The sequence below is a fragment of the Pseudomonas sp. 8 R 14 genome (assembly GCF_900005955.1).
In the GTDB taxonomy this organism is placed as follows: Bacteria; Pseudomonadota; Gammaproteobacteria; order Pseudomonadales; family Pseudomonadaceae; genus Aquipseudomonas; species Aquipseudomonas marginalis.
This window is the reverse complement of record NZ_CVTH01000084.1, coordinates 7,521-47,905: the sequence shown is the minus strand read 5'-3', so window position 1 is coordinate 47,905 and position 40,385 is coordinate 7,521. Positions and strand designations below refer to the sequence as shown.

Annotated in this window: 28 protein-coding genes; 18 read left to right on the top strand and 10 right to left on the bottom strand. The window is 63.3% G+C overall.

All coding sequences use genetic code 11. The features are described 5' to 3' along the window. Positions 1-154: 154 nt before the first annotated feature. Positions 155-508, bottom strand: a complete 354-nt coding sequence (uraH, locus tag BFQ01_RS24440) for a hydroxyisourate hydrolase (protein ID WP_065927242.1) — start codon at positions 506-508, stop codon at positions 155-157. A 379-nt stretch (positions 509-887) separates the two neighbouring features. Here uraH and puuE point away from each other — a divergent pair, with 379 nt between their 5' ends. The 7 genes from puuE (at position 888) to BFQ01_RS24405 (ending at position 7,842) form a co-directional block, all read left to right on the top strand. Next, the gene (gene puuE, locus BFQ01_RS24435) at positions 888-1,814 is read left to right on the top strand and encodes an allantoinase PuuE (protein ID WP_065927241.1); all 927 of its coding nucleotides are present in this window, start codon (positions 888-890) and stop codon (positions 1,812-1,814) included. Further along, positions 1,811-2,326 carry a 2-oxo-4-hydroxy-4-carboxy-5-ureidoimidazoline decarboxylase gene (gene uraD / locus BFQ01_RS24430; protein WP_065927240.1) on the top strand — a complete coding sequence of 172 codons (516 nt, stop codon included), beginning with the start codon at positions 1,811-1,813 and terminating at the stop codon, positions 2,324-2,326. Before puuE ends, uraD begins: the two co-directional genes overlap by 4 nt. A gap of 41 nt (positions 2,327-2,367) precedes the next feature. Beyond that, positions 2,368-3,363 carry an allantoicase gene (gene alc, locus BFQ01_RS24425; protein ID WP_065927239.1) on the top strand — a complete coding sequence of 332 codons (996 nt, stop codon included), beginning with the start codon at positions 2,368-2,370 and terminating at the stop codon, positions 3,361-3,363. A gap of 152 nt (positions 3,364-3,515) precedes the next feature. After that, entirely contained in the window at positions 3,516-4,019 is a 504-nt protein-coding gene (locus BFQ01_RS24420; protein ID WP_027603915.1) for an ureidoglycolate lyase, read from the top strand. Positions 4,020-4,070: 51 nt separating this feature from the next. Beyond that, positions 4,071-5,360 (top strand): urate hydroxylase PuuD, encoded by a 1,290-nt coding sequence (locus BFQ01_RS24415; RefSeq protein ID WP_065927238.1) that lies wholly within the window; start codon positions 4,071-4,073, stop codon positions 5,358-5,360. Between the two features lie 116 nt (positions 5,361-5,476). Next, on the top strand, positions 5,477-6,826 hold the full coding sequence (locus BFQ01_RS24410) for a nucleobase:cation symporter-2 family protein (protein ID WP_065927237.1): 1,350 nt from the start codon (positions 5,477-5,479) through the stop codon (positions 6,824-6,826). 230 nt (positions 6,827-7,056) lie between these two features. Next, the gene (locus tag BFQ01_RS24405; protein WP_065927236.1) at positions 7,057-7,842 is read left to right on the top strand and encodes an outer membrane protein OmpK; all 786 of its coding nucleotides are present in this window, start codon (positions 7,057-7,059) and stop codon (positions 7,840-7,842) included. Positions 7,843-7,951: 109 nt separating this feature from the next. On the opposite strand, the gene BFQ01_RS24400 is transcribed toward BFQ01_RS24405, so the two are convergent. Both BFQ01_RS24400 and BFQ01_RS24395 read right to left on the bottom strand, forming a co-directional pair. Continuing rightward, entirely contained in the window at positions 7,952-9,094 is a 1,143-nt protein-coding gene (locus BFQ01_RS24400; protein ID WP_065927235.1) for a patatin-like phospholipase family protein, read from the bottom strand. A gap of 31 nt (positions 9,095-9,125) precedes the next feature. Next, entirely contained in the window at positions 9,126-10,061 is a 936-nt protein-coding gene (locus tag BFQ01_RS24395) for a lipid A biosynthesis lauroyl acyltransferase (RefSeq protein WP_065927234.1), read from the bottom strand. Between the two features lie 119 nt (positions 10,062-10,180). On the opposite strand from BFQ01_RS24395, the gene minC reads away from it, so the two are divergent. The 7 genes from minC to BFQ01_RS24365 all read left to right on the top strand — a co-directional run bounded on the left by minC (position 10,181) and on the right by BFQ01_RS24365 (position 16,880). After that, positions 10,181-10,918, top strand: a complete 738-nt coding sequence (gene minC / locus BFQ01_RS24390) for a septum site-determining protein MinC (protein WP_027603909.1) — start codon at positions 10,181-10,183, stop codon at positions 10,916-10,918. Positions 10,919-11,118: 200 nt separating this feature from the next. Continuing rightward, the gene (gene minD, locus BFQ01_RS24385; RefSeq protein WP_065927233.1) at positions 11,119-11,931 is read left to right on the top strand and encodes a septum site-determining protein MinD; all 813 of its coding nucleotides are present in this window, start codon (positions 11,119-11,121) and stop codon (positions 11,929-11,931) included. A gap of 3 nt (positions 11,932-11,934) precedes the next feature. Next, positions 11,935-12,189: a cell division topological specificity factor MinE gene (gene minE / locus BFQ01_RS24380; protein ID WP_003175252.1), complete on the top strand. Its 255-nt coding sequence runs from the start codon at positions 11,935-11,937 to the stop codon at positions 12,187-12,189. A 96-nt stretch (positions 12,190-12,285) separates the two neighbouring features. After that, positions 12,286-12,921 (top strand): RluA family pseudouridine synthase, encoded by a 636-nt coding sequence (locus tag BFQ01_RS24375; RefSeq protein WP_027603908.1) that lies wholly within the window; start codon positions 12,286-12,288, stop codon positions 12,919-12,921. Between the two features lie 116 nt (positions 12,922-13,037). After that, complete coding sequence (locus BFQ01_RS24370; protein ID WP_027603907.1) at positions 13,038-14,327, top strand: M18 family aminopeptidase; 1,290 nt, start codon at positions 13,038-13,040, stop codon at positions 14,325-14,327. A gap of 158 nt (positions 14,328-14,485) precedes the next feature. After that, positions 14,486-14,662, top strand: a complete 177-nt coding sequence (locus BFQ01_RS32640) for a hypothetical protein (RefSeq protein WP_016970148.1) — start codon at positions 14,486-14,488, stop codon at positions 14,660-14,662. A 52-nt stretch (positions 14,663-14,714) separates the two neighbouring features. Continuing rightward, a complete protein-coding gene (locus BFQ01_RS24365) occupies positions 14,715-16,880 on the top strand; it encodes a mechanosensitive ion channel family protein (RefSeq protein WP_065927232.1) in 2,166 nt (721 codons plus the stop codon). Between the two features lie 263 nt (positions 16,881-17,143). On the opposite strand, the gene BFQ01_RS24360 is transcribed toward BFQ01_RS24365, so the two are convergent. The 5 genes from BFQ01_RS24360 to BFQ01_RS24340 all read right to left on the bottom strand — a co-directional run bounded on the left by BFQ01_RS24360 (position 17,144) and on the right by BFQ01_RS24340 (position 21,899). Beyond that, on the bottom strand, positions 17,144-17,365 hold the full coding sequence (locus tag BFQ01_RS24360) for an MbtH family protein (protein ID WP_027603905.1): 222 nt from the start codon (positions 17,363-17,365) through the stop codon (positions 17,144-17,146). A gap of 82 nt (positions 17,366-17,447) precedes the next feature. Then, complete coding sequence (locus tag BFQ01_RS24355) at positions 17,448-18,842, bottom strand: aspartate aminotransferase family protein (protein ID WP_065927231.1); 1,395 nt, start codon at positions 18,840-18,842, stop codon at positions 17,448-17,450. Positions 18,843-19,008: 166 nt separating this feature from the next. Next, the gene (locus tag BFQ01_RS24350; RefSeq protein WP_065927230.1) at positions 19,009-19,776 is read right to left on the bottom strand and encodes an N-acetylmuramoyl-L-alanine amidase; all 768 of its coding nucleotides are present in this window, start codon (positions 19,774-19,776) and stop codon (positions 19,009-19,011) included. A gap of 123 nt (positions 19,777-19,899) precedes the next feature. Continuing rightward, entirely contained in the window at positions 19,900-21,222 is a 1,323-nt protein-coding gene (locus BFQ01_RS24345) for an ATP-binding protein (RefSeq protein WP_065927229.1), read from the bottom strand. Next, positions 21,219-21,899 (bottom strand): response regulator, encoded by a 681-nt coding sequence (locus BFQ01_RS24340; protein WP_065927228.1) that lies wholly within the window; start codon positions 21,897-21,899, stop codon positions 21,219-21,221. The genes BFQ01_RS24345 and BFQ01_RS24340 overlap by 4 nt, the downstream gene beginning before the upstream one ends. 176 nt (positions 21,900-22,075) lie before the next feature. Here BFQ01_RS24340 and dsbD point away from each other — a divergent pair, with 176 nt between their 5' ends. Genes dsbD through dsbG form a run of 3 tightly spaced genes read left to right on the top strand, consistent with a single transcriptional unit; the run spans position 22,076 to position 25,391 of the window. After that, entirely contained in the window at positions 22,076-23,803 is a 1,728-nt protein-coding gene (gene dsbD, locus BFQ01_RS24335; protein WP_065927227.1) for a protein-disulfide reductase DsbD, read from the top strand. After that, positions 23,803-24,654 (top strand): TlpA disulfide reductase family protein, encoded by an 852-nt coding sequence (locus BFQ01_RS24330; protein ID WP_065927226.1) that lies wholly within the window; start codon positions 23,803-23,805, stop codon positions 24,652-24,654. The genes dsbD and BFQ01_RS24330 overlap by 1 nt, the downstream gene beginning before the upstream one ends. Further along, on the top strand, positions 24,630-25,391 hold the full coding sequence (dsbG, locus tag BFQ01_RS24325) for a thiol:disulfide interchange protein DsbG (protein ID WP_065927225.1): 762 nt from the start codon (positions 24,630-24,632) through the stop codon (positions 25,389-25,391). Before BFQ01_RS24330 ends, dsbG begins: the two co-directional genes overlap by 25 nt. Before the next feature lie 316 nt (positions 25,392-25,707). On the opposite strand, the gene BFQ01_RS24320 is transcribed toward dsbG, so the two are convergent. After that, positions 25,708-38,604 (bottom strand): non-ribosomal peptide synthetase, encoded by a 12,897-nt coding sequence (locus BFQ01_RS24320; protein ID WP_065927224.1) that lies wholly within the window; start codon positions 38,602-38,604, stop codon positions 25,708-25,710. Positions 38,605-38,655: 51 nt separating this feature from the next. Beyond that, positions 38,656-39,408 carry a thioesterase II family protein gene (locus tag BFQ01_RS24315; RefSeq protein ID WP_065927223.1) on the bottom strand — a complete coding sequence of 251 codons (753 nt, stop codon included), beginning with the start codon at positions 39,406-39,408 and terminating at the stop codon, positions 38,656-38,658. Positions 39,409-39,710: 302 nt separating this feature from the next. Between BFQ01_RS24315 and BFQ01_RS24310 the strand changes: the two genes are divergently transcribed. After that, positions 39,711-40,262 (top strand): RNA polymerase factor sigma-70, encoded by a 552-nt coding sequence (locus BFQ01_RS24310; RefSeq protein WP_027603895.1) that lies wholly within the window; start codon positions 39,711-39,713, stop codon positions 40,260-40,262. The last annotated feature ends 123 nt before the right edge of the window (positions 40,263-40,385 follow it).

Below are 40,385 nucleotides of genomic sequence, written 5' to 3'. Positions count from 1 at the left end.
TTTTTAGATGTGTTTGCTCGCACGAACATCATCAATCAAATCGGCGTTCTTGTTTCTGTGTTTCCCGGGATTCCGTGATGAACCAAAAAAAAGCCCGCAGTGTGCGCGGGCGAAACCAACGAAGAGCTTTGGGGGTGTGAAGCGAGGTGACGACTCAGCTACCGCGATAGGTGGAGTAGCTGTAGGGCGAAATCAGCAGGGGCACATGGTAGTGATCCTGTTCGGCGCTGATGCCGAAGCGCAATACCACCACATCCAGGAAGGCCGGCTCCGGCAATTGCACACCGCGGGCGCGGTAGTAATCGCCGGCGCTGAATTGCAATTGGTAGACACCGCTGCGGTAGTCATCACCTTGCAGTAACGGCGCGTCGCAGCGGCCATCGCTGTTGGTCAGCGCAGTGGCGACCAGTTCCAGCTGCGCGCCGTCGACGCGGTACAGCTCAACCTGGATGGCACTGCCGGGGCAGCCGTGGGCTGCGTCGAGTACGTGTGTCGTCAGTCGTCCCATGGGGCGGGCTCCCTTGCATGAAGTGAAATAGGCTGCACCTTTACGGGGCATCAAAAAGCCGCTGATGGGCCGATTAAGACACTTTTAATAAAAATTGTACACAATAAAAATCACAAAGTTTCGCACATGCTGCGACGTCTCGATCCTCAACGAAATTTCCCAGCAAGCCTTGCTTTTAAAAGACCTTTTGTCCGTTTACTGACCAATCGGGCAAGTTTCTTGCAGCGCTGAACGGCGGCAACTCCACGGAAAAAATGCGGAAATACAGGCTTACAAAGTGACCATTAAGTTGTATACAATCAGCCCATCGCTGTGACGCCACCCAGTCTTTCCGCTGGCCGCCACACACTTGCTACCACGAACAAGAAGGAAGACTGCAGTGAGCGCTGACTACCCACGCGACCTGATCGGTTACGGCAGTAACCCTCCTCACCCCCACTGGCCGGGCAAGGCACGCATCGCCTTGTCGTTCGTACTCAACTACGAAGAAGGCGGCGAGCGCAACATCCTGCACGGTGACAAAGAGTCCGAAGCCTTCCTTTCAGAAATGGTCTCGGCCCAGCCGCTGCAGGGCGAGCGCAACATGAGCATGGAGTCGCTGTACGAATACGGCAGCCGTGCCGGCGTGTGGCGCATCCTCAAGCTGTTCAAGGCATTCGACATTCCGCTGACCATCTTCGCCGTGGCCATGGCTGCCCAGCGCCACCCGGATGTGATCCGCGCCATGGTCGACGCCGGCCACGAGATCTGCAGCCACGGCTACCGCTGGATCGACTACCAATACATGGACGAGGCCCAGGAGCGCGAGCATATGCTCGAAGCCATCCGCATCCTCACCGAACTGACCGGCGAGCGTCCGTTGGGCTGGTACACCGGGCGCACCGGCCCCAACACGCGACGGCTGGTGATGGAGGAAGGCGGCTTCCTCTACGACTGCGACACCTACGACGACGACCTGCCCTACTGGGAACCCAACACCCCCACCGGCAAGCCGCACCTGGTGATCCCCTACACCCTGGACACCAACGATATGCGCTTCACCCAGGTGCAGGGCTTCAACAAGGGCGATGACTTTTTCGAGTACCTCAAGGACGCGTTCGACGTGCTGTATGCCGAAGGCAGCGAGGCACCGAAAATGTTGTCCATCGGCCTGCACTGCCGCCTGATCGGCCGCCCGGCGCGCCTGGCCTCGTTGAAGCGTTTTATCGAATACGCCAAGGGCCATGACCAGGTGTGGTTCACCCGCCGCGTCGACATCGCCCGCCACTGGCATGACGTACACCCGTTCCATGGAGCGGCCAAATGAGCACCTTCCAGACCTTGAAACCCTCGACCTTGAGCCGCGACGCCTTCGTCCAGGCCTTCGCCGACATCTACGAACATTCGCCATGGGTAGCCGAAAAGGCCTTCGACCTGGGCCAGGACGCCTCGATCGACCAGATCGAAACCCTGCACCAACGCATGAGCGACATCCTGTTGAGCGCCGATCACGCCAGTCAGTTGGCGTTGATCAACGCTCACCCTGACCTGGCCGGCAAAGCTGCCGTCCAGGGCCAACTCACCCAAGCCAGCACCGATGAGCAAGCTGGCGCGGGGATTCACCACTGCACGGCCGAAGAGTTCTCACGCTTCACCGAGCTGAACGATGCCTACAAGGCCAAGTTCAAGTTTCCCTTCATCATGGCGGTAAAAGGCAGCAACCGGCACCAGATTCTCGCCGCGTTCGAAACGCGCATTCACAACTCGGTGGATGCCGAGTTCAAGTGCGCGTTGGACGAGATCAACAAGATCGCGTTGTTCCGTTTACTGACCCTCTAAACCACCATCCCCAGCCATTCTATTTAAGGCAGACAAGAAGAATGAAAGCGCAACCCGTACCTTTCGAAAAGTTCGTCAACCTGGCCGACGCCCGCCTGGGCACCAAGATCATCTCCGTGACAGATGACTGGTTCGCCGACGCCAACCGCCTGTTCCAGCCGACCCCGGCCGTGTGGAAGGAGGGCGTTTTCGATGACAACGGCAAGTGGATGGACGGCTGGGAGTCACGCCGCAAGCGCTTCGAAGGCTACGACAGCGCAGTGATCCGCCTGGGCGTACCGGGTTCGATCAAGGGCGTGGACATCGACACGTCATTCTTCACCGGCAACTATCCGCCGTCGGCGTCCCTGGAAGCCTGCTTCCTGGCCTCGGGCGAGCCTGACGACGACACCCAGTGGGTAGAAGTCCTGTCGGCCGTCGAGTTGCAAGGCAACAGCCACCACTACCACGAGATCAGCAACGACCAGGCGTTCAGCCACCTGCGTTTCAACATCTACCCGGATGGCGGCGTGGCCCGTCTGCGTGTGTACGGCGTGCCGTTCCGCGATTGGTCTTCGGTGGGCGACAACGAACAGATCGACCTCGCCGCAGCCTTGAACGGCGGTCGCGCACTGGCGTGTTCCGACGAGCACTTCGGCCGCATGAGCAACATTCTCAACCCAGGCCGTGGCGTCAACATGGGCGATGGCTGGGAAACCGCCCGCCGTCGCACGCCAGGCAATGACTGGGTGATCGTCGCCCTGGGCCACCCCGGCGAAATCGAGAAAATCATCGTCGACACCCTGCACTTCAAGGGCAACTACCCGGACACCTGCTCGATCCAGGGCGCCTTCGTGAAGGGCGGCACCGACAGCCAGATCGAAACCCAATCGCTGTTCTGGCGCGAACTGCTGCCGGCGCAGAAACTGGAAATGCACGCCGAACACACCTTCGCCGAGCAGATCAAGGCACTGGGCCCGATCACCCACATCCGCCTGAACGTGTTCCCGGATGGCGGTGTGAGCCGCCTGCGGGTTTTGGGCAAAGTAGCCAAGTAAGCGGTGAACCCTGTGGTGAGCGGGCTTGCCCCGCGCTGGGGCGCGAAGCGGCCCTGTCTTTTGGGGCTGCTACGCAGCCCAGCGCGGGGCAAGCCCGCTCACTACAAAAACAAGCAGATCAAACAACACAGCATTCGGAAAAGAAGACAGCCATGCGCACACTGATGATCGAACCCCTGACCAAAGAAGCCTTCGCCCCTTTCGGAGACGTTATCGAAACCGACGGCAGCGATCACTTCATGATCAACAACGGGTCGACCATGCGCTTTCACAAGCTGGCAACGGTAGAAACCGCACAGCCTGAAGACAACGCGATCATCAGCATCTTCCGCGCCGACGCGCTGGATATGCCGCTGACCGTGTGCATGCTGGAGAGACACCCGCTGGGCAGCCAGGCCTTTATTCCGCTGCTCGGCAACCCCTTTCTGATCGTGGTCGCGCCACTTGGCGATGCACCTGTATCAGGCTTGGTCCGCGCCTTCGTCACCAACGGCAGGCAGGGCATCAATTACCATCGCGGCGTCTGGCACCACCCGGTGCTGACGATCGAAAAGCGGGATGACTTCCTGGTGGTTGATCGCAGTGGCACAGGCAATAACTGCGATGAGCATTTTTTCAAAGAGGATGAGCGGTTGATCCTCGCCCCCCACCAATAAGAGAAGGCCGGATCACCCGACAACAAGGGTGACAGGCGAGAGGTAAAGACTGTGGAAGCACATCTGTTGGAATGGCTGAACCTCAGCGTGCGCTGGGTTCATATGATCACTGGCGTCGCCTGGATCGGCGCTTCGTTCTACTTCGTCTGGCTGGAAAACAACCTCAACCGCGTCAACCCCAAGGACGGCCTGTCCGGTGACTTGTGGGCGATCCACGGTGGCGGTATCTACCACCTGGAAAAATACAAACTGGCCCCGCCGACCATGCCGGACAACCTGCACTGGTTCAAATGGGAAGCCTATTTCACCTGGATGTCAGGCGTCGCGCTGCTGTGCGTGGTGTTCTACCTCAACCCGACGCTGTACCTGCTCGCCCCCGGCAGCAGCCTCAGTGGCAGCGAAGGCGTCTTGCTGGGCATCGGCTCACTGTTCGCCGGCTGGTTCATCTACTCCTTCCTCTGCGACTCGGCCCTGGGCAAACGCCCTGCCCTGCTCGGCTTGATCCTGTTCGTGCTGTTGATTGCCGCCGCGTACGGCTTCAGCAAAGTGTTCAGCGGCCGGGGTGCGTACCTGCACGTGGGCGCGGTGATCGGCACCATCATGGTCGGTAACGTGTTCCGCATCATCATGCCGGCGCAGCGCGCGCTGGTGGCGGCGATCGCCGAGAACCGCACCCCCGATCCGGCCCTGCCGGCCAAGGGTCTGCTGCGCTCACGGCACAACAACTACTTCACCCTGCCGGTGCTGTTCATCATGATCAGCAACCACTTCCCGAGCACCTACGGCAGCCAATACAACTGGCTGATCCTGGCGGGGATCGCGGTGGCGGCGGTGTTGGTGCGGCACTACTTCAACACGCGGCATAACAGCCAGAAGTATGCGTGGACCTTGCCGGTGGGCGCACTGGCGATGATTTGCCTGGCGTATGTGACCGGGCCCAAGCCGGCCGAACCGATTGCCAAGGCACCTGCGGCCATCGAGTACCAACCGTTGCCGGAAACCGCATTGGGGGGTGGCCTGAAACCCGCCGCGCCTGCGGCGACCGAACCCGCGGCTGCACCTGCGCCTGCCCAGGCGACGGTTGATTTCGACAAGGTCCACGGGGTGATACAGGAGCGTTGCGCCGTGTGCCATTCGGCCAAACCCACCAGCCCGCTGTTCAGCACCGCACCGGCCGGGGTGATGTTCGATACCCCGGCGCAGATCCAGCAACAGGCGGCGCGCATCCAGGCGCAGGCGGTGGCGAGCCAGATCATGCCGTTGGGCAACATCACCCAGATGACCCAGCAGGAGCGGGATTTGATTGGCACATGGATCAATCAGGGGGCGCGTACCAACTAACAGATTCACATAGTTCCAAATGTGGGAGGGGCTTGCCCCCTCCCACATTTGGACCTGCAGTGTTTTGAAGATTGCGTTCCACACAACACAAAAATAAAAAAGATCCGAGGTGTTGCATGACCGAGTTAGTCGAACCGCAGATTCCTGCCGCGCCCGCCATGGTGCGGCTGCCCCTCTTGCAACTGATTCTGGTAGGCCTGCAACACGTCTTGCTGATGTACGGCGGCGCCGTCGCCGTCCCCCTGATCATTGGCCAGGCCGCCGGCCTGAGCCGTGAAGAAATCGCCTTTCTGATCAACGCCGACCTGCTGGTAGCCGGCATCGCCACCCTGGTGCAGTCATTCGGCATCGGCCCGGTGGGCATCCGTATGCCGGTGATGATGGGCGCCAGTTTCGCCGCTGTCGGCAGCATGGTCGCCATGGCCGGCATGCCCGGTATCGGCCTGCAGGGAATCTTCGGCGCCACCATCGCCGCCGGGTTCTTCGGCATGCTGATCGCACCGTTCATGTCCAGGATCGTGCGCTTTTTTCCGCCGCTGGTGACCGGCACCGTGATCACCGCCATCGGCCTGTCGCTATTCCCCGTGGCCGTGAACTGGGCCGGCGGCGGCAGCGCAGCCGCCACCTTCGGTTCACCGATTTACCTGGCAATTGCCGCCCTGGTACTGACCACCATCCTGCTGATCAACCGTTTCATGCGCGGCTTCTGGGTGAATATCTCGGTGCTGATCGGCATGGGCCTGGGTTACGCCTTGTGCGGGGCCATCGGCATGGTCGACCTCAGCGGCCTGGCCCGGGCGCCGTGGGTGCAAGTGGTGACGCCGCTGCACTTTGGCATGCCGAGGTTCGAGTTGGCGCCGATCCTGTCGATGTGCCTGGTGGTGGTGATCATCTTTGTCGAATCCACCGGAATGTTCCTGGCGCTGGGCAAGATCACCGGCCAGGACGTCACGCCGAAAATGCTGCGCCGTGGCTTGCTGTGTGATGCCGGTGCGTCGTTCTTCGCCGGTTTCTTCAACACCTTCACCCACTCCTCCTTCGCGCAGAACATCGGCCTGGTGCAGATGACCGGCGTGCGTTGCCGTTCGGTGACAATGATGGCCGGTGCCTTCCTGATTGTGCTCAGCCTGTTGCCCAAGGCCGCGTACCTGGTGGCGTCGATTCCCCCGGCGGTGCTCGGCGGGGCGGCGATCGCCATGTTCGGCATGGTGGCGGCCACCGGCATCAAGATCCTCCAGGAGGCCGATATCGCCGACCGTCGCAACCAGTTGCTGGTGGCGGTGAGCATCGGCATGGGCCTGATCCCCGTGGTGCGCCCGGAGTTCTTCGCACAGTTGCCCGTGTGGATGAGCCCGATCACCCACAGCGGCATCGCCATGGCGACCCTCAGCGCACTGTCGCTGAATATCCTGTTCAACATTCTCGGCGGGGCCGAACGCCCCGTAGTCGACCCCGCCCACACCTGACACATGCCCCATTGTCGCCCTGTGCGCGCTGTAACGGCGCACTTGAGCCCTGACGTGGGAGCCAGTATTCTCCGCGCCCGCTTGAATCGACGGTTGTTTGCCGCCTTGGCGCGGGTCTTGCTGCAGCAATAAAGCTGACCATTCAGACCACTTTTGTAACCACCAAAGGCGCCGCACCAGAGCGCTTGTGTAGAAGAAAAACCATAAAACTTTAACTCGGGAGCAACCGAATGAAACCTCTGTTCAAAGGCCTGATGCTGGCGGGATCCCTGCTGGCCGGCGGCCAGGCCGTGGCCGGTGACTTGTTGCAGTGGCAGAACAACAGCCTGACGTATCTGTGGGGCAAGAGCTTTACCGTCAACCCACAGATCCAGCAAACCGTCACGTTCGAACATGCCGATGCCTGGAAGTACGGCGACAACTTCGTCTTCGTCGACCGCATCTTTTACAACGGCAAGGAAGACGGCAACGTCGGCCCAAGCACGTACTACGGTGAGATCAGCCCGCGACTGTCGTTCGGTAAGATTTTCGACCAGGACCTGTCCTTCGGCCCGATCAAGGATGTGTTGCTGGCCTTCACGTATGAGTTCGGCGAAGGCGACAACGAGTCGTACCTGCTCGGCCCTGGCTTCGACCTGAACATCCCGGGCTTCGACTACTTCCAGCTGAACTTCTACCAGCGCCAGACCGAAGGCAATCGCCCAGGCGACGGTGTATGGCAGATCACCCCGGTATGGTCGTACACCCTGCCGGTGGGCAACTCCGACATCCTGATCGACGGCTTTATGGATTGGGTGGTGGACAACGACAAGAACGCCCGTGGCACTTACCACGCCAACCTGCACTTCAACCCGCAGGTCAAATACGACTTGGGCAAGGCACTGCATTGGGGCGACAAGCAGTTGTACGTGGGCTTTGAATACGACTACTGGAAGAACAAGTACGGGATCGAGGATTCCGGCGCGTTCAAGACGACCCAGGACACGGCGAGCTTCCTGGTCAAGTACCACTTCTGACCCCCTGTAGGAGCGAGCTTGCTCGCGAAAAACCAGAGATCACCGAGTTTATTCAGAACAAAAGCGGTGCCTATGGGTTCTTCGCGAGCAAGCTCGCTCCTACAAGGGTTCATGCCAAGCCCAGGAACCGCATGATCTCTTCACGCTTGGCCAGCGCATCCTTCCTGCCCAACTCAATCAACTCGCTGCAATACCCCGCCTCGAACAGCAAGTAACTCAGCACCCCTGCCCCGCTCGTCTTGGTCGCCCCCGGCCCACGCAGGAACAGACGCAATGCCGCCGGCAATTCCTGCCGATGCCTTGCGGCGATTTCGTCGATCGGCTGGCTTGGCGCAATCACCAGTACTTCCACCGGCGCCAGGCCACGGGCCGCACTGTCGGCTGGCTGGTGATGGCTGAACTGGTTCAGACGCTCCAGCAGTTCGATATCGCTTTCCAGGCTGTCGATGAATGTGCTGTTGAGCATATGCCCGCCGATCTGGGCCAACGTCGGCTCCTGGCCGGTATAGGTGCGTTGCGCCATCGGTTCATTGCCCCGCGGGTTACCGCTGACACCCACCACCAGCACCCGGGTCGCCCCCAGGTGCAGCGCCGGGCTGATGGGCGCCGACTGGCGCACCGCGCCGTCGCCGAAGTATTCCTGGTCGAGCTTCACCGGGGCAAACAGCAAGGGGATCGCCGAACTGGCCAGCAGGTGTTCAACCGTGAGTTGCGTCGGCACACCGATACGCCGATGGCGCAACCAGGCGTCGATGGTGCCGCCGCCCTGATAGAAGGTCACCGCCTGCCCGGATTCATAGCCGAAGGCCGTGACGGCGACCGCATGCAGGTGCTGTTGGCGGATGGCCTCGTCGATACCTGCCAAATGCAGTTTGTCCTGCAACAAGTCCCGCAGCGGCGAGCTGTTGAGCAGCGCCACCGGTAACTGCCGGCCCAGGCCCAGCAAGCTGTGGGTAAAGAAGCGACTCGCCTGGCGCACCACCCCCGGCCAATCGCTGCGCAATACCAGGTGGCTGCGAAACCCCTGCCAGAACGCGGTCAGGCGCTGGATGGCCGCCGTGAAGTCCATCGCACCGCTGGCCAGGCTCACCGCATTGATCGCACCGGCCGACGTGCCGACGATCACCGGAAACGGATTGGGCGCCCCCGGCGGCAACAGCTCGGCAATCGCCGCCAATACCCCCACCTGATACGCCGCTCGCGCCCCGCCGCCGGAAAGAATCAAGCCTGTAACCGGTTCAGCTGCGCGCATTGCATCACTCCACGTGGGGGGAAAGTCGGTCTTAGCGACGACGTTTTTCGTACAGCTTGGGTTCGCCCGGTGGCCGGCTCTTGAAGCGGCGATGGGTCCACAGGTATTGCTCGGGACATTCACGCACCGAGGCTTCGACCCACTGGTTGATGCGCAGGCAGTCGACTTCATCGCTTTCGCCGGGGAAGTCGGTCAACGGCGGGTGGATGACCAGGCGGTAACCGCTGCCATCCGCCAGGCGCTCCTGGGTGAACGGCACCACCAGCGCCTTGCCCAGCTTGGCGAACTTGCTGGTGGCAGGCACGGTGGCGGCCTGGATGCCGAACAGCGGCACGAAGAGACTTTGCTTGGCGCCGTAGTCCTGGTCCGGTGCATACCAGATGGCGCGACCGGCACGCAGCAGCTTGAGCATGCCGCGCACGTCTTCGCGCTCGACCGCCAGGGAGTCGAGGTTATGCCGCTCGCGGCCACGGCGCTGGATATAGTCGAACAGCGGGTTGCCGTGCTCGCGGTACATGCCGTCGATGGTGTGCTTCTGCCCCAGCAGGGCCGCACCGATTTCCAGGGTGGTGAAGTGCAGGGCCATGAGGATCACGCCCTTGCCATCCAGTTGGGCCTGCTTGAGGTGTTCCAGGCCTTCGACATGGGCCAGGCGCGCCAGGCGCTGGCGCGACCACCACCAGCTCATGGCCATTTCAAAGAAGGCAATGCCGGTGGAGGCAAAGTTTTCCTTGAGCAGCTTCTTGCGCTCTGCGGCGGTTTTTTCCGGGAAGCACAGTTCCAGGTTGCGTGCGGCGATGCGGCGACGTTCGCCGGCCACACGGTACATGCCTGCACCCAGCAGGCGACCAATGGTCAGCAGCGCACGGTACGGCAGTTGGGTCACCAGCCAGAGCAGGCCGAGTCCCAGCCATAACAGCCAAAAGCGCGGGTGAAAAAATACAGCTCGAAAACGCGGGCGATCCATTACAGATTCCGGGAAAGACAGGGCCGCGCATTCTACAACGGTTCGACTCGGCTTGCGGCCAGTGAGTGTTCTCGTTATAAGTCTCGACACTTTTCGTGACAAGCCGCTTTTTGCCGACCATGAGCCAAACCGAACCGCTAGACCAAGATCCCGTGTTCCAGCTGAAAGGCAGCATGCTCGCCATCACCGTGCTGGAACTGGCCCGCAACGACCTCGACGCCCTGGACCGCCAGCTCGCCGCCAAGGTTGCCCTGGCGCCGAACTTCTTCAACAACGCCCCGCTGGTACTGGCCCTGGACAAACTGCCGGCCGGCCAGGGCAGCATCGACCTGCCCGGCCTGATGCGCGTGTGCCGCTCCCATGGCCTGCGAACCCTGGCGATTCGTGCCAGCCGCATCGAAGACATTGCCGCAGCCATCGCCATTGAACTGCCAGTACTGCCACCCTCCGGCGCGCGTGAGCGTCCACTGGAACCTTTGGTCGGCGAAGTGCAGAAAAAACCGGAAAAACCAGCGGAACCGACGATCAAGCCTACAAAGATAATCACCACGCCCGTACGCGGCGGACAGCAGATTTACGCCCAGGGCGGCGACCTGGTGGTGATCTCTTCGGTCAGTCCCGGCGCGGAACTTCTCGCCGATGGCAATATCCATGTATACGGCCCGATGCGCGGACGTGCCCTCGCCGGCATCAAGGGGGATACCAAGGCGCGCATTTTTTGCCAGCAATTGACCGCTGAGCTGGTGTCCATCGCGGGCCAGTACAAGGTTTCGGAAGATTTGCGCCGCGATCCACTGTGGGGAGCCGCGGTGCAGGTCAGCCTGTCGGGCGATGTGTTGAACATCATCCGTCTTTAACGGATACTGCCGCATTTTCCAAGCATCTCTAGACTCTGATAGCACAGCGAAACTGGCATTACTTGCGTAGGAACATTTGAAGGTTGGCGTTTTTCCTGCGAAAACCCGTCTTTTTCCTACAAAGGCTGTCCGCCTGCGGCGAGTTCCAAGAGATGTTTTTCAGGGGCTGAAAAGTCCTTTTTCCTTAGGGGTGAAACACCTTGGCCAAGATTCTCGTGGTTACATCCGGCAAGGGTGGTGTGGGTAAGACCACCACCAGCGCCGCTATCGGTACCGGCCTCGCTCTGCGCGGCCACAAGACAGTCATCGTCGACTTCGACGTCGGTTTGCGTAACCTCGACCTGATCATGGGCTGCGAACGCCGCGTGGTGTACGACTTCGTCAACGTGGTCAACGGTGAAGCCAACCTGCAACAGGCCCTGATCAAGGACAAGCGCCTTGAGAACCTGTACGTACTGGCCGCCAGCCAGACCCGCGACAAAGATGCGCTGACCAAGGAAGGCGTAGGCAAGGTTCTCGCCGAGCTGAAGGAAACCTTCGAATTCGTGGTATGCGACTCCCCGGCCGGTATCGAAACCGGTGCTCACCTGGCGATGTACTTCGCCGATGAAGCCATCGTGGTGACCAACCCGGAAGTGTCTTCGGTACGTGACTCGGACCGCATGCTCGGCCTGTTGGCCAGCAAGTCCAAGCGCGCCGAGGAAGGCCAGGACCCGATCAAGGAACACCTGCTGCTCACCCGCTACAACCCTGAGCGCGTCAGTAACGGCGAAATGCTCGGTGTTGAAGACGTCAAGGACATCCTCGCCGTGACCCTGCTGGGCGTGATCCCGGAATCCCAGGCCGTGCTGAAGGCGTCCAACCAGGGCGTCCCGGTGATTCTCGACGACCAGAGCGACGCCGGCCAGGCGTACAGCGATGCGGTTGATCGCTTGCTGGGCAAGACCGTGGAACATCGCTTCCTCGATGTTAAGAAGAAGGGATTCTTCGAGCGTATCTTTGGAGGCAACTAAACAATGAAATTTCTCGACTTCTTTCGCGCCAACAAAAAGCCAAGCACCGCGTCGGTCGCGAAAGAGCGTCTACAGATCATCGTGGCGCACGAACGCGGCCAACGCAGTACCCCGGATTACCTGCCGGCCTTGCAGAAGGAACTGGTGGAGGTGATCCGCAAGTACGTCAATATCGGCAACGATGACGTGCATGTCGCCCTGGAAAATGACGGCAGCTGCTCGATTCTGGAACTCAATATCACCCTGCCTGATCGTTGATCGAACAGGCGGCCGCCACGGCGGCTCGGTCACCTTGATCCCTTTGCGGGAACCGGGTGGTCGAGCCGCCGTTGGCGTTTGTTACGAGGCTGTTTAATGCCGCTGTCCACTATTCATATCCTGCATCAGGACGACGCTGTCCTGGTGGTGAACAAGCCGACCCTGTTGCTCTCGGTGCCTGGCCGCGCCGATGACAACAAGGACTGCCTGATCACCCGCCTGCAGGAAAACGGCTACCCCGAAGCCCGCATCGTCCATCGCCTGGACTGGGAAACCTCGGGGATCATCCTGCTGGCCCGGGACGCCGATACCCATCGCGAACTGTCCCGCCAGTTTCACGACCGCGAAACCGAAAAGGCCTACACCGCTTTGGCCTGGGGCCAGCCGGAACTGGACAGCGGCAGCATCGACCTGCCCTTGCGCTATGACCCGCCGACCAAACCCCGCCATGTGGTGGACCACGAGTTCGGCAAGCACGCGCTGACCTTCTGGAAAGTGCTGGAACGGTGTGGCGACTGGTGCCGCGTCGAGCTGACGCCGATTACCGGAAGGTCGCACCAGTTGCGCGTGCATATGCTGTCCATCGGGCATCCGTTGCTCGGTGACGGTCTGTATGCCCATGAACAGGCCCTGGCTGCGTGGCCGCGCCTGTGCCTGCATGCAAGCATGCTGAGCTTCACTCACCCGCAAAGCGGCGAGCGCTTGCGCTTTGAGTGCCCGGCTCCCTTCTAAAGCTGTAAATACAGTACATGTGGGACGGGCGGTGCGACTTGCCCCCTCCCACATTTGTTCTGTGCACTTCTCGCCCTCGAACGGTAAACTCCGCGCATTGCTGTCTGGAGCTATTTATGCGCGAAGCGTTGAATCAAGGCCTGATCGACTTCCTCAAGGCCTCCCCTACTCCTTTTCATGCCACCGCCGCCCTGGCCCAGCGCCTGGAAGCGGCCGGTTTCCAGCGCCTCGACGAGCGCGAGACCTGGGCCACCGAAGCCAACGGTCGCTACTACGTGACCCGCAACGATTCCTCGATCATCGCCTTCAAGCTCGGCCGCCATTCGCCGTTGCAAGGCGGGATTCGCCTGGTCGGCGCCCATACCGACAGCCCGTGCCTGCGGGTCAAGCCCCAGCCTGAGCTGCAACGCCAGGGCTTCTGGCAACTCGGCGTGGAAGTCTACGGCGGCGCGCTGCTGGCGCCGTGGTTCGACCGCGACCTGTCCCTGGCCGGCCGCGTCACCTTCCGCCGTGACGGCAAGGTCGAAAGCCAGCTGATCGACTTCAAGCTGCCCATCGCTATCATCCCCAACCTGGCCATTCACCTGAACCGTGAAGCCAACCAGGGCTGGGCGATCAATGCCCAGACCGAATTGCCGCCGATCCTCGCGCAATTTGCCGGTGATGAACGCGTGGACTTCCGTGCCGTGCTCACCGAGCAGTTGGCACGGGAGCATGGGCTGAACGCCGATGTGGTGCTCGACTACGAGTTGAGCTTCTATGACACCCAGAGCGCCGCCGTCATCGGCCTCAATGGCGACTTCATCGCCGGCGCGCGCCTCGACAACCTGCTGTCGTGCTACGCCGGCCTGCAAGCCTTGCTCACCAGCGAGAGCGACGAAACCTGCGTGCTGGTGTGCAACGACCACGAGGAAGTCGGTTCCTGCTCGGCCTGCGGTGCCGACGGCCCGATGCTGGAACAGACCCTGCGTCGCCTGTTGCCTGAAGGTGATGAATTCGTACGCACCATTCAGAAATCCCTGCTGGTGTCGGCCGACAATGCCCACGGCGTACACCCGAACTACGCCGACAAGCACGACGCCAACCACGGCCCCAAGCTCAATGCCGGCCCGGTGATCAAGGTCAACAGCAACCAGCGCTACGCCACCAACAGCGAAACCGCCGGGTTCTTCCGTCACCTGTGCATGGCCCAGGAAGTGCCGGTGCAGAGCTTTGTGGTGCGCAGCGACATGGGCTGCGGCTCGACCATCGGCCCGATCACCGCCAGCCACCTGGGTGTGCGTACGGTGGATATCGGTTTGCCGACGTTTGCCATGCACTCCATTCGTGAACTGTGCGGCAGCCATGACCTGGCGCATCTGGTGAAGGTGTTGGGCGCGTTCTACGCCAGCCACGACCTGCCCTAAGACCAGGAATGGATGTCGTCAACATGTGGGAGGGGCGGTGCGACGATTCGCACTTGCCCCCCACATTTGGTTTACGTCCACCTGATCTGCATCACCTGCATTTCCTGCAATCCGACCTAGACTTGTCAGTATTCCCACTCCGACAAGGCCGTCGCCCCATGATCTCCATGTCCTCTTTCCACGCCATGCTTATCCCTATCCTGATCGGCATGATCATGCTCGCCGTTGGCTTCAACTTCCGCGACAAGCCCCTCGGCGTATTCGGCATGTGGGTCGGCATGCTGCTGATCCTGGGCACCGTGGTGTACAAGATCCTCGCCAAACTGGCCGAATGACGCTTGCACTCGTACACTCGCTCAACCCGTCGTTTCCAAGGTTGACCGCCTCGTGCTTTCCCGTCTGTTTGCGCTGCCCTGCTGTTTCCTGATCGCCCTGCTCACGCTGCTGCCGCTCTCGTCTGCCCAAGCGGTGGGCCTGCCCGGGCTGCTCGGCACCACCAAGACCCAACCCCAGGCCGACGTGCCGTTGGGGCAGTCGTTGGACGAGGTGATCAAGACCCTGGAAAACGACCAGCAACGCACCCAGTTGCTGAGCGACTTGAAGAAGCTGCGCGCCGCTACCCAGAAGGCCCAGCCCGCCGCCGAGCAAGGCGTGCTCGGGCTGATCGGCAGTACGCTGTCGGGCCTGGAGCAGCAGTTCTCCGGCGCCGACAGCCCGCTGGGGCGCTGGTCGAATGAAATCGACCTGGCCAAGGACGAACTCAGCGCACTGATGCTGCCGGCCAGCGAATGGCTGCCGATCATTTTCGGCTTTGCAGTGATTCTCGCGGTATGGAGCCTGCTGGCAGCCGCGTTGATCTGGCTGAGCCACCGGGTACGCGAGCGCTTCGGCCTGCCCGAGGAGTTGCCGCAACACCCGCGTACCTGGGACATGCTGCGCTTCGCCCTGCGCAAATTGGGGCCCTGGCTGATCGCACTGGTGATCACCGTGTACCTGAGCTACGCCCTGCCCTCGTCCCTGGGCAAATCCCTGGCAATGGTGCTGGCTTATGCGCTGGTGGTCGGTACCTGTTTCTCGGCGATCTGTGTGATTGCCTTCTCCCTGCTCGACGGCCCGCACCGCCACCGCGCGCTGTATATCCTGCGCCACCAGGCGTTCCGCCCGTTGTGGTGGATCGGCAGCTTTGCCGCCTTTGGTGAAGCCTTGAGCGACCCGCGGCTGGTGGCTGCGCTCGGCCAACACCTGGCCCACACGGCGGCCACGGTCGCCAATGTGATGGCCGCGCTGTCCACCGGCGTGTTCATACTGCGTTTCCGGCGGCCGATCGCCCACCTGATCCGCAACCAGCCCCTGTCGCGCCGCCTGACCCGCCGGGCCCTCAGCGACACCATCGAGATCATCGGCACCTTCTGGTACATCCCCGCCTTGCTGTTGGTGGGCATCTCGCTGTTCGCCACGTTCGTCTCCGCCGGCGACACCAGCACCGCCCTGCGCCAGTCGCTGTTGTGCACGGTGTTGCTGGTGTTGTGCATGGTGATCAACGGCCTGGTGCGGCGCCATGCGCTCAAGCCGCAGCGTGGGCACAAGCGCCATGCGCTGTACTCCGAACGCCTGAAAAGCTTCGTCTACACCCTCGCCCACCTGGTGGTGTGGCTGGTGTTTATCGAACTGGGGCTGCGGGTGTGGGGCCTGTCGCTGATCCGCTTTACCGAAGGCGACGGCCATGAAATCAGCGTCAAGCTGTTCGGCCTGGGCGGCACGCTGCTATTTGCCTGGTTGATCTGGATCCTCAGCGACACCGCCATCCATCACGCCCTCACCCGCTCGCGCAAAGGCCTGGCCAATGCCCGCGCGCAGACCATGATGCCGCTGATCCGCAACGTGCTGTTCGTGACCATCTTCATCATCGCCGCCATCGTCGCCCTGGCGAACATGGGCATGAACGTCACGCCACTGCTGGCCGGTGCCGGTGTGATCGGCCTGGCCATCGGTTTTGGTGCGCAGTCACTGGTGGCCGACTTGATCACCGGCCTGTTCATCATCATCGAAGACTCCCTGGCCATCGATGACTACGTGGACGTCGGCGGCCACCTCGGCACCGTCGAAGGCCTGACCATCCGTACCGTGCGCCTGCGCGACATTGACGGCATCGTGCACACCATCCCGTTCAGCGAGATCAAGAGCATCAAGAACTACTCGCGGGAGTTCGGCTATGCAATCTTCCGGGTGGCGATCCCCTACAACATGGAAATCGACGATGCGATCAAGCTGATGCGCGATGTCGGCCAGAAAATGCGTAACGATCCGCTGCAACGCCGCAATATCTGGTCGCCGCTGGAGATCCAGGGGGTGGAAAGCTTCGAGTCGGGCAGTGCGATCCTGCGCGCGCGGTTCAAGACGGCGCCGATCAAGCAGTGGGAAGTGTCGCGGGCGTTCAACCTGTCACTGAAGCGGCATCTGGATGACGCCGGTCTGGACCTGGCCACGCCGCGCTTGAGTGTGCAAGTGGTGACGGGGGCTGCGGCGGGGTTGGAGAAGGACAAGAACGCGTAAGGTCATGGCGAATGTGATGAGCTTATTGTGGTTTGTGGTGAGCTTTTTGTGGTGAGCGGGCTTGCCCCGCGCTGGGCTGCGAAGCAGCCCCACTCAAGAAGCACTCGGTGTATCAGACATAACTCAGCGGCTGGTTTTGGGGCTGCTTCGCAGCCCAGCGCGGGGCAAGCCCGCTCACCACAACAAGCCCGCTTGCCACAAAAAGCCCGCTCGCCACAACAGGCCCGCCCACCACGACAGGCCGGCCTACTGCAGGTTTTGCGTCAGGCCAGCGTTGCGCCGTCCATCTTCTGGCGCAGGCTCAACGGACGCATATCGGTCCAGGTTTCTTCGATGTAGGCCAGGCACTCTTTCTTCAGGCCGCTCTTGCCCACGGTGCGCCAGCCTTCCGGCACGGCCTTGTAGTCGGGCCAGATGGAATACTGTTCTTCATGGTTGACCACTACCTGAAACAGGATGTCGTCGCGGTCAAATACTGAGGTCATTGCTGTTCTCCATCGCTCAAAGGCTGGCTGCGCACCATGCGCAGCGCTGATATCTGTAGAAACGTACCAACACGCCAAAAAATTAGAGGCTGGCGACGGCTGCCGCCAGGGCGCGCCCGAAGATCTCGGCCACGCGGTCGATCTCGGCGGCGGTGATCACCAGTGGCGGCAGGAAGCGCACCACGCTGCCATGCCGGCCGCCCAGCTCGAGGATCAGGCCGCGCTTGAGGCATTCACGCTGTACCAGCGGTGCCAGCTGGCGATGCACCGGCGGGTGGCCCTGGATATCCAGGGCGCCGTCCGGGTCCACCAGTTCCACACCGAGCATCAGCCCGCGCCCGCGAATATCCCCCAGGTGCGGGTAGTCACGCTGCAGGATGCGCAGGTGTTCGCCCAGGCGCTCGCCCATGACGGTCGCATGGCCGGCCAAGTCGTGCTCCTTGAGGTAGCGCATCACCGCCGAACCGGCCGCCATGGCCATCTGATTGCCACGGAATGTCCCGGCATGGGCGCCCGGCAGCCAGGTGTCGAGCCAGTCGCGATACACCACCACCGCCAACGGCAGGCTGCCGCCGATGGCCTTGGACATCACCACCACATCCGGAATGATGCCGGCGTGTTCGAAGGCAAACATCTTGCCGGTACGGCCGAAACCGCTCTGGATCTCATCGACGATCAACGCCACGCCGGCCTGCGCGGTGATGCGCCGCAGGCCGCGCAGCCAGTCGAGATCGGCCGGGATCACCCCGCCCTCGCCCTGCACCACCTCGACAATCACCGCCGCCGGCAGCAACACCCCGGCTTCCGGGTCGTTGAGCAGGTTTTCCAGGTAATGCAGGTTGACCCGCACGCCTTCTGCGCCGCCGAGACCGAACGGGCAACGGTAGTCGTAAGGGAATGGCAAAAACTGCACGCCATTGCCGAGCAAGGCACCCAAGGGTTTTTTCGGCCCCAGGCTGCCCATCAGGCTCAACGCGCCCTGGCTCATGCCGTGATAACCGCCCTGGAACGACAGCACCGTGCTGCGCCCCGTGGCAGTACGCACCAATTTCAATGCTGCTTCCACGGCATCGGTACCGGTGGGGCCGCAGAACTGGATCTTGGCTTCCCGCGCCAGCTCCGCCGGCAGCAGGCCGAACAGGTCCTGCACAAACTGGTCCTTGACCGGAGTGGTCAGGTCCAGGGTGTGCAACGGCAGTTCGTCGCTCAGCACTTGCTGGATGGCCTGGATCACCACCGGGTGGTTGTGCCCCAACGCCAGGGTGCCGGCGCCGGCCAGGCAATCGATGAAACTGCGGCCCTCCACGTCTTCCACATAGATCCCCTTGGCGCGCTTGAGCGCCAGGGGAATGCGCCGTGGGTAACTGCGGGCGTTGGATTCCTGCTGGCGCTGGCGGGCCAGCAGCGGGCTTTCGTCGAACTGATAAAGCGTTTCATGCACCTGGGTATCTTCGATACGGCTGGTAGCGACTGACATCTCTCGATCCCTCAATACGCGGATGATGGTGACCAAACTGCCGATCCGTTGGCGTCTGGCCCAAGGGCATGCGCACGGATTTCCTGTTCTGGAAACGCACCAGCTTCAATCGGATTTAGGGGCTGTTGTCGGTAACTGATGCATGAAGATCCAAATATGCCGGGCTTTACAGTCCGCGGTACTTTTCATTCAGGGCATACAGGATCGCGCAGGTCTCGGCATCCAACACACCACAATAATCCCGCGCCCGAAAGTGCATCTGAAACGCCCGGGTGCGCTGCTCGAACGCCTGGCGATTCTGCGCCGGCTTATAGCCATAGCGCTGAAATGCCCGCTCCACCTCCACTTCAGGCGGCAGCCCGACACAAAACCGGCGCTGGTACATGGCCCGCGTCGACTCGTCGAACCACGCCCCGACTCCCGCCTCGAACAAACCGCGCCACGGCAGGCGCGGTCCCGGATCGCTCTTGCGCCAGTACGCCACGTCCGAGTGCCCGAGAATGTCGGCCGGCCCGATCTGCGGGTAACGCCCAAGGATGTCGCGAAGCAATGCAATCAACACCGCCACCTGCTCCTGGCCGTACGCTGGAAAGGTGAATACGCCCCCGTCATCCCGGGCCAGGTTGACAATCTCGATGCCGATCGCCCGACTGTTGAGGTTATCGCGCCCCGCCCAGTGACTCGCCCCGGCATGCCAGGCGCGCTGGTTTTCGTGCACCAGGCGAAACACGCGCAACTCGTCATACCCGGCGGCGCGGTAGCCGGGCTCATGGGGATCTGGCAGCAGGTAATGCGCGCTGACCCCGTTCCGGGTCAGGGTGCGCAAGGAGGAGGCGAACGGCGCCGCGGTGTAATGCAGGATCACCTGCCGCACGGGTTCGCCGTGACGTTCGTTGAAATCCCTGGCGGGGAAACTGGTATCGATGACCAACATAAGAACCGTCCTTTTCAATACAGGCCGAGTCTTTCGGCCCGTTCAAGCGCAAAAAAATTACCGCCATCCTGAAGGCTTGCACTTCAAGCGGGCGGTAACTATTTGGCTAGTGAAAAAACGCGGTCAGCGTCGCAACGGCATGCCCAGGTCAACGCGCAGGCCATCCACCTGGCTATCGAACGTCAACGAGCAGGAACAGCGCTGCACGATCGCCTGCACGATCGCCAGGCCCAGGCCACAGCCCTCGCTGTTGCCATTGCGCCAGAAGCGTTGGGTGAGGTATTGCAGGTCTTCGGGGGAGATCTGCTTGCCGTGGTCGCGCACGCGGAAGATCACGTGATCGGCGGCGGTGAACACACTGAGCTCCACCCGTGTGTCTGCGGGTGTATGGCGCAGGGCGTTGTCCAGCAGGTTGCGCAGGGCCGCGACCGCCAGGCCCACCGGCATGTCCACCGGGGTTTCGCTGAGGTTGTCCGCCAGGTTCAGGTCGATACGCCCATTATCGCCGGCATTCGCGTCCTGGATCGCCAGCCGCGCGACTTCCTCGGCGCTGGACTGCAAGCCATCGTCGAATGACAGGCTGCCTTCCACCCGCGCCAACAGCAGCAATTGCTCCAGGGTGCGATGCAAGCGGTCGGCGCCCTCCTCGGCATGGGCCAGGGATTGGTCGCGGGCCGCGCCCTCGGTCATGCGCGCCACTTGCAGGTGGGTCTTGATCGCCGTCAGCGGGCTGCGCAGCTCGTGGGCTGCGTCGCCGGTGAGGCGGCGTTCGCGCTCGATGGTCTTGGCGATGCGTTGCAGCAGTTGGTTCTGGGTGTCGAGCAGCGGCTTGAGTTCGCTGGGCAATGGGTGGATCTGCAACGGTTCGAGGGAATCGGCACTGCGGCGCATCAGCGCGTCACGCATGCGGTTGAGCGGCAGCAGGCTCTGGCCGATGCCCAGCCACAACAGGCACAGGCAACCGAGCATCGCCACGCCCACCGGCACCGAGGCGGCGAGCAGGATCGACAGGTTCAGCGCCTCGCGCTCCACCTGGCGGTCGGCGGTGGTGATCAACAGGTCGCCACGGGACAGGGTAAAACTGCGCCATCCCACGCCATCGATGACTTGGTCACGAAAGCCGCTCTTGCGCGACTCCAGGCCCTCATCCGGCGTGGTATGGCTGCGGGCGAGGATTTCCCCGCGCAAGGAGCTGACCTGGCAGGCCATGCCCCCCGGCACATTCAGTTGCTCGGCACTGAAATGCGCGCCGCCGCTGACACTGGCCAGGCCCGGCATCTGCTCGGTCAGGCCCGCCACCATGCGCGCCGACGCCACCAGGCGCTGGTCGAGGGAAAACATCATCTGGTTGCGCAGGTCGTTAAGCATCCAGGCCGCCGCCAGGGCCCAGATCAGCACAAACGCGGCGCCGAGCTTGAACGTCAGGCGCAGGCGCAGGCTTTTCACGAAGCGTTCTCTCCATCATCTGCCGGGCCGAGGCGATAACCCAGGCCGCGTACGGTCTCGACGATGCCATTGCCCAACTTGCGCCGCAGGTGATGGATATGCACGTTGAGGGCGTTGCTTTCCAGTTCATCGTTGAAGCCGTAGACGCTGTCCTTGAGTTGCTCGCTGGACAGCACCCGGCCCTTGTTGTGCAACAGCGCCTGCAACAGCGCCTGTTCACGTCGGGACAGGTCCACCGGCTGGCCGCCCAACAGGGTTTCGCGACTGCTCGGGTCGTAGGTCAGCCGGCCGTGCTCGATCAGGTTGACGCTGCGCCCCGCCATCCGGCGCAGCAGGGTTTGCAGGCGTGCGGCCAATTCGCGCAGGTCGAAGGGTTTGAGCAGGTAGTCATCGGCACCGGCTTGCAGGCCGTCGACGCGGTTGGTCACCGAGTCCCGCGCGGTAAGGATCAGCACCGGAATCTCCAGGCCCTGGCTGCGCAGCTGTTGCAGCAGCTTGAGGCCGTCTTCGTCGGGCAGGCCGAGGTCGAGCACCATGATGTCGAAGGTCGCCGCCTTGAGCATCGCGCGCGCAGCGGCAGCCGTGGCCACGCGCTCGACTGTAAAGCCCTGGGCACCGAGGCCGGCCACGATGCCGCTGGCGATCAGTTCGTCGTCTTCACAGACCAGTACGTGCATGCTGAACCCTTCATGAAAGATGGGGGGATTAAAAGTGCAGCGGATTAAGCGCAGATTATGCCGTGAAAAGATGCAAGCTCAGATAATCCCTACACTTTAGAATAGCGCCCGGTTAATCATCGGTTAATCAACGCCACACATTGTGTGCCTCACTTGCATCGAACTAAGGCTTGACCATGCGGCATCTGTTTACCTTTCTGCTGGTGTTATTCGCGGGGTTCGCCCAGGCCGCGCCGGGCAATCCGTTTGAGACCAAAGCCGATTTCCTCCCGGTGGGCAAGGCCTTCACCTTTACCTCCGAACGTCTTGAAAGTGGCGAGACCCAGCTGTATTGGCAGATTGCCGACGGTTATTACCTGTACAAGCAGCGCATGAAGTTCGATGGCCTGGCCGAAAAGCCCGTGCTGCCGCAAGGCGAAGCCCATAGCGACGAGTTCTTTGGCGAGCAGGAAGTGTATCGCCAGGGCCTGGAAGTGAAGATTCCCGCCGGTGTCACCGGCCAGGTCAAGCTCGGCTGGCAGGGCTGCGCCGATGCGGGGCTGTGCTATCCGCCGCAGTCGATCAGCGTAGACCTGGGCGGCAACCCCGCCGTTGCGGCCACCGCCGAAGCCCAGGACCAGAGCCTGGCCAGCGGCCTGCAACAACGCAGCCTGGGCTGGAGCCTGCTGGTGTTCTTCGGCCTGGGCCTGCTGCTGGCGTTTGCCCCGTGTTCGTTGCCGATGCTGCCGATCCTCGCCGGCCTGGTGGTGGGCAGTGGCGCCAGCCCGCGTCGCGGCTTTGCCCTGGCCGGCAGCTACGTGGTGTGCATGGCGCTGGTGTATGCGGCGCTCGGTGTACTCGCCGCCCTGCTCGGCGCCAACCTCGCGGCGCTGTTGCAAACCCCGTGGATCCTCGGCAGCTTCGCCGCCTTGTTCGTGATCCTCGCCCTGCCGATGTTCGGCTTCTTCGAACTGCAACTGCCCGTGGCCTTGCGCGATCGCCTGGATAACGTCAGCCGCAACCAGAGCGGCGGCAGCCTGGTCGGCGCCGGGGTGCTCGGCGCGCTGTCCGGCCTGCTGGTGGGGCCGTGCATGACCGCGCCCCTGGCCGGTGCATTGCTGTACATCGCCCAGAGCGGCAATGCCCTGCACGGCGGCCTGATCCTGTTCGCCATGGGCATCGGCATTGGCGTGCCGCTGCTGTTGCTGGTGACCGTGGGCAACCGTTTCCTGCCCAAGCCGGGCACCTGGATGAATGTGCTCAAGGGCATCTTCGGCTTCCTGTTCCTGGCCACCGCCGTGCTGATGATTCGCCCGGTGATCGACGAAAGCCTGTGGCTCGGCCTGTGGGGCGTGCTGGCCATGTCCATGGCCTATTGCGGCTGGCGCCTGGCCCAGGATTTCGGGCGGGTCGCCATGCTGTTCGGCGCCGGTTCCGTGGTCGTGGGGGTGTGGGGCGGCCTGCTGCTGGTGGGTGCGGCGGGTGGCAGCGATGACCTGTGGCAACCGTTGAAGGTCTACAGTGGCTCGCGGACCACCGCCGCACCCACCGCCCACGAAGCCTTCATGACCATCAATGACCCCGGCGTGCTGCAAGGCCAGCTCGACAGCGCCAAGGCCCAGGGCCAATGGGTACTGCTGGACTACTACGCCGACTGGTGCGTGTCGTGCAAGATCATGGAAAAACAGGTGTTCGGCAAACCCGCAGTGCTCGACGCGCTGAAGGATGTACGCCTGCTACGCCTCGACGTCACCGCCGACAATGCCGCCAGCCGCGCACTGCTGGGCCGCTACCAGGTGCCGGGGCCGCCCAGCTTCGTGTGGATCGGCCCTGACGGTGAGGAACGCCGCGCCCAGCGCATCACCGGCGAAGTGGATGCCGCCGCTTTCCTGCAACGCTGGACTCAAGCCCGGGACGCCCTCTGATGCTGACCCTGACCATCGGCACCTTCGCCATCGCCCTGAATCACATCCTGCTGATCAGCGCGTTGATTCTCGCCACCCTGGTGGGTTGGCGCGTGGCCAAGCGTGGCGGTGAAAATCCGGAATCGGTGCTGTTCAGCCTGTTCCTGCTGGGCATGCTGGCGGCCCGCGTCAGCTTCGTGCTGATGTACTGGAGTTACTACAGCAACGACTGGCTGCAGATGGTCGACCTGCGCGACGGCGGTTTTCTCGCCTGGCCCGGTATCGTCGCCCTGATCCTCGGTGCACTGCTCTATGGCTGGCGTCGCCCGGCGCTGCGCAAGCCCCTGAGCGCCGGGGTCATCACCGGGCTGGTGTTCTGGGGCATGACCAGCCTGTCCTTGAGCGTGTATGAAAAAGGCACACGCCTGCCGGACATCACCTTGCGCAACGCCAATGGCGAAGTGGTGCAACTGGCGGATTACCAGGGCGGCCCGCTGGTGATCAACCTGTGGGCCACCTGGTGCCCGCCGTGCCGCCGCGAAATGCCGGTGCTGGAAAACGCCCAGCGCATGCGCCCCGACGTGACCTTCCTGTTCGTCAACCAGGCCGAAAGCATGCAAAGCGTCAGCACCTTCCTCGCCACCCAAGGCCTGACCCTCGACAACGTGTTGTTCGACGCCAGCGGCCGCCTCGGCCAGGCCGTGGGCTCCATGGCCCTGCCCACCACGCTGTTCTACCAAGCCGACGGGCGCCTGATCAACAGCCACCTGGGCGAGTTGTCCCAGGCCAGCCTGGCCCGTGCCATGGAACCCTTCGACACCGCCCCTGCCGCCACAAGGAAACCGACATGCCTCGCCTCCGCCACCTGCTGACCCTGCTGCCGCTGACACTGGCGGCTACCCTGGCCCAGGCCGAAGACTGGCCGGCACCGATCAAACAGATCGAAGCCAAAGGCGCCAAAATCCTCGGCAAGTTCGACGCCCCCAGCGGCCTCACCGGCTACGCCGCGCAATACCAGAACCGCGGCATGGCGCTGTACCTGACCGCCGACGGCAAGAGCGTGATCGCCGGCAACCTGTACGACGCCCAGGGCAATGACCTGAGCAGCGCGCCCCTGGAAAAACTGGTGTACGCGCCGATGGCCAAGGAAGTCTGGGCCAAAATGGAAAAAAGCAGCTGGATCCAGGACGGCGACAAAAACGCCCCGCGCGTCGTCTACCTGTTCAGCGACCCCAACTGCCCGTACTGCAACATGTTCTGGGAACAGGCGCGGCCATGGGTAAAAGCCGGCAAGGTGCAGTTGCGCCACATCATGGTCGGCATCATCCGCGAAGACAGCGCCGCCAAGTCGGCCGCCCTGTTCGCCGCCAAGGACCCGCAAAAGGCCCTGGAAGAACATGAAGCCGCCGGCAAGGGCAGCAAATTGCAGGCGCTGGCCAAGATCCCGGCGGACATCGAAGCCAAGCTCGATGCCAATATGAAGTTGATGGATGAGCTGGAACTGTCGGCGACGCCGGCGATTTTCTACCTGGATGACAAGGGCGGCTTGCAGCAACAGCAAGGGGCGCCGTCGCCGGAGAAGTTGGGGAAGATTATGGGGCCGAAGTAAGCGGCGCCTGGTCTGACGCCATCGGGGCATGGGTATCTACGCAACTTTCAGTGAATACGGAATTTATGGCAATTAGGCTTCTGTAGTGAGCGGGCTTGTCGAATCGTCGCACCGCCCGCGCTGGGCTGCGAAGCGGCCCCAATAAGGTCACCGCAGAGTGCCAGAATCAATCGAGGTGAAGGTTTTGGGGCTGCTTCGCAACCCAGCGCGGGGCAAGCCCGCTCACCACAGAGTTATGTGTCAGCCTTTAAGAGTTGTGTAGATACCTATGGCCATCGGGGGCAAGCCCCGATGGCGTCCTGACAGACGGCGAAGATCAGAGCCCTTCCAGCTCCGCCATCAAATCACTCAACCGATCCACCTTCTCCGCACTGATTTCATTGGCCGCCAGCCCCTCGATGTACGCGGCCAACTCCGCCACCGTGCTGCATTCGAACATCGCCCGCAGCGGCACATCCCGCTGCAGGGTCTTCTGCACGCGCGAAGCAATCTGCGTGGCCAGCAACGAGTGGCCGCCCAGTTCGAAGAAGTTGTCCTGCACGCCGACCCTGTCGACTTTCAGCACCTCGGCCCAGATCGCGGCCAAGGTGTTTTCCAGTTCGTTGCGTGGTGCCAGGTAGTCCTGGCTGTGCAACTGGCCGATCTCCAGTTCCGGCAGGGCCTTGCGGTCGAGTTTGCCGTTGGCGTTGAGCGGCAGGCGCTCGAGCCATAGCCAGTGCAGCGGCACCATGTACTCCGGCAGTTCGGCGCGCAGGCGTTGCTTGATGCGGTCCAGGCGTTCGCCCGGATTCAGCCTCTCATCGGCGGCCACCAGGTAACCCACCAGATGCTTGCCGTTGACGCCTTCCTGCACGCCCACTGCCGCGTCGCGCACTTGCGGATGTTCGTGCAGGCGCGCTTCGATTTCACCCAGCTCGATGCGGTAGCCGCGAATCTTCACCTGATGGTCGATACGCCCGACGTACTCCAGCACGCCATCGCTGCGCCGCCGTGCCAGGTCGCCGGTGCGGTACAGGCGCTCTCCCGGTGCGCCGAACGGGTTCGGCACAAACACCTGGGCGGTGCGCAGCGGATCGCTGACATACCCACGGCCCACCCCGGTGCCGGCCACGCACAACTCACCGACCGCCCCCTGGGGCACCAATTCCAGCGCGCCATCCACCACGTACAAACGGTTATTGTCCGTCGGCGTACCAATCGGCAGGTAAGTGCCACGGGTAGACGCCAGGTCGACGCGGAAGAACGCCACATCGTCCGAACATTCCGCCGGGCCGTAGGCGTTGACCAGGCCGATCTCCGGGTAACGCAACAACCACTGGTGCGCCAGCTCCGGCGGCATCGCTTCACCGGTCGGCAGCATCCAGCGCAAACCGTCCAGGTTGATGCGATCCTGGGCAAGCATGCCCTGGATCAGCGACGGCACGCTTTCCAGCACGGTGATGCCGTGTGCCTGCACATGGGCCAGCAAGCCCTGCGGATCGTGGGCGATGCTGTTCGGCACGATATCCACCCGTGCGCCGAACAGCGGCGCGGCGAGGAATTGCCACACGGAAATATCGAAGCTTTGCGAGGCGGTCTGGGCGATCACATCCGCTGGCGTCAGGTCCATATATGGCACCTTGCTCAATTGGTTATTGAGCATGCCGCGCTGTTCGACCATTACGCCTTTGGGCAAGCCGGTGGAGCCCGAGGTGTAGATCACGTAGGCAAGGTTGTCCGGGCCGCTGTAGATGCCCGGATTTTCCCCACGGGCAGGCACGTCCTCCCACACCAGCAACTGGCAGTCGACGCCGTCCAGCAGCTCGATGGCCTGCTCGCGGCACGCCTCGGTGCAGACCAGCAACGGTGTGCGACTCAGGTCGATGATGCGGCTCAGGCGCGGGCGTGGCAGGCCCGGGTCCAACGGCAGGTAACCGGCACCGGCCTTGAAGCTGCCGATGATCATGCCCAGCAGGTCGAGGTTACGCTCGGCCAGCAACGCCACCGGTTGGTCCAGGCCGACGCCCGCCGCAATCAATGCATGACCCAGGCCGTTACTGCGCCGGTTCAGCTCGTCATAGGTCCATTGCCGGTCCAGGCAACGGGCGGCGATGCGCTGCGGATGCGCGCTCACTTGGGCTTCGAACAACTCGATATAGCTGCGTTCCAGCGGGTAGGCGTGTTCGCTCTGGTTGCAGCCGTCCAACAGGAACGCGCGTTCCTGTTCGCCCATCAGTGGCAGGTCGGCCATGTCACCATGGAAGCCCTGCACCAGCGCCAGCAGCAGGCGCTTGAATTCACCGAGCATGCCCTGCACGGTGGTTTCATCGAAGTAACGCTGGTCGTAGGACAGGTGCAGGCCGAGGTCATCCCCCGGGTAGCACACGGCGGTCAGCGGGAAATTGGTGTGGGTGCGGCCGGAGTCCGAGGTGGCATTCAGGCTGTGGGCGCGGTCCAGCACCGAGACTTCCACCGGGGCGTTTTCGAACACGAACAGGCTGTCGAACAGCGGCTGGCCCTTGGGCAGTTCGCTGTGTTCCTGGATCGTCACCAGCGGCAGGTATTCGTACTCGCGCAGTTGCATATTGCTGTCGAGCAACGCGTTCAACCACTGGCGTACGCTGCAACGCTGATCGTCTTCGGGCAGCTTCACCCGCAGCGCGATGCTGTTGATAAACAGGCCGACGGTGCGTTGCATCTCGGGCATTTCCACCGGGCGCCCGGCCACGGTGACGCCGAACAGCACGTCACGCTCGCCACTCAAGCGTCGCAGCACCAAGGCCCAGGCCGCCTGGGCAAAGGTGTTGACGGTGAGTTGATGGGCCTGGGCCAGTTCGCGAAGTTGCGCACCGTCACGGGCGTCGAGGCGGGTGTAGCAGTCACCCACCACCATGCCGCCACTGTGGCCGGCATGTTCGCGCAGGAACGGCCGGTCGCTGGGGATCGGCGTGGTGCGCTCGAATTCTTGCAGGTTCTGCTGCCACCACTGGCGTGCTTCGGCCAGGTTCTGGCGTTGCAGCCAGGCGATGTAGTCGCGGTAGCGCGGCGGCGTGGCCAGCTGCGCCTCACGGCCTTCGCCAAGGGCAATGTAGATATCGAAGAAGTCATTCATCAGCAGCGAGCGGCACCAGGCATCGATCAGGATGTGGTGGTTGCTCATCATGAACCAGTAGCGCGCTTCACCGACGCGGATCAGGCGCAGGTGGAACGGCGCCTGGTTGAGCAGATCGAAACCGGCTTCGCGTTCGGCCTTGAGCAGCGCTTGCAGGCGCGGTTCCTGTTCACTTTCCTGGTCGGCACTCCAATCCAGGTACTCGATCGGCGTGCTGCCCGGCTTGTGGATCACTTGCAGCATGTCTTCGCCGACGTTCCAGCAGAACGAGGCGCGCAAGGCTTCGTGGCGAGCGATCACCGCTTGCCAGGCCTGGGCGAAACGCTCGGGGTCCAGAGCGCTGTTGATGCGGTAGCGGTCCTGCATGTAGTAGAGGCCGGTGCCCGGTTCCAGCAGGGTGTGCAGCAGCAGGCCCTCTTGCATCGGGGTCAGCGGGTACACGTCTTCGATGGCGCTGGCCGGTACCGGCAAGCTGTCGAGTTGCGACTGGCTCAAGTGCGCCAGGGGGAAGTCGGACGGCGTGAGGCCGCCGGCGTTGTCCTCCAGGCAATGGGCGACCAACGCATGCAGTTCGGCCAGGTATGCCTGCGCCAGGTCCTGGATGGCCTGTGGGTCGTGGCGTTCGCGGCTGAAGGTCCAGCGCAGCACCAGTTCGCCGCCGTACACCTGGCTGTCCACACTCAGTTCGTTGGGCAGCGGCGCATCCGGGTCATGGGCCAGGCCCGCCGATTCGTCCAGTGGGTGGAACAGTGCATCGGCGCCGAAGCTTTGGTCAAACTGGCCAAGGTAGTTAAAGGTGATCTGCGCACTCGGCAAGGCGGCCATGCTCTGTTTGCACAGGTCATCGGCGAGGTAACGCAGCACGCCATAGCCCAAACCTTTATGGGGCACCGCACGCAGCTGTTCCTTGATCGCCTTGATCGAATCGCCCTGCCCGGTTTGCGGGGTCAGGCGCAGCGGGTAAGCGCTGGTGAACCAGCCGACGCTGCGGGTCAGGTCGATGTCGTCGAACAGGCTTTCGCGGCCATGGCCTTCGAGCTGGATCAGCGCCGACCCGTGCCCGCTCCAGCGGCACAGCACACGGGCCAGGGCGGTCAGCAGCAGGTCGTTGACCTGGGTGCGGTAGGCGCTCGGCGCCTGTTGCAGCAACTGGCGGGTGTGTTCGGCATCCAGGCGCACGCTGACGGTATCGGCATCACGGTTGCGCAGCGAACCGTGCGGGCGGGCCACGGGCAATGCCGCGTCAGAGCCGGCCAACCGGTCCTGCCACAGGCTCAGTTCTTCACGCAGGGATTCGCTGCCGGCATACGCCTGCAAGCGCGCGGCCCAATCGCGCAGGGCGCTGGTCTTGGCCGGCAGGCTGACGGACTGGCCGTCGCTGAGCTGGCGGTAAACGTTTTGCAGGTCTTCGAGCAACACGCGCCACGACACACCGTCCACCACCAGGTGATGGATCGCGATCAGCAAGCGTTGCTGGCCTTGGGGGCCATCCACCAGCAAGGCGCGCACCAGCGGGCCGTGTTGCAGGTCGAGGCTGCGCTGGGTGTCGGTGAACAGCGCGGTGCACTGTTGCATGTCGCGCACTTGCGCCTGCATCAGCACGCCGCCTTTCGGCACGGCCAGGTGTTCGGCATGCCATTGCGCATCGCGCCGGGTAAAGCTCAGGCGCAGGGCGTCGTGGTGTTCGAGTACCGCCAGCAGCGCTTGCTCCAGGCGATGAGGCTCGAGCAGTTGCAGCGGCTTGAGCACCAGCGCCTGGTTCCAGTGCTGGCGCGCGGGAATATCGGTGTCAAAGAACCAGTGCTGGATCGGTGTAAGGCCCGAAGCGCCGGTGAGCACGCCTTGCTCGGCGCTGACCTGCTCGGAGCGCGTGGCCACCCCGGCCAGGGTTTGCACGGTCTGGTGCTGGAACAGGTCGCGAGGGCTGAAATGAATCCCCGCCTGCCGCGCGCGGCTGACCACCTGGATCGACAGGATCGAATCGCCGCCCAGTTCAAAGAAGTTATCGTCGAGGCCGACCTGCTGCACGTTCAACACCGCGCACCAGATCGCTGCCAAGGTGCTTTCCAGCTCGTTGCGCGGCGCCACGTACGGTTGCCGATTGGCCTCGGGATCGGGTTGCGGCAGGGCGCGGCGGTCGAGCTTGCCGTTGGCGGTCAGCGGCATGCTGTCGAGTACGATCAGGTGCGCGGGCACCATGTAGTCCGGCAGTTGCGCCTTGAGATGGGCCTTGAGCGCCTCACGCAAGGTGCCGTGGTCGGCGTCGCTGACCAGGTACGCCACCAGTTGCTTGCCACTCGGCGAATCCAGCGCCAGCACCACCGTTTCGCGCACGGCTGCGTGCTCCAGCATGCGGGTTTCGATCTCGCCCAGTTCGATACGGAAACCGCGAATCTTCACCTGGTGATCGATACGCCCCAGGTACTCCACCAGGCCATCGGCGCGCTGGCGCACCAGGTCGCCGGTGCGATACAGACGACCGCCCTGGCGGGCAAACGGGTCGGCGACAAACCGTTCGGCCGTCATCCCCGGACGTTCGTGGTAACCCTGGGCCAGACCGGCGCCGCCCACATACAACTCGCCGGTCGCGCCTTGCGGCACCAAGGCCAGGTCGGCGTCGAGAATATAGGCCACGCGGTCGCCGATGATGCTGCCGATCGGCACGCTGGCGGCGCCCTCTTCCAACTGCTGCGGCGCCAGGCTGGCCAGGGGCATGACCACGGTTTCGGTCGGCCCATAGGCATTGAAAAACACCTCGGGCTGGAACGCCGCGCGGATACGCTGCAGGTGTTCGCCGGTCAGCGCTTCGCCGCCGGTGATGCACATGCGTACCGGCAAGGTCTGGTGCTGGGTCGCCAGCCACTGCGCCAACTGGCTGCCGTAGCTCGGGGTAAAACCAAGGATGGTGATGCCATGGGTACGGATCAGCCCGCAGATTTCCTCGGCATCCCATTGGCCCTGGGCGCGCAGGACCACTTGCGCACCGCTGAGCAGCGGCACCAACAGACGCTCGGTGGCGGCGTCGAAGTTGATCGAATAGAAATGCAGCTCGCAATCGTCCGGGCGCATGCCGAAGCGCTCGATCACGGCCTGGCAATGCATGGCGATTTCACCGTGGGACACCACCACACCCTTGGGTTTACCGGTGGAACCGGAGGTGTAGATCAGGTAGGCCTGATGTTGCGGCAAACTGATAAACGGCAGCTCGCCGGCCGAGTAATTGGCCAGCACCGGCAAGTCATCTTCCAGGCACCAGCAGGCCACGCTCGCCGGCAATTCGCCAAGGGCGTCGAACATCGCCGCATCGCTGAGCAACAGACCGATGCCGCTGTCTTCGATCATGTAGTGCAGGCGGTCCAGCGGGTATTCCGGGTCCAGCGGCACATAGGCGCCACCGGCCTTGAGGATCGCCAGCAGGCCGATGACCATTTCCAGCGAGCGCGGCAGCGCCAGGCCGACCCGCACCTGCGGGCCCACGCCGCGCTCGCGCAGCATCCAGGCCAGGCGGTTGGCGCGGGCGTCGAGTTCAGCGTAGGTGAGGGTCACACCGGCAAAGGTCAGCGCCGGGGCATCGCCACGCTTGAGCGCCTGCTGGCTGAACAGTTGCTGGAGGCACTGGTCGAGACGATGCTCGCCCGCCTCCACTCCCAGGCTGTCCTGCAACGCGCGTTGCTCGGTGGCGCTCAGCAACGGCAGTTCGCTGAGGCGTTGTTGCGGGTTGGCGATCAACGCTTCGAGCAGGTTGCGCCAATGCTCGGCCATGCGCGCGATGCGCGGTGCATCGAACAAATCGGTGCTGTAGGTCAGGCAGCAACCCAGGCGGTGGTCGAGGTCGGTGACTTCCAGGTTGAGGTCGAACTTGGTCGCGCGAGCATCGTTGGCCAGGTATTCGACGGTCATGCCGGCCAGTTGGCGGCTCTGCTGGAATTCCCAGCGCTGCACGTTGCACATCACCTGGAACAACGGGTTGTACGCCGCGCTGCGTGGCGGTTGCAGGGCCTCCACCAGATGGTCGAACGGCAGGTCCTGATGGGACTGGCCTTCGATCACGGTGTGACGGACCTGCTCGAACAGCTCGGCAACACTCATCTGCCCCGTGAGCTGGCAACGCAGTACCTGGGTGTTGAGGAACGCGCCGATCAGCCCTTCGCTTTCAGGGCGAATGCGGTTGGCCACCGGCGCGCCGATACGCAGGTCGGTCTGGCCGCTGTAGCGGTAGAGCAGCACGGCCAGGGTGGCGGTCATGGTCATGAACAGGGTCAGGCCACGTTCGGCGTTGAAGGCACGCACACGGGCGGCCAGATCGTCGCTGAGGTCGAAGCGGTACAGCTCGCCCCGGTGACTTTGCACCGGTGGCCGTGGGCGGTCGCCGGGCAATTCGAGCAGTGGGTGTTCGTTGCCCAGTTGCGCGGTCCAGTAGTCCAATTGGCGTTGGCGTTCGCCGGACTCCAGCCACTGGCGTTGCCACACGCTGTAGTCCAGGTACTGCACCGGCAACGGTGCCAGCGGCGACAGGCGCTCATCGATAAAGGCTTCGTACAGCGCGCTGAGTTCACGGGCAAAAATGTCCATGGCCCAGCCTTCGGTGACGATATGGTGCAGGGTCAGCACCAGGTAGTGCTCCCGCTCACCGGCCTTGACCAGGCACGCACGCAGCAGTGGCCCGGTTTCCAGGTTGAACGGGGTGTGCGCCTCGTGGTCGGCCAGTTGCTGCAAACGCTGCTCGCGCTCGCCTTCGTTCAACGCCGACATATCCTGCCAGTCCATGCGCAGGCCGGTCTGCGCCGACACCTTTTGATAGGCCACGCCGTCGACACTCGGGAATGTAGTGCGCAGGGTTTCGTGGCGCATGATCAAGGCCTGCAACGCCGCCTCGAAACGCCCCACATCCAGCACGCCACGCAGGCGCGCCATGCCGCCGACGTTGTAGGCCGGGCTGTCCGGTTCCATCTGCCAGAGAAACCACATGCGCTGCTGGGAATACGACAACGGCACCGGCAAGCTGCGGTCGACGGTGGCGATTGCGGTTTGCTGGTTGCGTTGACCGCTGGCCTGGATCAGGCCGACTTGCTCGGCAAAAGCCCCCAGCTCGCTGGCCTCGAACAAGGTGCGCAACGGCAATTCGACGTCGCAGGCCTGGCGGGTGCGGGAGATGATTTGCGTGGCCAGCAGCGAGTGGCCGCCGAGGGCGAAAAAGTCATCGCGCAGGCCGATTGTTGCCAAGCCGAGTACTTCGCGCCAGATCGCTGCAATCTGCTGCTGCAACGGTGTTTCGGGCTCGATGTGTTCGCGGGTTTGCCACACCGGCGCCGGCAATGCGCGACGGTCGAGCTTGCCGCTGGGGCTCAGGGGCATCGCGTCCAGGCGCATCAGTTGCGCGGGCACCATGTACTCCGGCAGCTCGGCGGCCAGGGCGGCTTTGACGTCCTGTTCGTCGAGGGCGGCATGGGCGGTGTAGTAACCGATCAACTGCGCGTCACGCACCAGCACCACGGCCTGGGCGATACCGTCCAGGGCCAGCAGGCGCGCTTCGATTTCTTCCGGCTCCACCCGGAAGCCACGCAGCTTGACCTGCTGATCGAGACGGCCGAGGTATTCGAGCACGCCATCGGCGCTCCAGCGTGCGCGGTCACCGGTGCGATACAGGCGCGCGCCCGCCTCGCCCAGCGGGTCGGCGACAAAGCGCTCAGCGGTCAAACCGGCACGCCCAAGGTAACCGCGCGCCAGGCCGATGCCGCCAATGCACAGTTCGCCCGGCACACCGGCCGGCAACGGGTTGAGCTGCTCGTCCAGCACGCGGCAGATCACATTGCCCAGCGGCCGGCCAATCGGCGAGCGCTCGCCATCCTCGGCGCGGCACTGCCAGTGGGTGACGTTGATCGCGGTCTCGGTCGGGCCATAGCGGTTGTGCAATTGCACCGCCGGCAACTGCGCCAATACGCGATTGCGCAACTCGGCAGGCAAGGCTTCGCCACCGGAGAACAGGCGACGCAGGCTGGTGCACTCGGGCACCAGCGGTTCGTCGATAAACAGCTGCAACAGCGGCGGCACAAAGTGCAGCGTGGTCACGCCGTGCGCCTGCACCAACTGCGCGATGCGGTGCGGATCGCGGTGCTCGCCAGGACCGGCCAGCACCAGGCGGCAGCCGGTGATCAGCGGCCAGAAGCATTCCCACACCGACACGTCGAAACTGATCGGTGCCTTTTGCATCAGCACGTCGCTGTCATTGAGTTGATAGGTGGCCTGCATCCACTGCAAGCGCTCGGCCAGGGCCGCATGGGTATTGCCCACGCCCTTGGGCTGGCCGGTGGAGCCGGAGGTGTAGATCACATAGGCGAGGTTGTCGCCATCGAGGTGCAGGCCGGGCGGCTGGGTCGGCCAGCTGTCGAGGTGCAGGCTGTCCATGGCAATCACGCACACGCCTTCGGCACTCGGTACGCGGTCCAGCAATGCGGTCTGGGTCAACAGCAGGTGCACGCCGCTGTCCTTGAGCATGTAGGCCAGGCGCTCGGCGGGGTAATCCGGGTCCAGCGGCACATAGGCACCACCGGCCTTGATGATCGCCAGCAGGCCCACCAGCAACTGCGGCGAACGCTCGGCGGCGATGGCTACGCACACGTCCGGGCCGACGCCTTTGTCGCGCAGGTAATGGGCCAGGCGGTTGGCCTGGGTGTGCAGTTGGGCGAAGGTCAGGCTGCCGTCCTGCCAAACCAGCGCGGTGTTGTCCGAGGTGTGCTGGTTGAGCAGTTCGGGCAGCCATTGTTGAGCGGGTGCGCACGGCGCCTGGCACCACGTTTGCTGTTCATCCTGCTGCATCAGCTGGATGTCGCCGAGGGCTTGCTGCGGTTGCTCACAGACCGCTTGCAACAGGTGGATGAAGTGCTCGGCCAGGCGCTGGATGGTCGCAGTGTCGAACAGTTCATCGGCGTAGTCGAAGGACAGGCTCAGGCGCCCGTTGCGGTCTTCTTCGCTGTGCAGCTGCAGGTCGAACTTGGCTTCGCGGCTGTGCCAGGGCAGCTCGTCGGCGAGCATGCCCGGCAGGCGGCGCAAGGCGCTGAGGTCACGTTGCTGGTGGTTGAACATGACCTGGAACAGGCCTTGTTCGCGGGCTTGCGGGAAGGCTTCCAGCAGTTGCTCGAAGGGCAGGTCCTGATGGGCCTGGGCGCCCAATGCAGTCTGGCGGGTGGCGGCCAGCAGCTCAGCGAAAGGCCGGCGCCCGTCCAGCTCGGCCCGCAGCACCAGGGTGTTGATAAAGAAGCCGATCAGGCCTTGGGTTTCCTGGCGCGGGCGGTTGGCGTTGGGCACGCCGATGCGGATATCGCGCTGGCCGCTGTAGCGGTAGAGCAAGGTCTGGAACGCCGCCAGCAACAGCATGAACGGCGTGGACTCGTGGGTCTGGGCGGTCTGGCGAATCGCCTCGCTGAGGCTGACACTCAGGCGCACACTATGGCGCGACGCACTGTGGCGTTGCCGGGCCGCACGCGGGTGGTCGGTGGCCAGGCTCAGGGTCGGATGCTCGTCGCCCAACTGCGCTTTCCAGTACGCCAGTTGGCGCTGGCCTTCACCGTCGGCCAGCCATTGGCGCTGCCAGCTGCCGTAGTCGGCGTACTGCAAGGCCAGTGGCGGCAACACCAGGGCCTGGCCCTGGCTTGCGGCGGCGTACAGGCGCGAGAACTCGTCGATGAGGATATTCAACGACCAGCCATCGGCGATGATGTGGTGCAGGGTCACCAGCAACTGGTGATCGTCTTCGTCCAGGCGCACCAGGGTCACCCACAGCAGCGGGCCTTTTTCCAGGTCGAACAGAGTGTGGGCTTCATCCTCACGGATCTGTTGTGCGCGGGCTTCACGCTCGGCGACGGGCAAGTCGCTGAGATCGATAACCTGCAGGTCGAAATCACTGTTGGCCTCCACACGCTGGAAGCCCTGGCCATCCCGTTCATAGAAGCGGGTGCGCAGGGCTTCGTGGCGCTGGATCAGGTGCTGGAAGCTCGAGCGCAGCGCGTCTTCATCCAGCTCGCCACGCAGGCGCAGGGCGCCGGGGATGGTGTAGGCGCTGCTTTGCGGGTCCAGTTGCCAGGTGATCCACAGGCGGTTCTGGGCCAGGGATTGGGGCAGTTCGTCCTGGCGCGACAACGGGCGGATCGCACCTTGGGCAATGCCGCCGTCCTGTTGCAGGTGCGCCACGCCGGCGGCGAACCCGGACAGCGTCGGCGCCTCGAACAGCAGGCGCAGGTTCAGCTCCAGGCCGAGGGTTTCCCGCAGGCGCGCCACCACCTGAGTGGCGGTGATGGAGTTGCCGCCGAGCAGGAAGAAGTGGTCATCGGCCGCCACCGTGGCAACCTGCAACTGCTCGCACCAGATCGCGGCGATCCGGCTTTGCAGTTCGGATTCCAGCACAACAGCGCTCGCCTGGGCGCGCAGATCGGGGAACTGCGCGTAGCAGTCGAGGCTGCCGTCGGCCTGCCGAAGCGCGCACGCCGCACGCTGCACCTTGCCGCTTGAGGTCTTGGGCAGGCCGCCGGGGTTGAGTAGCACCACCACGCACGGCGCTTCTTGATAGGCCTCGGCCACGGCTTGGCGGATGGCTTTGATCAGCGCTTCAGGCGGCAGGATCTTCTGCACGCTGCGGCTGATTTCCGCGGCGATGCCGATGCCTTCCAGGCCGTTGTCATTCACCGCAAACGCCGCGACCCGGCCCTTGCGCACCACTTCCACTTCACGCTCGATGGTCTGTTCGATGTCCTGGGGGTACAGGTTATGACCGCGCACGATCAGCAGGTCTTTCAGGCGACCGGTGATGTACACCTCGCCCTCGCGGATAAAGCCCAGGTCACCGGTGCGCAGCCAGGTACGGCCGGCATGCTGCACGAAGGTCTTGGCGCTGGCCTCCGGGTTGCGCCAGTAGCCGTGAGCGATGCTCGGGCCGCTGGCCCAGAGTTCGCCGACGCAGTTGTCGGCCAGCTCGCTCAGTGTGTGCGGGTCGGCGATCAGCACCGCGTGTTCCGGCTGGGAGGTGCCGCAACTCATGATCGCACTGCCCTGCCCCAGCTCGGCGCGGTTGGCGGCCAGGGCCTGCTCGTCGACGCGCAGCGCCGGGATGCCATGGCCACGCCGGCCGCCGGCGACAAAAAGGGTGGCTTCGGCCAGGCCGTAGGAGGCGAAGAAACTATCCGAGGTAAACCCGCAGGCGGCGAACTTCTCGGCGAAGCGCTCGAGGGTGTCGAGGCGGATCGGTTCGGAGCCGGAATAGGCCACGCGCCAGTTGCTCAAGTCCAGGCGTTCCAGGGCCGACTCACTGACCCGCTCGCTGCACAGGCGGTAGGCGAAATCCGGCCCGCCGCTGATGGTGCCGCGGTATTCGCTGATCGCTTCGAGCCAGCGCAGCGGCCGGCCGAGGAAATAGGCCGGCGACATCAATACGCACGGCACGCCGCTGAAAATCGGTTGCAGCAGGCCACCGATCAAGCCCATGTCGTGGTACAGCGGCAGCCAGCTGACGATCACGTCGTCAGGGTTCAGGTCGATGCCAAAGCCGCGCCGGATCAGCACTTCGTTGGCCACCAGGTTGCCGTGGCTGACTTGCACGCCCTTGGGCAACGCGGTGGAGCCGGAGGTGTATTGCAGGAAGGCGATGTCGTCGGGGTGCAGGTCGGGGGCGCTCCAGGCGCTGGCGATCTGTGCGTCGAGGGTGTCGACACTCAGCACCGGCGGCGCGTTTTCGATCTGCGCGAGGCCATCGGCCAGGCTGGCGATGGTCAGCAACAGACGCGGTTCGGCGTCACCGATAATCGACAGCAAACGCTCCTGGTGATGACGGCGGGTGGACTCCGGCGGGTAGGCCGGCACCGCGATCACCCCGGCGTACAGGCAGCCGAAGAACGCCGCGACGTAGTCCGGGCCACTGGGGAACAGCAGCACCGCACGGTCGCCCTGTGCCGCATTGGCCTGGAGGGCGGCGGCGATGGTGCGGGCGCGTTGGTCCAGGTCACGGTAACTGAGTACCACGTTGTGCTCGGCCGACTCGGCGAGGAAGCGCAGGGCGACCTGGTCCGGGGCCTGGGCGGCGCGACGTTGAAGGGACTCGACCAGGGTGCGGGGAAGTTCGAAGGCGTCCATCATGGGGTTCCTGCCTGAAATCGGCTTACGGGAAATTCGGGAATGGGAGAGCGATCAGCCGGCGGCCAGTTGCCGCGCCGCGCCAATGCGCCAGCGGGCCAGGTGTTCGTCGGCATAGCGCCGCACGCAGCGCAATACGGCGCTTTCGTGCTGGATAAGGAAGAAGTGGTGGCCGTCGAACATGTCCAGGGAAAAACCGCTGGCGGCATCGAGCTGCCAGTCGAGCAACTGGTCGGCGCGCACGCTGTCCTGCTTGCCGCCGAACACATGGATCGGCAGGTCCAGCGGCTTGCGCTCGCCGTAGGTGAAGCTGCCGCACAGCAGGAAGTCGGCACGCAGGATCGGCAGCATCAACTGCATCAGCTCGGGATTGGCCAGGGCTTCTTCGGCGGTGCCTTGCAGTTCGCGCAGGCGGGCGATCAGTTGCGCGTCGGTCTTTTCGATGGCGTATTCGCTGACATCGCGGCGAGCCGGACCGGCCGTGCCGGAGGCGAACAGCGCCAGCGGCGCAGGGACATTTCGTGCGTTTAACGCGTGGGCCAATTCAAAGGCCAGCAGGCCGCCGAGACTATGGCCGAACAACGCGTAAGGGCCGCTCAAGTCGCGACTGATTTCCTCCGCGAGCTGCGCCGCCAAGGCCTTGATATCGCGCTGCAGGGGCTCGTCCATGCGCATGCCCCGCCCAGGCAGTTCCAGCGGACACACCTGCAACCACTCCGGCAACGTGCGGCGCCAACGTGCGTAAACCATGGCGCTGGCGCCCGAATAGGGCAGGCAGAACAGGCGCAGTCGAGTCGGCGTAGTCATCCAGCGACGACTCCAAACTGAAACACGCTGTGTGCACGATAAAAACCCATGTCGTCCTCCTGCGGGTGCTGATCCTTGGCCGCTTGACTAGCGACCCTGTCACCCAGAAGAACGGACGGCACCGGCAAATAATTAGTCGCCGGGTACCTGCGAGACGTGGTTCACACCAAACAAGAAAGCATAAGATTAGTTCGCCTTCTCATTTGACAATCATTATCATTCAGCATAATTTGTTGCCCGATGTGTAGGAGGCCTCAGCAAGGACGCCCTCCCCTAACCTCTTTTGCGACAAGGTGATTTCCATGACGGAACAAGTATCCACAGGCAGGTGCGACTCACCGCTTCTCCAGGCATTTGTCGACAATCGACTGATTCTGGTGAAGATTGCGGCACGTATTACCGGGTGCCGCTCCCGCGCCGAGGATGTAGTGCAGGATGCCTACTTCCGCCTGCAATCGGCGCCGACGATCACGTCATCGTTCAAGGCCCAACTGAGTTATCTGTTCCAGATCGTGCGCAACCTGGCGATCGATCACTACCGCAAGCAGGCCCTGGAACTCAAATATTCCGGGACGGAAGAGGAAGGCTTGAATGTGGTCATTCACGGCGCTTCACCGGAAACCTCCCACATCAATTTCAACACCCTGGAAAACATCGCCGACGCCCTGACGGAGTTGCCCCAGCGCACCCGCTACGCGTTCGAGATGTACCGCCTGCACGGTGTGCCGCAAAAGGACATTGCCAAGGAACTGGGGGTTTCACCGACGTTGGTGAACTTCATGATTCGCGATGCGCTGGTGCACTGCCGCAAGGTGTCCGGCAACCATAGCGATACGTTTGCACGGCGGGTGTGATTGAGGTGAAAGGGCTTGTTGTGGTGAGCGGGCAAGCCCTAATGCCAGTCAGTTAAGCGTACATCGCCTCCTGTAGGAGCGAGCTTGCTCGCGAAAAACGTCAACGATAACGCGTGCTTCCTG

Excerpts from the sequence above, each read along its gene's own strand:
- uraH (WP_065927242.1), bottom strand. The coding sequence starts at position 508 with ATGGGACGACTGACGACACACGTACTCGACGCAGCCCACGGCTGCCCC.
- uraD (WP_065927240.1), top strand. The coding sequence starts at position 1,811 with ATGAGCACCTTCCAGACCTTGAAACCCTCGACCTTGAGCCGCGACGCC.
- alc (WP_065927239.1), top strand. The coding sequence starts at position 2,368 with ATGAAAGCGCAACCCGTACCTTTCGAAAAGTTCGTCAACCTGGCCGAC.
- BFQ01_RS24420 (WP_027603915.1), top strand. The coding sequence starts at position 3,516 with ATGCGCACACTGATGATCGAACCCCTGACCAAAGAAGCCTTCGCCCCT.
- BFQ01_RS24410 (WP_065927237.1), top strand. The coding sequence starts at position 5,477 with ATGACCGAGTTAGTCGAACCGCAGATTCCTGCCGCGCCCGCCATGGTG.
- BFQ01_RS24405 (WP_065927236.1), top strand. The coding sequence starts at position 7,057 with ATGAAACCTCTGTTCAAAGGCCTGATGCTGGCGGGATCCCTGCTGGCC.
- BFQ01_RS24400 (WP_065927235.1), bottom strand. The coding sequence starts at position 9,094 with ATGCGCGCAGCTGAACCGGTTACAGGCTTGATTCTTTCCGGCGGCGGG.
- BFQ01_RS24395 (WP_065927234.1), bottom strand. The coding sequence starts at position 10,061 with ATGGATCGCCCGCGTTTTCGAGCTGTATTTTTTCACCCGCGCTTTTGG.
- minC (WP_027603909.1), top strand. The coding sequence starts at position 10,181 with ATGAGCCAAACCGAACCGCTAGACCAAGATCCCGTGTTCCAGCTGAAA.
- minE (WP_003175252.1), top strand. The coding sequence starts at position 11,935 with ATGAAATTTCTCGACTTCTTTCGCGCCAACAAAAAGCCAAGCACCGCG.
- BFQ01_RS24375 (WP_027603908.1), top strand. The coding sequence starts at position 12,286 with ATGCCGCTGTCCACTATTCATATCCTGCATCAGGACGACGCTGTCCTG.
- BFQ01_RS24370 (WP_027603907.1), top strand. The coding sequence starts at position 13,038 with ATGCGCGAAGCGTTGAATCAAGGCCTGATCGACTTCCTCAAGGCCTCC.
- BFQ01_RS32640 (WP_016970148.1), top strand. The coding sequence starts at position 14,486 with ATGATCTCCATGTCCTCTTTCCACGCCATGCTTATCCCTATCCTGATC.
- BFQ01_RS24360 (WP_027603905.1), bottom strand. The coding sequence starts at position 17,365 with ATGACCTCAGTATTTGACCGCGACGACATCCTGTTTCAGGTAGTGGTC.
- BFQ01_RS24355 (WP_065927231.1), bottom strand. The coding sequence starts at position 18,842 with ATGTCAGTCGCTACCAGCCGTATCGAAGATACCCAGGTGCATGAAACG.
- BFQ01_RS24350 (WP_065927230.1), bottom strand. The coding sequence starts at position 19,776 with ATGTTGGTCATCGATACCAGTTTCCCCGCCAGGGATTTCAACGAACGT.
- BFQ01_RS24340 (WP_065927228.1), bottom strand. The coding sequence starts at position 21,899 with ATGCACGTACTGGTCTGTGAAGACGACGAACTGATCGCCAGCGGCATC.
- dsbD (WP_065927227.1), top strand. The coding sequence starts at position 22,076 with ATGCGGCATCTGTTTACCTTTCTGCTGGTGTTATTCGCGGGGTTCGCC.
- BFQ01_RS24330 (WP_065927226.1), top strand. The coding sequence starts at position 23,803 with ATGCTGACCCTGACCATCGGCACCTTCGCCATCGCCCTGAATCACATC.
- dsbG (WP_065927225.1), top strand. The coding sequence starts at position 24,630 with ATGCCTCGCCTCCGCCACCTGCTGACCCTGCTGCCGCTGACACTGGCG.
- BFQ01_RS24320 (WP_065927224.1), bottom strand. The coding sequence starts at position 38,604 with ATGATGGACGCCTTCGAACTTCCCCGCACCCTGGTCGAGTCCCTTCAA.
- BFQ01_RS24315 (WP_065927223.1), bottom strand. The coding sequence starts at position 39,408 with ATGACTACGCCGACTCGACTGCGCCTGTTCTGCCTGCCCTATTCGGGC.
- BFQ01_RS24310 (WP_027603895.1), top strand. The coding sequence starts at position 39,711 with ATGACGGAACAAGTATCCACAGGCAGGTGCGACTCACCGCTTCTCCAG.